The sequence below is a fragment of the Mesorhizobium atlanticum genome, assembly GCF_003289965.1.
In the GTDB taxonomy this organism is placed as follows: Bacteria; Pseudomonadota; Alphaproteobacteria; order Rhizobiales; family Rhizobiaceae; genus Mesorhizobium; species Mesorhizobium atlanticum.
The window spans coordinates 115,344-173,014 of record NZ_QMBQ01000012.1 but is presented as its reverse complement, the minus strand read 5'-3'; the positions used below and the strand labels follow the sequence as shown (position 1 = coordinate 173,014).

Sequence of the window (57,671 nt, the reverse complement as noted above, 5' to 3'; positions counted from 1 at the left end):
TCAGATTTTTCGAGGATGTGAGTGCATATTGAGTTGGACACCCCTTAAAAGTGCGATTCCCGGCATTAGGGCCAAAGCCTGTAGCAAAAATGGCACAGAAACAGGACGCGCTACGGCTAGGAATTTTCGATTCAAGGCGGGCTGCAATGGTTAATGGCCTGAAACAAATGGCGAATCATGCGGCCGCTGGATACAAGCTCCCGGGAAATCTGCTGCACCTTTGCAAACAATGCGCAAGAAATCGCCATGTCCGTCTGGTTTGGTTGGCAAACGGTGATCGTTCGCTGTATTGCGAGCCGGATCAAAAAGCAGTGGATCTTCTTGCATGACCAATGTCGCCCTGACCGGGCTTGCCCGTGATCTTGCCCGCCGCGCCGCCGAGGGCAGGCCGGTGCGCATCGGTGTCATCGGCTCCGGCGAGATGGGCACCGATCTGGTGACGCAGGGCATGCTGATGCCGGGCATATCGATCGCGGCCATCTCCACGCGGCGCCCGCACACCGCCCGTGAGGCGATCCGCATCGCCTATGGTGATGAGGCGACGGCTGCCGAGGCCGAAACTGCCTCCAAGGTCACCCAGGCGATCGAGGCTGGCCGCATCGCGATCACCTCGAACGAGATGCTGGTCACCAATCCGCTGATCGACGTCGTCATCGACGCCACCGGAAAGCCGGGCGTCGCCGCTGATTTCGACCTGATGGCCATGGAGCATGGCAAGCATCTGGTGATGATGAATGTCGAGGCCGACGTGACCATCGGCTGTTACCTGAAGCAGCAGGCCGACCGGCTGGGTGTGGTCTATTCGGTCGGTGCCGGCGACGAGCCGTCAAGCTGCATGGAACTGATCGAATTCGCCTCGGCGCTTGGGTTAAGCATCGTCGCGGCGGGCAAGGGCAAGAACAATCCGCTCAACCATGACGCCGTTCCGGACGACTACCGGGAAGAGGCGGCGCGCCGGAACATGAACCCGCGCATGCTGGTCGAATTCGTCGACGGCTCGAAGACCATGGTCGAGATGTGCGCCATCGCCAACGCCACCGGCCTGGTCCCGGATGTCCCGGGCATGCACGGCCCCAAGGCCGATCGCGATCAACTGGCCAAGGTGCTGATTCCGAAAGAGGACGGCGGCCTGCTCTCCCGGAAAGGCGTGGTCGACTACACGATCGGCAAGGGGGTGGCGCCTGGCGTGTTCGTCATCGTCGAGGCGATGCATCCGCGCATCGTCGAGCGCATGGACGATCTCCATGTCGGCCACGGCCCCTATTACGGCTTGTTCCGGCCCTATCATCTGACTTCGCTGGAGGTGCCGCTGACCGCCGCCCGCATCATGCTCTACGGCAAGCCCGACATGGTGCCCCTGCCGAGGCCGGTGGCGGAAGTCTGCGCGGTCGCCAAGCGCGACCTTGCAGCCGGGGAGACCTTCGACGCGATCGGCGAAACCTGCTACCGCTCCTGGACCATGACCATTGCCGATGCCCGGGCGAACCGCGCCGTCCCGGTCGGCTTGCTCGAAGGCGGCAAGGTGCTGAAGCCGGTCAGGAAAGGTGAGTTGCTGACGGCGGACAATGCAGCGCCGGACCAGACGACGAGACTCTACGCCCTGCGGCAGCTCCAGGACGAGATGCTGTACGGCGCGAAGGTTATCTCCCCAGCTCTATCGACCTCAGCCGCGCTGCTTCCACGGCTTCGGTGACCAGCTTCGTCAGCCGGTCTTCGCCCATCAGCACCGCCAGCGCGGCGGCGGTGGTGCCGTTGGGGCTGGTCACCTGCTGGCGCAGCACGCCGGGCTCCTCGTCGCTTTCAGCGGCCAGCGAGGCGGCCCCGAAAACGGTCTGCATGGCGAGCAGCTTGGCGGTCTCGGCCGGCAGGCCGGCCTTCTCGGCCGCAACCGTCAACGCCTCGATGAAGTGGAAGACATAGGCCGGGCCGGAGCCGGAGACGGCCGTCACGGCATCCATCAGGCTCTCGTCGTCGATCGTCGTCACGACGCCGCTTGCCGAAAGCAGCTCAAAGACGAAGCGCCGGACGTCATCGGAGACCAGCGGATTGGAAAACACCACCATCATGCCCTTGCCGATCGCGGCGGGTGTATTGGGCATGCAGCGGACCACCGGCGCGAGCTTGCCCAGGATTTCCTCGAAGGTGGCGACCGGCGTGCCGGCCGCAATGCTGACGAAAGTCGTCCTGCCATCGCCGAAGCGCTTGTAGTGCGCCGTCACCTCGCGGATCACCTGCGGCTTTACCGCGATGACGACGAGGTCAGGTACGGCACCGGCTGGAATGGCCGCGGCGTCGGCGGAAACGCGGCAGCCCAGATGTTCGGCCCGCTGGCGCAGCTCCGCGTTGGGCTCGACCACGAACACCGCCGACGGCTCGAGCCTAGCGGACTTCAGCCAGCCCGAGAGCATGGCGTAACCCATATTGCCGCAGCCGGCGAGAACGAGCCTGATCGACATGAAAACCTCCGAAAGAAGGCTTCCTTAAACAATTGCGGAGCTCTGGAAAAGTCCAGCCGCGAGAGATCGACAGTCCAGGATCAATGAGAGACGCGAAGGGGAATCGGCCGCAGCGAGACTTGCCTGAGGCCAAGCACACCGAGCACGAAGAACAGCCAGACGGGGTCGCCGCGGTGGAAGAAGAAGCTTTCCAGGAAGCCGTTCAGCGCCGTGAACAGCACAACCATCATGAAGAAGTCGCCGAGGAAGATGTTTTCCTTGCGCGCCGGGATGCGCATGTAATCCCGCAAAGGGGCGATCAGGAAGGTGTAGACGGCGACGCACAGCGCCGGGATGCCCATCAGCACGGCGATGTCGAGATAGCCGTCATGGCCATGCACGATGGTGCGGATATCCCAGGGCCGGTCGAAGGGCTGGTCCTGGTTGAGCAGCAGCGGCGTCCCCCAGAAGCTTTCGTAGCCGTAGCCCGTCCACGGCTTCTTCGCCAGCATCTCGCCGGCGAACTCCCAAAGCGTCGTGCGTCCCGTATAGGTGAGATCGGGGAAATAGATCGCCGCCAGATGCTTCACCGGCGGGATGAAGACGATGCCGAGCGTGCCGACGGCGGTCGCGACGATCGCCAGCGCGAACAGGATCGGGGTGCCGAGCCGCATGCCGATGAGGCTGGGCAGCACGACGATCATGATCGAGAACGGCACGAGTCCGGCGGTCGTCTTGGAGCCGGTGTGCAGCATGAACACCATCGCCGCGCAGAAGATTCCGGCACCCCACCAGCGCTGGCCGCGCCGGAACAGATAGAGCCCGGCGAAGCTGAAACAGGCCATTACCGGACCGGCGATGTTCTTATGCGTGAAGACGCCGCGCCACAGGCCGGCATGCTCCGGCTCCTGCGAATCGGCGGTGTGCAGCGCCTCATGCGGGAAGACGATGAGGCCGATATAGGAAAGGCCGATCACCACCACGGCGGTGAAGATGATCACGCGGGCGAAGGAATCGGCGTCGCGCGGCAGCACCAGGATCGTCGCCATGGTGATGATGCCGATCATGGTGAAGGACGCCGCGCGCATCGCCGCGGGCGGATCGGTCGCCAGCACCACCGACAGGAAGAAGAAGCCCAGCATCAGCGCCCAGGAGGGGCTCACCAGCGAGCGCACCACGCGCGGATCGGCGAAGGCGAGCAGCGAGAAGACGGAGATCGCGCCGAGCGAGCCGAAGCCGAGCTGGTTGACGATGTCGCCGCCGTCGCCGGTCAGTTCCGCGCCGGCCGGCTGGAAAGGTCGGAACGAGACCATGATGACGGTGAACAGGAGCGCGGCGATGGCTGTCGCCACACCTTGACTGGTGAAGGCGGCGCCGAGCGGCGCGCGCTCAATTCTTCTCAGGCTGTCGGTACTGCTCATTGGCATATCCGAATTCGGCAAGCACCCGGCCGAGCGCCACATAGACCGGGTAGAGGCCTGTCGTCAGGGAGCCGGTGCGCGCCAGCCGGACGGCGCCGCGCAGCGGCGAGGCGGCGAGCAGCGCCAGGCTTTTCAGGAACACTTTGAGGCCGGCGAGCGGCGTGCCGGCGCGGTTCTTCTTTTCGACCAGCGTCGAGATCACACCATTGCGCAGGCTGCGGGCGCGGATCCAGTCGGCCTCGACGCGCCTGGCCGGCACGGTTTCGTTGACCCTTGCCTCGGCGCACCAGCCGAGCACGAAGCCTTTCTGCGCCGAACGGCTGAGGAAGTCGGAATCGCCGCCGCCCATGAAATTGAACTTGAGATCGAGGAAGGGTGCTCCCATCGCCTTGAGCACGTTGCGCCCCACCAGCAAATTGCCGGACGAATAGAGCGCCGGCACGCGGCCGGTTTCCCGATAGGGGGGTGCAAAGACCGGATGCTCGGCCCATCTGGCGTGGCTCGGATCGGCGAAGACCGGCACTTGCGGGCCGCCGACGATGTCGGCGCCAAGGGTCTCCGCGGCCTTGCACATGCGCTCTAGCCAGTCCGGCTCGGCGATCTCGTCGTCATCGATGACCAGCAGGTGGCGAAAATTGGGAAACTGCAGGATCGCCGTCTGCCAGCCGGCATTGTAGGCGCTGCAATTGCCGCGCTCATGCGCGATGATCACCAGGCCGGGCATCTCGCCGCTTTCGAACAGCGGCAGCACTGCGGTGGCGCCCTCGCGCGCCTCGGCCTCGTTTTCCATGACGATGACGGCGAAGCACCTTTCGGTCCGCTGCGCCTTGAGCGAAGCCAGGGTTTCCAGCACCTGCTTCGGCCGCTTGAAGGTCGGCAACGTCACCACCGCCTCGACGGTCTCGGCGGCAAGCCCCGGCGACCGTCCCGCGATCGATACAGAAGCGTCGGACGGCAAAGGGATCATCCATTTCCAGCAGCGTGGGTTTGCGCCCTCGATAGCATCGCGGTGATAACGTTTCGTTAATCACCTTCTTGCCCGGTTGCCGGAAAAACCGGGTCTTTGGCCTTTGACGGCGCCATTTAATCAAGGCTTCACCGCGTTTTGCTACCGGCTGCACCTAAGGATAGGTGAGATGCATCTGCTGTTCGCCACATCGATCGTGCCCGATGGCGCACTCGCCTCGGGCTACGAGATTGCCAACGCCGCGATCATCGACGCGCTACGGCGCGCCGGCGTGCGCGTGACGGTGATCGGCTTCATCTGGCCGGGCAAGACCCCGTCGGATCCGCAAAACACCATCGTGCTCGACGCCGTCGAGGTCCGCACCGAAAGCGCCTCATCGCTGCAAAAGCTTGCCTGGCTGGGCAAGGCGGTTTCCTCCGGCCTTACCTTCTCCTCGGTCAAGCTGCGCGTTGTCTCCGACGCTGAGCTGCGCGCCGTCATCGATCGCACCGGTCCCTTCGACGGCTATGTGCTGAATTCGGTGCAGTTCGCCGGCGCCTTCGAGAAGGTTCTCGCCGACGGTCCATTCGTCTTCGTGGCGCACAATGTCGAGCATCGCTCCGCCGAGGAGAACGGCGCCGCTGCCGGCAGCGCGCTTCAGCGCTGGATGTTCCGCCGCGAGGCCAGGCTGCTCAAGGTCATGGAGGAGCGCCTTTGCGGCGCCGCGCGCTTTGTCTTCACGCTGGCCGAGGAAGACCGCGCGGCACTTGGCGTCGCCTCCGACACACGCTCGGCGGTGCTGCCGCTGGTGACCCGCGCGCAGGCGCCGACAAGTAAGGCGAGGCGCCATATCGAGTGCGACGCCGCGCTGATCGGCACCTGGACCTGGCAACCGAACCGCATCGGGCTCGACTGGTTCCTGACCAAGGTGGTGCCGCACCTGACGCCTGATTTCCGCGTCAGGATCGCCGGCAACATGCCTTCGGGCGTGGCTTCGGCACATCCCGGCGTTTCTTTCATAGGAAGGGTTCCGGATGCGCAGGCCTTCGTGCGCGGCGCCGCCGTCATCCCCTTGATCAGCACCGCCGGCAGCGGGGTGCAACTGAAGACCATCGAGACCTTCGAGCTCGGCCTGCCGTCCGTCGCCACCAGCCGCTCGCTGCGCGGCATCGGCTATCGCCCCGACAATTGCGTGGTGACCGACGATCCGGTCGCTTTCGCCGCCGCCCTCCAGGCGGCAGCGGCCAATGTCCGCGATGTCGATGGCAGCGCCTTCCATCGAGGTCAGCTGAAGGCGCTCGACGCCGCGATCGGGCTTGGCCTGGAGAAGCTCGGCGCTGTCAGGCAGGAGGTCGCCGCATGAACGTGCACACCGCGCGCGCCGCCTTCGGCTTCGATACGCTCAAGACCATCCTGGGCATTCCGGTGCTGGGCATACGCTGCGATGAGGCCATCGCCCTGCTTACTAGGCTGGTCGACGAGCGCCGCTTCACCAAGGTGAGCTTTCTCAACGCCCACAACGCCAATTTGGCTTGCACCGATCCGGTCTTTGCCGAGGCGCTGGAAAACTTCCTCATCCTCCCCGACGGCGTCGGCGTCGATATGGCGGCAAAGCTGCTTTACGGCGCGCCTTTCCCCAGCAATCTCAACGGCACCGATTTCATTCCGGCCTTCCTGCAGGCTTCGTCGCACCCGCTGACGGTGGCGCTGCTCGGCACGACGCGGGCCAATGCCGAAGCCGCATGCGCGAAGCTGTCGACGCTCGCTATGCAGCACAAATTCGTTGTCATCCATGACGGCTTCTTCTCCGCCGCCGAGGAGCCGGCAATCCTCGATCGCATCGCCAGGCTGCGGCCGGACGTGCTGCTGGTGGCGATGGGCGTACCGCGCCAGGAATTGTGGATTGAGCGCCACATCGACAGCCGCCATTGCACGCTGCCGGTCGCCGTCGGCGCGCTGCTCGATTTCATGAGCGGCTCGGTGCCGCGCGCGCCGCTGTGGCTGCGTCGGCTGCGCCTCGAATGGCTGTTCCGCCTCTGGATCGAGCCCGGCCGCCTGTGGCGCCGCTATATCGTCGGCAATCCGCTCTTCCTGTGGCGCGTCTTCAGGCAGAAGCTGTCTTTGGGCCCGCGACCTGCGGAGGCGCGCCGGTGAACAGCCGTTTCGTGCCGGACACCGCAACCAAAATCGAACCGCTGCCGCGCGCACCTTTGGCCGCGATCGTCACCGCGAGCTACGCGCCGGATTTCGAGCGCTGCCGGCTCTTGTGCGAAACCATCGATCGCCACGTCACTGGCATGGCGCATCACTACATCCTCACCGAACATCGCGACGTCGCGCTGTTTCGCCAGCTGGAATCCGGCCGCCGCAGCGTCGTCGACGAGCGGGATCTGTTGCCGCGCTGGCTGCATGTTTTCGACGATCCGCTGAGTGGCTTTCGCCGCCGCATCTGGCTGAGCTTCAGGACGCAGCCGCTGCGCGGCTGGCATGTGCAGCAACTCCGCCGCATCGCCATTGCCGGCCATGCAAAGGAAGACGTGCTGGTGTTCTGCGATTCCGACGTCGCCTTCCTGAAGCGCTTCGACACCGGCGCCTTCTGGCGCGACGGCAAGGTGCGGCTGTTCCGGCGCGACGGCGTGCTGTCGAACGACGGACACGACGAGCATCGCATCTGGTCGCGCAATGCCGGCACGGCACTCGGCATCGATCCCGCCAATCGATCGAGCCAAGATTACATCTCGACGCTGATCGCCTGGCGCCGCGAGACAGTCAACGCAATGTGCGAGCGCATCGAGAAGGTGCATGGTCGCGACTGGGTCGGCGTCCTCGGCTCGGCGCGAAGATTCTCCGAATGCATGATCTATGGCCGCTATGTCGACGACGTGCTCGACGGCGCCGGCCATTTCCACGGGTCGGAGGAATTCTGCCGCGTCCACTGGAACGGCAAACCGCTCTCGGATGACGAGTTCCGCCACTTCGTCGACACCATGGCGCCGGAACAGGTGGCGATCGGCATGCAGTCCTTCATCGGCACCGATATCGGCCGCATCCGCCGCCTGATCGGCCTGCAATAAACCGCGCTGAGATTCAGGTCAGGCCGAGTCGGAGTCGAAGACGGGCGCGAAGCGACCAAACAAGGTGGGTTCCGAGAACCGGAGCGGAGCGTACTTAAAGTACGTGAGCACCGGAAGCGCAGGAAGCCGCCATTTGCAGACCGGCCTCACCTGAATCAGATCGCCTTGGCTGGCCGGCGCATGGCCGAGTAAGTCAGCAGCATCGAGGCGAGATAGAGCAGCAGGAAGACGATGTTGAGCGACAGCACCAGATTGGCCGTGTCGGGTATGGTCGTCAGCACATAGGTGAGCAGAACCGCCTTCAAGCCGGCAAGCAGGCCGAGATTGATTGCCCTGACCGCCGTCTGGCCGCGCGCGAAGAGAAGCTCGGCCTGGTATTCGACAAGGTTGCGCAGTCCCGGCACGCAGACCGCGAGCGCGACCAGCGGTGCTGCCTCGGCGACATTCTTGCCAAGCGCGTTCGGAAAGAAATGCAGCACGACGCCGAGCGACACCAGCGCCAGCGTCGAGACCAGGAACACGCCGCCTTCGATGCCGCTCTTGACCGTCAGCCGCGACAGCAGCTCCGGCGCCCGCATCATGCGCTGCACCAGCATCATCGAGAAGGTGCGGATCGGGATCGCGGTGAGGTCGACCAGCCGCATGATGATGGCGTAGATGCCGGCCAGATGCGGTCCGCCTATCGACAGCACCAGCAGCTTGTCGAACTCCATCTGCAGGTAGAACAGCACTTCGGATCCGGCGACATAGATGGAATCGGCGAGCCGCCGGAAATAGAGCTCGCTGCGCAGCCTCAGCCGCTGGCGCGGATAGAAGAAGACGAAGGCGATGATGAGCGAGGCGGCATTGGCGCCGATATAGAACAGCGACCAAACGCCGATGCTGTGCTGCGCGGCAAGCATGAACAGGATGGCGCCGACTGCCCGAAGCGCCGTAGCCAGGATGGCAAGCACCGCAGCGCGCCCGAACTTGCCGAGCCCGTTGTTGACGATCAGCGCCACTTCGACCGGCCGCCACAAAAGCGCCTCGGCGAAGACGACGGCGGCAAAGGCCGACAGCGGCATCGTGCCGGCGAAGAAGATCAGGTAGACGATATAGGAGGCGGCGGCGAGGAACGGCAGCGACAGGACGCCGAGAAGCATGAAACCGGTGGTGAAGGTGCCGATCAGGTTGGGGCGGATCGTGGCGGTGCGATAGAGCGCCGAGATGAAGCCGAAGGCGAGGATGCGCGACAGCATGATGCCGGCGGCCGAAGCGGTGGCGAACATGCCGAACTCGGCGATCGAAAGCGTGTTGGCCAAGGCGATGAAATAGGCCAGCGAGAACACCAGTCGGCCGCCGGCGCCGCTGATGGCCGAGAGATAGTCGAATACCAGTTTTCGGCGGGTGGCCACGAAGTGGCCGATCCGCGCGAAGCTCCGCCTTTGCGGCATGTCGCTGGCCTGGGTCATGTCGGGGCGATTGATAGGCCGGAAAGTTTAACGCGTCGTTCTGGCGACGGCTTCGGCGCCGCCGAAATGCCGCGAACAAGGCGAGAAACCGCGTCGGCCCGGGTGCGAAATTAACCGTTTGTTTCCTATGCCCGTTTAGCGTGGCTTAACGATTGGCCGATCCGCCGCGCCCACGCCGCCAGAGAGCAAGTTCCAGAACAATGGTCGACAGGGATAACCGTGATGACTGGAGGCGCGAGCGTTCGCTGCTGGCGCTCGGTCAGGCCATGCGCGGCGAGGACAACACGGTTTCGATCGGCGACCGGGCCAATTCTTCCTGGCGCGAGGACGCCGCCGCGCGCCATCGCGCCGCGCGTTCCGAGCGCGAAGGGAAGTTGAATCCGCGGCCTGACGATATCGACGGATTTGGCCTTGATCCGGCGCAAGCGGAATCGGAGCCGGTCAAAACCGAACATGACTGGCGTACAAGAAATCGGCCTGCGTCGCCCGAGCCGCTCCGTGAAGCGCCGGAGGAGAGCCCGCAGCCGCAAGCCGCGCCTGCACCGCGTCACACGAGCCGGCCGCCAGCCGAGAACGATTCCCAGGAATGGAAACCGCTGATCGACCCCATGCAGGTCGTGCACGGCATCACGCGGTCCAAGGCGTTGATCCTGTCGACGACCATCCTGGGCGCCGCCCTGGGCGTCGCCATCGCCTTGTCGACACCGAAGAAATATGAGGCCACCACCGACGTCATCGTCGACCCGCGCGATCTCAAGCTCACCGATCGCGACCTGACCCAGAACGTCATCGCCTCGGATGCGACGCTCGCCATCGTCGAGAACCAGGTCCGCATCCTCACCTCTGGCACTGTCCTCAACAAGGTCGTCACCGATCTCAACCTTACCAACGATCCTGAGTTCAACGGCCAGGGCAATGGCGGCTTCGGCCTGATGTCGACGCTGCGCTCGATCCTGTCGCGGCAGGATGCGGGTGCTGCGGACGAAGCGCGCAAGCGCGCATTGGCGGTCGGCAAACTGTACGACAGCCTCGACGTCGAGCGTGGCGGCAAGACCTTCGTGGTCTCGGTCAGCGCCACGACGCAGAACGCCGAAAAATCCGCGCTGATCGCCAACACCATGGTCAAGGCTTTCAAGCAGATTTCCAGCGAGATCCAGTCGAGCACCGCGGGCCGCGCCAATGACGAGCTCACCGCCAGGCTCGACGAATTGCGCAAGGGCGTCGAGACGGCCGAGCGCAATGTCGAGGATTTCCGGGCGACCCACGACCTCGTTGACGCGCAGGGCCGCCTGATCAGCGACGATCAGATGCTCAAGCTCAACGAGCAGCTTTCCGTCGCCCGTGCCCGCACGCTCGAGCTCAACGCCCGCGCCGCCTCGGCGCGCTCGCTGAACGTCAATTCGGTGCTCGGCGGCACGTTGCCGGAAGAGGTCAATTCCAACATGATGAGCGAGCTGCGCTCGCAATATGCCGCGCTAAAGCAGGAAGCCGACCGCGCCGAGGTCAAGCTCGGGCCGCGCCATCCGGAGATCGAGGCGCTCAACGCCCAGCTTGCCGGCGCGCGCGAGCGCATCGGCGCCGAACTGCAGCGCATCGCGTCCTCGCTGCAGGTCGACCTGAAGCGCTCCGTCCAGCTCGAGCAGGACCTTTCCTCGCGACTGGCGCAGGCCAAGGTGCAGAGCGGCGACGTCAACAACAACCTGGTCTCGCTGCGCGAGCTGGAGCGCGAGGCGGCCGCCAAGCGTTCCGTCTACGAGCAATTCCTGCTGCGCGCCAAGGAAACCGGCGAGCAGAAGGACATCAACACCGCCAATATCAGCGTCATTTCGGAGGCCTATGCGCCGCTGCAGGCCAAGGGACCGTCGCGTGCGGTGATGGCCATCGCCGGTCTGTTTGCCGGCCTGTTCGCCGGCATCGGCCTCGGCGGTTTGCGCGGCGTCTATGCGAGCCTGCGCGAGACGGCCGACAGCCGTTCTCGTCGCTGGGGCGACGAGCGTGTTCCAATGGTGGAAAACAGTTCCGACAGGGCCGCTCCGCCGCCACCGAATGTGACCCCGCCGGCGCCCCCTGTCGCTCCGCCTCCGGCTCGGTCATTCACGTCGCCGCCCCTGGCCGCGCCTGTCGCGCCGCCGGCTCCGTCATTCGCGCCGCCGCCGGCCGCATCCTACACGCCGCCTGCCTCACCTTCGGCGCCGCCTCCGATGACGGCTGCGGCGCAGCCTGCCGCCGAACCCGTCGCACCGCCACCGCCGACGCCGGACAATGACGCCGGCCGTCCGGGGCTTTTCGGCTCGCTGGTCTCGGCGCTCCGCTATTTCGTGCGGCGCGAGCCGGCTGAAACGGTGGATCTGGACACTGTACCGCCCGAGAGCGTCTGGCGCGCGCCAAACCGTGAAGAGCGTCATGCCGGGGCTGAGACGCAGGCGCGGGAGAATTTCCGGCCGCCATACGAGCAGGGCTATTCTTATTCCTATCGGCCGGACCATGGCCGGACCGATCCGTATGAGGATCATTATTCGGCATCACCCGCCGCCTATGATCCGCAACCGCCAGTCCCGGTCGACGCCCGCAAGTCGTCCGCCGACCAGCAGGGTGAGATTGACGAGATCCGCGCCAGCCTTCAGGAATTCCGCGAGGCAGTGCGCGAGCTGACCGAAAGCCGCTCGCGCCGCCGCTATTTCTGAGGCGCCCGTATTTCTGGATTGATCGTGTTTCTAGACCGCTTGCGGTTCGATAAAAGCGGCCGGTTTCGGGTTTACGGCATCCGACGACGCTTTGACGGGATTGCCTTGTCGAATTTTCGTGAAAATGCCGCGCTGCATTTCGGCCGCAAGCGTCTCGCTCTGGTGGATCGACAATGCCGATCGAGGAATGAGGCCATGCATCGGCCTCGTAGCGAAGCTGAGGGTTGGTGATGGCCGAAGTGATTGATGGAAAGAGTGTCGCCGAGGATGTGGTTTCGAAGGTCAAGGCTTTGACCGCGGAGCTGTCGGCCAAGGGAGCCACCAAGCCCGGCCTTGCCGTGGTGATCGTCGGCGAGGATCCGGCAAGCCAGGTATATGTCGCCTCGAAATCGCGCACCGCCAAGGAATGCGGCTTCCATTCGCTTCAGCATACACTGCCGGCCGACACCAGCGAGGAACAACTGCTGAAGATCATCGGCGACCTCAACGCCGACAAGTCGATCCACGGCATCCTCGTCCAACTGCCGCTTCCGGGCCATATCGACGCCGGCAAGGTGATCCAGACGATCGCGCCGGAGAAGGATGTCGACGGCTTCCACTTCATCAATGTCGGCAAGCTCGGCACCGGCGAGTTGGAGACGGCCTTCGTGCCCTGCACACCGGCGGGCTCGATGCTTCTGATCGAACGCGTGCGCGGCAAGGACCTTTCCGGCCTCAACGCCGTTGTCGTCGGCCGTTCCAACATCGTCGGCAAGCCGATGGCCAATCTGCTGCTCGCCGCCAACTGCACGGTGACCATCGCCCACAGTCGCACTCGGGACCTGCCGGCGTTGGCCCGCACCGCCGACATCCTGGTCGCCGCCGTCGGTCGCCCGGAGATGGTCAAGGGCGACTGGGTGAAGCCCGGCGCGACCGTCATCGACGTCGGGATCAACCGCATCCCCGCGCCGGAGAAAGGCGAAGGCAAGAGCCGCCTGGTCGGCGACGTCGCCTATGCCGAGGCGGCCAAGGTCGCCGGCGCCATCACGCCGGTTCCCGGCGGCGTCGGGCCGATGACCATTGCCATGCTGATGGCGAACACTGTAGCTTCCGCCTACCTCGCGGCCGGGCTGAAGCGGCCGTCCTTCTGATCGAAAGCAGATCCTTGCCGAACCTTACTGCTCCTATCGAACGGCCGATCACGAACGATCCCGTTCAGGGCGGCCGTCAGTTCGGCTTCCTGCTGGTCGACAAATTCTCGATGTTCTCGCTGGCCGCCGCCATCGACTGCTTCCGCTCGGCCAACCGCCTGCTCGGCCGCGACTTCTACGGCTGGACGACGATTTCGGCCGATGGCGACGCGGTAATGGCTTCGAACGGCCTGCCGCTGAAGATCGACTATTCGGTCGCCGACATGCCGCCCGTCGACATCCTGTTCGTCTCGGTCGGCCTCACCACGGAATTCCCCGGCAAGAGCAAGGTGCTGGCGGCGCTGCGCAGCTGGGGCCGGCGCGGCAATGCGCTCGGCGCCCTCTCGGTCGGTTCCTATCTGCTGGCCGAAGCTGGACAGCTCGACGGCTACCGCTGCACCATCCATTGGGAGAACCGCGCCGGCTTCATGGAGCGCTTTCCCGACATCAACTGCACCGGCAATGTCTTCGAGATCGACCGCAAGCGCTACACCTGCGCCGGCGGCACTACCTCGATCGACCTGATGCTGGAGATCGTCCGCGGCGATTTCGGCTCCAACCTCGCCAATGGCGTCGCCAACCAGTTCCAGCACGAACGCATCCGCTCGGCGGGCGACCGCCAGCGCGTCGGACCGGAGCGCGACCTCACCGGCAAGTCGGAGAAGCTCAGGCGCATAGTCGAATTGATGGCCGACCATCTCGACGAGCCGCTGTCGGCCGTGCAGCTCGCCAAGTCGGCCGGTCTGTCGGTGCGCCAGGTCGAGCGCCTGTTCCTGCGTCACCTCAGCGTGACGCCCGGCCGCTACTATATGCGGCTGAGGCTCGAACGCGCGCGCGAGTTGCTGCGTCAGACCAACATGCCGATCCTCGACGTGGCGATCGCCACCGGCTTCACCTCGCATTCCTACTTCGCGCAGAGCTACCGGCTGCAGTTTGGCCGCCCGCCATCGGAAGAGCGGCGCACCACCTATTGAGTTTCAGAAGGCGATATGCAGCCCGGCCTTGAAGGCCTGGCTGGTCGTGCCGCCGCCGAATTGCCCGGAATAGCCGATGCCGAGCCGCGAGGCCGCGCTTGTCTGGATGTCGAGGCCAAGGTCGACCAAGGCGGCGTCGCGCGCGATCGGCGTCCCGGCGATGGTGAAAGGGTCCTGGCCGGCAAAGGCCACGCCGATCCTCGGCGCGGCGTCGCCGAAGGCATGGCGCCAGCCGAGGAATCCACGCGCCGTCGCGCTCATGCCGCCAAGATCGAAGGCCGCCGATCCCCTCACGCCCAGCGTCGAGAACGTGACGGTATTGTCGAGACCCCCGCTGGTGAGCGCCGCCGCCCCGCCGTCTTCGCTGAAGGCATCGCTTCCGGTCGCTACATAGGCCAGCGCCGCTGTCGGTTCGATAGTGGCACCAGCCGCATGAAAGGCGTAGCCGGCTTCGCCGAACACCTGGCCGGTATGGCCGTCATATTTGGCGGAAAGCCTGTCGGAGAAACCCGGGAAGGCGACCGAACGGTCCGTCTCGATGGTCTGCCAGGCATAGGCAGCGCCGCCGCGCAGGGCGAAACCACCCAACTGGCCGCCGCCATAGACCGCGAGATGGATGCTGTCGGCCGAGCCGCTGGAGGCACGATCGTCCACATCGAACGTGCCGCGGCCATATCCGGTCAGAACGCCCAAACGGACATTGTCGGCGACCTCCGCGTCCAAACCGGTGAAGAACCCGCCGGAATGCGTGCCGAAGTCGGCGGCATTGCCGTCGCTGCCGCGGTCGCTGGGGGCGCCATAGGCCTGGCCCCACAGGCCCGGCGCGGCGGAGCTCGCGGCGAGGCGGACCCGGTCGAGCGCCGCCTCACGCACGAAACGGCTGTCGTCCAGCAGCAGGCCTGAGGCCGAGGCGTGGATCTCGCCGGAAAGCGCGTCGAAGGCGGCGCGGGCGCCGGGAACATCCAGCATCAGCACCGCGTCGAAAATGGCGTTGCCGCCTCCGAGCCTCTGCAAGCCGGCGCCGGTGGCGCGCTGGTTTGGCGTGCCGCCAATGGCGTCGAGATCGATGCTGTTGCGCTCGAGCGTCAGGTAGACATTGTTGACGTCATAGGTGAGCGTAGGCGCCAGGAATGCGAAATTCGAAATGACGCCGGAAAATGTTCCGGTGCGGCCAGCGGTGGTCGCGATGATGGTGTAGCTTGTCGAAGGCAAGTAGGTGCCGCCGGCGGCCAGCACCTGAACGGTGCCGCCGTTGATCGTGGTCGTGCCGGTGACGGAAAGGAGATCCGCCTGTCCGGCCGAGTTGGCCTCGATCTGGAGCGTCGATCCCGAGTTGAAGACCACGCTGCCTTGCACCGACAGAGTTCCGATCGAATTCCCTGCGCCGATAGTGCCGTTGTTGGTGACGGCGCCGACGATCGTTCCGGTGCCGCCGAGCACTCCCCCGGATTGGACTGCGACAGCCGGGCTGGTGAGTTGGCCGTTGATATGCAGGACGCCGCTCTGGACCGTTGCGCTGGTGGCGAACGTGCCGCTGCCGTTGAGGCCCCAGTCGCTGCCCTGCATCGACAGCGTTTCGAAATTCTTGAACTTCGCGATGGTCTCGCTGCTGGTCCCTTCCAGAATGAGGTTGTCCGTGCCTGTTCCGCCCAGAACATTACCGTTCAGGACCGAGCCGGTTTGCAGCCGAACCGTGTGCGTGGCTCCAACCGTGCCGCCACCCGCCGACGTGAAGTTGATGGCGTTGACCGCGCCGGAAATGGTGCCGCTGTTGACGACTTCGGCCGCGGCGGTATTGCGCGTCAGGATGCCGTCGGAATTCACCGAAGCGATGATGCCGCTGTTCGCGATGGCGCCGCCGCCGGTGGCCTCGACGGCTGGACCTCGTGATGACCGCATGGAGCCGGCATTGCTGAACGATGTGAAGACCGCGCTGGCGCTGCCGTAGACGCCGTTATAATCGCCGTAGATGATGCCCGTGCCGGTGTTGGTGAACGTAGATGGCCCGCCCTGCATCAACACGCCGGTGCTGTAACCCGTTGTCTTTGTCGCCTGAATCGTGCCGCTGTTGAACAAGCTGCGCGATGTGCCTTGCCCGATCGACACCGCGTTCAGGCCCGTTGCGGTCGTGATCGTGCCGCCGGCATAGTTGTTGACCGCTCCGCCGAACCACATCGTGACGCCTTCGACGCCGCCGGTGATCGTCCCGTAATTGTTGACGGTGCCAGGGCCGCCCGTTGGCGGCTGGCCAAACGGTTTGTAGCCGAATGTCATGGCGGTCGCGCTGCCGGTGACAGTTGCCCCGCTCGCATTGGTGAATGTGCCGCCCTGGTTGAACTGGACCGTGTTGCCGCCGGCGATGGCGCCCTCATTGGTTAGCGTCCACGGCTGCAGCGTGGCGCTGATGGCCGGGCTCGCGGGACCGACGGTCACGCCCGCGTTTATCCGGGCCGTCGTTCCCGTGAATGTGTCCAGATTGACTGCGCCGGTATTGGCGGTGATTTCGACGTCGGCCGCGCGGGCGGAAACACAAGTCGCGGCAAGCGCCAATGCCAGGCTGCTTGCCGTGACCGTGCGTCCGCGCGGCCTGCCCGTCTGCCCGCGCGGTTTCCGCCGCCATCCGTCAGGCCGAGCCGACTCTCGTCCTTTTGATCCCAACATCGCCAACCCTGAACCCCACCGTTGACCCCAGGTTGCGATATAGGCGGGCGGCTGGCGGGCGGTCACCCTAGCGGAAACGAGAGGCCCGGCCTTATCGTGATGTGCTCAAAACCCGGCAGAAGGGCGGATGGAACGGCTGGGCTTGTCTCCCGGCGCCGCCTCAAATAGCTTTCCCGACGCGGACGGGGGTTCACTCAGGAGATTTTCATGGCGGGACTGGCACGGAGCGTCGCTGCGGCGATTCTCCTTTTGTCGATGACCACCTTTGGCTTTGCCGCCAACAAGGTCATCATCATTCTCGATGCATCGGGCTCCATGTGGGCCCAGATCGACGGCAAGCCGAAGCTGGAGATCGCGCGTGAATCGCTGCGCACGGTGCTGCAGTCGGTTCCGGCCGACGACGAGATCGGCTTCATGGCCTATGGCCATCGCACCAAAGGCAGCTGCGACGACATCGAGCTGATCGTGCCGCCGCAAGCCGGCTCCGCCAGCGCCATTTCGGCGGCGGCCGACAGCATGAAATTCCTCGGCAAGACGCCGCTGACGGCTGCGGTCAAGCAGGCCGCCGAGGCGCTGAAATATACCGAGGACAAGGCAACCGTGGTGTTGATCACCGACGGCCTGGAGACCTGCGGCGGGGATCCCTGCGCGCTTGGCAAGGAGCTGAAGGAAAGCGGCGTCGACTTCACCGCCGATGTCGTCGGCTTCGGCCTGACCGCCGACGAGGGCAAGCAGATCGCCTGCCTCGCCGAAAACACCGGCGGCAAATACATCCAGGCCTCCGACGAGAAGGCGCTGCAGGATGCCCTGGTCGAGACCGTGGCGGCCCCGGCTCCGGCCCCCGCGCCAATTCCCGAACCAGCGCCGGCTCCCGCGCCGCAGGCAGCGGAGCTCGACTACAATCTCATCCCGACGGCGCTGCTGAAGGAGGGTGGTCAAGCGCCGAAGTCCGACGTCTTCTTTGAAATCTTCAAGGATGATGCCAAGGGCACGGGCGGCGAGCACGTCGACTACGGCTACAACACCGTCAAATTCAAGCTCGCCGCCGGCAACTATATCGTCGTCGCCACCAGTGGCGCCGCCAGGGCCGAGCAGAAAGTCTCACTGACGGCCGACAAGGCGACGGAACCGGCGCTGAACCTGAACGCCGCCGAGATATCCATCCATGCGCGACCGGCGCCCGGTGCCGATGTCGACCGTGCGGCGCAGATCACCATCGCCTATCCCGGTGGCACCTCGGACGCGAATTATGGCGAGGCCAGGTCCGTCGTCCCGACCGGCGAGACAAAGGTCACCGTCAGCCTGGGAGCCGGCCAGGTGAGCGAGACGATGCAGCTCGTTGCCGGCCAGGTCGTCGACAAGGACATGATCGTCGGCGTCGGCAAGGCCAAGGCCAACGCCTTCTACACCCAAGGCGGCGAGAAGGCCGGCACGGACGTATCCTGGAAAGTGTACAAGGCCGCCAAGAAGCTCGACGGCACCCGCGATCAGGTGACCTATGCCTACGGGCCCGACAGCCAGTTCGACCTGCCGCCCGGCGACTACGTGATGGGCGTCGACGTGCAGGCGGTGTCTGCCGAGCAGCCTTTCAGCGTTACGGTCGGCCAGATGACCGACGTCAACGTGACGCTGAATGCCGGTGTCCTGGCGGTCGATGCGCCAGGCGCGGACGGCTTCAAGATCTATGAGGCCAAGAAGAACATCCAGGGCGAACGCAAGCAGGTGACCTACGCCTATGGCGAGAAGATGCAAACGACGCTTGCCGCGGGCGACTATGTGCTCGTGACCAACTTCACCACCGACAAGGCCGACAAGGAAACGCCTTTCACGATGAAGGCCGGTGAGCGCAACGAGCTGACCGTGCAGTAGTGATCGCGATCACGACAAACGGAAGGGGCGGCCTTGAGCCGCCTCTTCCGTTTGAAAGGTCAAAGCGTCAGGCGTTTCCGAACGCCGCCGCCCCATGGTCGGCGCGGCCGACCAACTGGCGGAAGCCGGCGAACAGCTCGCGGCCGAAGCCGAACTCGTTGCCGATCAGATCGGCATCCGCCGTGCGGCGCAGCGCGAATTCCGTTCCCGGCACCAGCACCTCGAGTGTGCCGGCATCGGCGTCGAGGCGGATGACGTCGCCGTCATGGATCCTGGCGATCGGACCGTCCTCGACCGCTTCCGGCGTCACGTGGATCGCCGCCGGCACCTTGCCGGAAGCACCCGACATGCGCCCGTCGGTCACCAGCGCCACGCGCTGGCCGCGATCCTGCAGGATGCCGAGCACGGTGGTCAGCTTATGCAGTTCCGGCATGCCGTTGGCCTTCGGTCCCTGGAAGCGGATCACGGCGACGAAGTCGCCGGCGAGCTGGCCGGCCTTGAAGGCGTCGTTCAGCGCCTGCTGGCTGTCGAACACCTTTGCCGGTGCCTCGATGACGCGCCGCTCTGGCTTCACTGCCGAGGTCTTGATCACCGCGTGGCCAAGGTTGCCGCCGAGCACCTTCAGCCCGCCGGTCGGCTGGAACGCCTTGTTCACTGGCGCCAGCACCTTTTCGTCGCCGCTGACGGCCGGTGCCGCTTCGCGCACCACGCTGCCGTCGTCGCCAAGCCGCGCCTCGACCGCGTATGGTCGCAAGCCTTCGCCCCACACCGTCTGCACGTCCTCATGCAGCAAGCCTTCGTCGAGCAGTTCGCGGATCAGGAAGCCGAGGCCGCCGGCGGCATGGAAATGGTTCACGTCGGCAAGCCCGTTCGGGTAGACGCGGGCAAGCAGCGGCACGGCCTCGGACAGGTCGGAAATATCCTGCCAGGTGAGCGCGATGCCGGCGGCCGCGGCCATGGCGATCAGGTGGATCGTATGGTTGGTCGAGCCGCCGGTGGCGTGCAGGCCGACCACGCCGTTGACGATCGAACGCTCGTCGATCATGCGCCCGACCGGCGTATAGGCATTGCCGAGCGCGGTGATCGCCAGCGCGCGCTTGGCCGCTTCCCTGGTCAGCGCGTCGCGCAGCGGCGTGCCTGGATTGACGAAGGAGGCGCCGGGGGTGTGCAGCCCCATGATCTCCATCAGCATCTGGTTGGAATTGGCGGTGCCGTAGAAGGTGCAGGTGCCTGGCCCGTGATAGGATTTGGACTCCGCCTCCAGCAGTTCGGCGCGGCCGACCTTGCCTTCGGCATAGAGCTGGCGGACCTTGGCTTTCTCGTCATTCGCGAGCCCGGTCGTCATCGGTCCTGCGGGGATGAAGACGGCCGGCAGGTGCCCGAAAGTGAGCGCGCCGATCACCAGCCCGGGCACGATCTTATCGCAGACGCCGAGGAAGACCGCGGCGTCGAACATGTTGTGCGACAGGCCGATCGCCGCCGCCATCGCGATCACGTCGCGCGAGAACAGCGACAGCTCCATCCCGGGCTGGCCTTGGGTGACGCCGTCGCACATGGCCGGCACGCCGCCGGCGACCTGAGCGATACCGCCCGCCTCGCGCGCGGCTTCCTTGATCAGCGCCGGGAACGTCTCGAAGGGCTGATGCGCCGACAGCATGTCATTGTAGGAAGTGATGATGCCGAGGTTCGGCACGCGGTCGCCGCCAAGCGCGATCTTTTCCGACGGGCTGCACACGGCAAAACCGTGGGCAAGGTTGCCGCAGCCCAGCACCGCCCGATTGGCGGTATTGCTTGACGCTCCGGCGATGCGGCCGAGATAGGCTTCTCGCCCGGCTTTCGAACGTTGGCGGATGCGTTCCGTGATGGCTTCGATATCGCGTCTGGCTGTCATGGTCCGTCCTTTCGAGCCCGGTAAGCGTCCTCCCTTGCCACCGGGCTGTCCTCATATGAAATCAGGGTGCCCAGAACACCTCTATCCGTCTCGGCGCCGCTTCGAGCACGCTCCGGATCGGCTTTTTAGCGCCTGGACCCATCGCGCCGTTGAACGCTGTGCGCTTGTCCTCGCCTTCGATGTGCAGCGCGACGAAGCCGGCGGCGACGATGCGTGCCATCGACAGCGTCAGCCGCGGCTCGCCGCCGCTCGCCGCATGCACCGGCAGCACGATCCGCTGGGACGCCGGGTCGAGCAACTCCTCGAGGTTGCCGGCATCGGGAAAGAACGAGGCCGTATGGCCGTCGCCGCCCATGCCCAGGATCACCACGTCGAGCGGCCAGGGCAGCGACCGCAGCGCTTCGCTGTCCGCCGCCGCGGCGTCCTCGATGCTTGCCGCCTCATGGTAGAGCGGCGCGAAGCGCGCCGCCGCTGCCTTGTTCTGGAGCAGGTTCGCCGCCACCAGCCCGGCATTCGATCGCGGCGAGGAGGGCGGCACGAAGCGCTCGTCGACCAGCGTCACGGTGACCCTGTCCCAGGCGATCGGCGCGGTCGACAGCGCGGCGAACAGCTTCGCCGGCGTGGTCCCACCCGAAACGGCAAGCAGCGCGGTGCCGCGTTCCGAGACGGCCCGGGTCAACCGGTCTGCGATCTCGCCGGCAAGCGCCGTCGCGAGGTCCTGGCGATCGGCAAAGCCGTTCCAGCCGTAGCTGACCTCGCTCAATTGCTCTCGTGCCATGTCCGTCCGTCACGTTCGATCAGCGCGATCGAGGCCGACGGCCCCCAGGTTCCGGCCGTATAGCCCTGGGCTTCCTGCCTTGCGCTCTCCCAGGCGTTCTGGATCGGGTCGATCCATTTCCAGGCCGCCTCGACCTCGTCGCGGCGCATGAACAGCGTCTGGTTGCCGCGCACCACATCCATGATCAGCCGCTCATAGGCGTCCGGCGCGCGCGCGTCGAAGGACTGGGCGAAGCTCATGTCGAGTGAAATCTGGCGCAGGCGCATGCCGCCCGGGCCGGGATCCTTGATCATGATGTATTGTTTGACGCCTTCGTTCGGCTGCAGCCGGATCACCAGCTGGTTGGCGAAGATCGGTCCGGCGCTGTCGCCGAAGATCGAATACGGGATCGGCTTGAACTCGATGACGATTTCCGAGACGCGGGTGGCGAGCCGCTTGCCGGTCCTCAGATAGAAGGGAACGCCGGCCCAGCGCCAATTGCCGATCTCCGCCTTGACGGCGACGAAAGTCTCGGTGTTGCTGTCCTTGCCGAGTTCCTCGACATAGCCCTTGACGGGACCGCCCGCCGAGGCGCCGGCGCGATACTGGCCGCGCACCGTATGCTTGGGCGCCTCGTTGCCGTTGATGCGCTTCAATGCCCTGAGCACCTTCAGCTTCTCGTCGCGCACCGCATCGGCGTCCATGGACGACGGCGTTTCCATGGCGACGAGGCAAAGCAGCTGCAGAATGTGGTTCTGCACCATGTCGCGCAGCGCGCCGGCCTTGTCGTAATAGGTGACCCGGTCTTCGAGGCCGACGGTCTCGGCGACCGTGATCTGAACATGGTCTATATGCGCCGAATTCCACAGCGGCTCATAGAGCGCATTGGCAAAGCGCAGCGCCATCAGGTTCTGCACCGTTTCCTTGCCGAGATAGTGATCGATGCGGAAGATCTGGCTTTCGTGGAAATCGTCGCCGACCGCGTCGTTGAGGGCCCGCGCCGAGCTGAGGTCGCGGCCGATCGGCTTTTCCAGCACGATGCGCGAATTCGGCGTGATCAGATTGTTCTGCTTGAGCTGATGCGAGATGTCGCCAAACAGCGCCGGCGCCACCGCGAGGTAGAAGGCGCGGATGCGGTCGCTGTCGCCGATAGTCTTCTTGAGCTCGTCGAAGCCGGCGCCTGTGGTCGCGTCAGCCGAAACGTAGGAAAGCCGCGCCAAGAAAGTCTCAAGCTCCTTGGCATCGACATCGGCTGGTTTCACGTGCTCGGATATCGCCTTCTTGGCGAAGGCCTGGAATTCGGCGTCGCTCATCTTCGCGCGCGATGTTCCGATGATGCGCGTCGGCTCGGAGAATTGATGATCGCGCTGGCGATGGTAGAGCGACGGCAGGAGCTTGCGTTCCGACAAATCGCCGGTGCCGCCGAAGATGATGAAGTCGAAGGGATCGACAGGAATGATCTGGCTGGTCATGGTCAGTCCGATTTGATGCCTGATACCGGCAGCGTGGTTGGTATATTCTAATCGATTTAAATTTTCCAGTGCCATGGTGTCACAGGCAGGACCAATCGCTTGCACTTGCATCGGCCCACATGTTTCCCGACACTCGCGCGCTGCCGGCAAGCTTGTCGGCAAGCCATGGCTTCCGGCAGTGTTCGCGCCTGCACCATAGAACGTGAATGTGACGAAAGCTAAGGGAGATCGCTGCTGAAATCCAATGAGCGGGAAAGCCATGCGTCTGGAAAACAAGGTCGCCATCATCACGGGTGCCGCGTCGGGCTTCGGCGCGGGCATGGCGAAGCGCTTCGCCGAAGAGGGCGCGCGCGTGGTCGTCGCGGATCTCAACGCCAAAGGCGCCGAGCGTGTGGCCGACGAGATCGGCAACAAGGCTATCTGGACCCAGACAGACGTGTCCCTGCGCTCCGAATTCGACGAGATGATCTACGCTGCCAGGAGCGCGTTCGGCCGCATCGACATCATGGTCAACAATGCCGGCTTCACCCACCGCAACGGCGATATGCTCGGCGTCGATGAGGAAACCTTCGACCTGATCACCGCGGTCAACATGAAGGCGATCTATCATGCCGCGCTCGCCGTCGTGCCGATCATGGACCGGCAGGGCGGCGGCGTCATCCTGACTACGGCCTCGACGGCCGGGTTTCGGCCGCGGCCGGGACTGACCTGGTACAACGCTTCCAAGGGCTGGGCGATCACCGCCACCAAGTCGATGGCCATCGAGCTGGCGCCGAAGAACATCCGCGTCAACTGCCTTTGCCCGGTTGCCGGAGAGACCGGCATGCTGGAGAAATTCATGGGCGCCGACACGCCTGAAATCCGCGAGAAGTTCCGCGCCTCGATCCCGCTGGGCCGGCTTTCGACACCCCTCGATATCGCCAATGCGGCGCTGTGGCTGGCCTCGGATGAAGCCGCCTTCATAACCGGCGTGGCGCTGGAGGTCGACGGCGGGCGCTGTATTTGAGCAGTTTGACTCTAGCGTCCGTCCCAAGGATAATGGATCGGGGTAGGGGAACTGGGCGTGATCAAGATCAGGCGGCGTCAAATTCGCGACGATCTGAGCTGGCGCATGCGCTGCTATCGGGCAGAGCGTGCTCGTGCTTGAGCGCAGAAAGGGTCGCTACGAACGGCTGCTCGGCGGGTTAGGTTTCAGGCGCCGGTCTTGACGTAGCTTTTGTAGACCCAGCCGTGCTTGCCGTTATAGACGATTTCACACCACTGCTTGCAGTTCATCACCTGCACCGACGCCTTGGCTGGCACCGTGGCGATTGCGGCGGCGCCCTTCTTCGGGCCGGAACGCATGGTGACAGATCTTAAAATGCGTCCGTTGGCGGCCGCGCCGACCTTCTGGGGTTTCGGTTTGGGCTGCGCTGCGTTGTCAGTTGCTGCCGGATCGGCGTCGGGAGCCTGTGGCTTGGCCTCGGGAATGGCCGCGGTCTGGGCGCCGTCCATCTTGTCGCCCGGCGTCTTCGCGGCCGTCTCGCCCACCGGCGCGGGTGCGGCAACCTGCGACAGAGCGTCGGAGGCGTCGTTCTCCGCGGCCGGTTCGGCGAAGGCCGTGTCGGTTGATTGCGCAGCGCTCGGCTCGGCGGCTTGCTTCGATGGAACCGGTTTATCCGCTGCCTGCTCCGACGGGGATTGTGAGTCGGAAGCGGTCCAGCGGGGGCTGTTCGACGACAGCGCCGGAATGCTGGCTAGGCGGGCCGCCGTCGTCGGCGTAACGGCATCCGCCTTGCGCGCGGCCTGCGGTGCGGCTGCTGCGACGCTGACCGCGGCGGCGGCCGGAGCGATCTTCGTCGTCTTCACCGGGATTGTCGGCACGGTCTGCTCGGCGCCGGCCGTGGCAACCTGCCGGCCGCTGCCCGGAATGCACAACCACAGCGCCACCGCGGCCACGCCGAGCAGCGCGACCGTGCCCACCGCTGCAATGACCAGATGCGCGTTCGACTGTACCTTCTGCCAGAAGGATGGCCGTACGTTATAGCCGAACTGCATTGTGAAGCGCTGCCGTTCCGGCGTGCCGAAACTGAAGGGCTCGTTCACTAAAACCACCTCCAACAAGCAGGCCGACGTTCTTTCGATCATTGCCGCGCGGGTTGGCATCGATCGGCATCGGTCCCGAAATCATTGCGGACAGGTCCGCGAAAGTCCCCGGATTATCGCCCAGAACGGCATCTTTCGTCGCTGATTATGGCATGAGTGAGCCATTTTGCGAAATTCTGTGCACTTGTTAATGCTTCTACAACCTGCCCTGTGCAAGCCGCCTGCGTCGAATCGACGGCGCCGGCTGGGCTGCAAGCGTTAAATCCTGTCGCGCAGGGCGAACCAGCTGAGTGCGAGAAACAAGAGCGGCGCGCGAAAGCGGCGGCCACCAGGGAAGGGGGGGATATTCAGGTCCTCGATCAGTTTCAAGCGGTCGCGATTGCCGGCAATGGTCTCGGCATAGAGCTTGCCGAAGAAGTTCGACAGCATGACGCCGTGGCCGGAATAGCCGCCGATCGAAATCACATTCGGCATCACTTCGCGCACGAACGGCTTTCTCGGCATCGTGATGCCGACATAGCCGCCCCAGCCATGCGTGATCTCGACATCCTTGAGGTCCGGGTAGAGCTCGGCGATCTGCCTGCGGATGTGGATATGGATGTCCTTCGGATCGTTGACGCCGTAGACCTCGCGGCCGCCGAACAACAGCCGGCCGTCTTTCGACTTGCGGAAATAGCGCACCACGAAACGGGAATCGTCGACGGACTCGCCGCCCGGCAGCACTTTAGAAGCGGCGCCGAGCGGCACGGTCGCGCCGATGAAAGAGCCGATCGGCATGATATGCGCCGCGCTCACCGGCTCGAGATTACCGCCATAAGCGTTCACCCCGATCAGGCACTTGTCGGCGATGATCGTGCCCTTGCGCGTCGTGACCCTCACCTTGCCGCCATTGGAAACGATGCCGGTTGACGGCGTCTGCTCGAAGAGATGCGCGCCGGCCGCCGCCGCCACCTTCGCCGTGCCGATCACCAGCTTCAGCGGATGGATGTGGCCGGTGCCGATGTCGCGGGTGCCGCCGAAGTAGCGCGACGAGCCCAACCGCTGCGCCGTCTCCGCCGCGTCCATGAAGCTGACATGCGGATAGCCGAAGCGGGTCGCCATGATCTCGGCGTGGCGCTTGTAGTCGTCGACGTAACGCTGCTTGTGCGCCACCGAAAGCTGGCCCGGCATATAGTCGATGTCGATGGCGTTGGCGGCCGCAAAGTCCAGCAGATGCGCCTTGGCTTCCTCGGCCATGTCGAACAGCGCCTTGGCGCGGGTAAGGCCATATTCGGCCTCCAAATCCTCCGCCCAGGCGCGCTGCCCGGTGCCGAGCTGGCCGCCATTGCGCCCCGACGCGCCATCGCCGAAGCGATAGGCTTCGATGAGGACGACATTTGCGCCGGCCTTTGCGAGGTGCGCTGCGGCCGAGAGGCCGGTGAAGCCACCGCCGACGATCACGACGTCGCAGGTCCGGTCGCCATCAAGCGCAGGATATTCAAGTCGAGGACCGGCTGTATCCTCGTACCACGAGCGGCCGGGGGAAATGGGGGATTGGTAGGGCATGGGAACGCCAGTGAATGGTGAGTAGTGAATGGTGAATGGCTGTGCGACGCACGCTGGCTGCGTTCACCCGTCCAAGATGAAACTGCTCACCATTTACTACTCACCATTCAGGCGACGAAGTCGCCACTCACACATTCAGCAGCAGATACTCTCGCTCCCACGGGCTGATCACTTCCATAAAAGTTTCGAACTCGGCCCGTTTGATCGCGGTGTAGGTGGCGGCGAAGGATTTACCGAGGATGGCGCCGAGCTCTTTGTCGTCCTCAAACAGGCCGACGGCTTCCAGAAGGCCGCGCGGCAGGTCGATTTCATCCGCATTTGCGGTCGTCAACACCGGCGGCTCCGCCTTAATCTTGTTGTTCATGCCGACCAGCCCGCAGGCGAGCGACGCGGCTAGCGCCAGATAGGGATTGGCGTCCGACGACGGGATGCGGTTTTCGACGCGCCGCGCCGCCGGGTCCGAGCGCGGCACGCGAAAGGCGGTAGTGCGGTTGTCGTAGCCCCATTTGTTGTTGACCGGAGCCGAGGCCTGTTGCGTTAGCCGGCGGTAGGAATTGACGTAAGGCGCAAACATCACCAGAGCGTTCGGCACATGCTTTTGCATGCCGCCGATGAAGTGGAAGAAAGCATCTGTCTCGGAGCCGTCCTCCGCCGAGAAAATGTTCTTGCCGGTCTTCTTGTCGACCACAGACTGGTGGATATGCATGGCCGAGCCCGGCTGCCCCTGGATCGGCTTGGCCATGAAGGTGGCGTAGATCTCGTGCTTCAGGGCCGCTTCGCGGATGGTGCGCTTGAACATGAACACCTGGTCGGCGAGCTCGATCGGGTTGCCGTGACGCAGATTGATCTCGAGCTGGCCGGCGCCCTCCTCGTGGATCAGCGTGTCGATCTCCAGGCCCTGCCGTTCCGAAAAATGGTAGATGTCGTCGATCAACTCGTCGAACTCGTTGACGCCGGCGATCGAATAGCCGGCGCCGCCGCCGATCGGCCGGCCCGAGCGCCCGACAGGCGGCGTCAGCGGATAGTCCGGATCGGGGTTCTTGCGCACCAGATAGAATTCGATCTCGGGCGCCACCACAGGTTTGAGCCCGCGTTCGTCATAGGCGGCAAGCACCCGCTTCAGCACGTTGCGCGGCGTGAATTCGACGGAGCGGCCGTCCTGATGCACGAGGTCGCAGATCACCGCCGCCGTCGGGTCTTCCTCCCACGGCACGACCGTCAGCGTCGAGAGATCGGGAAGCAGCTTCAGGTCGCCGTCATCCTCGGGATAGTGGAAGCCGTTGCCGTCTTCCGGGTAGCCGCCGGAGATCGTCGTCATGAACACCGCCGAAGGCAGCGCCAGCGAGGTGTTGGAGGTGAATTTCTTCGACGGCATCATCTTGCCGCGGGCAACGCCCGCCTGGTCCGGCGTGATGCATTCGATATCCTCGATGCCGCGCCACTCCAGCCAGGCGCTGGCTTCCTTCCAGTTCTTCACACCGCGTTCGTTTTTCAAGAAGGCAGGCGTGCGGGCACGTCCCCCCCGGCTTGACGGACGGACTTCCTTTTTTTCAGGCGGCATCATTCACCAGATTGTGTTTGCGGATTTCGAAGTATAGCCGGGCGCCATGGCGGAAGGGAAGGGGAGGCGCCGGGCGCGTGCTCAGGGAGCCGCTCCTTGCGAACCGGCTGGCAGCGCCGGGCAAACGCGTCTACACCACGTGTTCGCGAGGAGGATGAGGTGGCATGTCCGCTCTTACCACAATTGGCTTCGATGCCGACGACACGTTGTGGCAGAATGAGCAGTTCTTCCGCATGACCGAGAAACGCTTTGCCGAAATGCTGGCGGATCACGGCGATCACGAGCATATCGCGGCAAGGCTGCTCGAGGCGGAAAGGCGTAACCTCGCCCTCTACGGCTTCGGCATCAAGGGCTTTACCCTGTCGATGATCGAGACAGCGGTCGAGATCACCGGTGGTGAGGTGTCTGGTTCGATCATCGGCGAGATCCTGGCTGCCGGCCGCGAGATGCTCGGCCACCCGATCGAGCCGCTGCCGCATGCGCGCGAGACGGTCGAGAAGCTGGCGGGCTCCTACCATCTGGTGCTGATCACCAAGGGCGACCTCTTCGATCAGGAGCGCAAGCTTGCGCAGTCGGGAATGGGTGACCTCTTCGACGCGGTGGAGATCGTCAGCGACAAGAGCGCCGCCACCTACGCCCGCATCTTCAGCCGCCATGGCCGTGGTCCGCAGAACAGCATGATGGTCGGCAATTCCCTCAAATCCGACGTGGTTCCCGCCATCGAGGCCGGCGGTTGGGGCATCCATGTGCCGCACGAATTGACCTGGGCGGTCGAACATGCCGAGGCGCCTGTTGCGGCGCCGCGTTTCCGCCAGATCGCCGATCTCGGCGAGTTGCCGAGCCTGGTCGAGACCATCGCAAAGGCCGGTTGAACGCCGTCCAGTCTAGCCGCGCCCTATCAGGCGATCGACCACCGGTTGCAGCCTCTCGGGCGTGATCGGCTTGGCAACGACCGCATCGACCACGCTCGACAGCCCAAGGCTCTCTTGCGTGCCATTCCTGGTTGAGAGCAGGATAACCGCGGGCAGCGGCTTGCCGGAGACGCGCCGCAACGCGTCAATGGCCGACATCAGCCCGTCGCAATCCTTGTTGTCGGGGCCGCCGTCGAGGATGACCGCGCCGGGCAGATGTCCGGCCAGCGTCTTCTCGGCGGCCTCGGGCGGTTCCGAGATCGGCTTCAGTCCCGACTTCTCGACGATTTTCGACACCACGACCCGGTTGATCGACGATTTTCCGACGACGAGCACCTTGGAAAAGTCCGTCGTCATCGCGCCGGCGCGGGCTGCCGGTTTCAGGTGTCTTTCGGAATCGTTGCGATCGGCGGGGCACATCGGCGGGCGGGCACTCCGGTTCAATGCAGGGTTGAAACCTGAGGCACAATTGGTTGAGATCATGGCCGGTGTCAAGCTGAAACGGTCGAGATCGAAAATATAGCAAGAAATTCCGGAATTCAGCGCAAGTCGTATATCCTGGCGGCGAAGGCAAGTTGAAAAAATGCGATAGTCTCCCGAACGTATAACGCGCGGGAGACATTCGCAGAAACTGCTGACGTTACGTCAGGTGTGACTCTGATGGGTGACGATCACGGGGATCAGAAGGTCGCCCCAGTTGCCGTCGCCGCCATGGTGCCTGGCCGAGCGCACCAGCTCCACCGAGACGCCGGCCTCGACTGCCTTCATGACCGACTGGTTGAGCCTGTGCAGATCGTTGGCGAGCATGCGGATCGTCGCCTGCTGGTCGACGCTCATCGCGCTCGATTGCTCTTCTGCCCTTTCCTTGACGCGGCTTATCGATGCCATTGGTCTTCTCCTCGATTCAAAATGCCCTGCGGGCGTTTCCTCTGGTTGTTGTCCCTTACTCGGCCGCCGGCCTGAACTGGGCGTGCTCGGTCGATTCATGCATGGCGGTGGTCGAAGACTGGCCGCCGGTGATCGCCATCGACACGGCGTCGAAATAGCCGGTGCCGACCTCGCGCTGGTGCTTGGTCGCGGTGTAGCCGTTGGCTTCCGCCGCGAACTCGGCCTGCTGCAGTTCCGAATAGGCCGCCATCTGGCGGTCCTTGTAGCCGCGCGCCAGCTCGAACATGCCGAAGTTCAGCTGGTGGAAGCCAGCCAGCGTGATGAACTGGAACTTGTAGCCCATCGCGCCAAGCTCCTTCTGGAACTTCGCGATCGTTGCGTCGTCGAGGTTCTTCTTCCAGTTGAACGACGGCGAGCAATTGTAGGCGAGCAGCTTGCCCGGATGGTGCTTGTGCACGCCTTCGGCGAACTTCCTGGCCTGCGCCAAATCCGGCTTCGAGGTTTCGCACCAGATCAGGTCGGCGTGGGGCGCATAGGCCACGGCGCGCGCGATGCAAGGCTCGATGCCGTTCCTCACATTGTAGAAGCCCTCGACCGTGCGGCCGGCGTCGTAGTCGACGAAAGGCCGGTCGCGCTCGTCAATATCGGAGGTCAAGAGCTTCGCCGCTTCCGCGTCCGTGCGCGCCACGACCAGCGTCGGCGTGCCCATCACGTCGGCCGCCAGGCGCGCCGCGTTAAGGTTGCGGATATGCGCCGCGGTCGGGATCAGCACCTTGCCGCCGAGATGGCCGCATTTCTTTTCCGACGCCAGCTGGTCCTCATAGTGGACGCCCGCGGCACCCGCCTCGATGAAGGCCTTCATGATCTCGAAGGCGTTGAGCGGGCCGCCGAAGCCGGCTTCGGCGTCGGCGACGATCGGCGCGAACCAGGTCTCGACCGAAAGCCCGTTGCCTTCGGATGTCTCGATCTGATCGGCGCGCTGCAAGGTGCGGTTGATGCGCTTGACGAGTTCCGGCGCCGCGTTGGCCGGATAAAGCGACTGGTCCGGATACATGGCCGAAGCCGTGTTGGCGTCCGCGGCGACCTGCCAGCCCGAAAGATAAATCGCCTTCAGCCCGGCGCGAACTTGCTGCATGGCCTGGTTGCCGGACATCGCGCCGAGCGCGTTGACGAAATCCTCCTCATGGATGAGCTTCCACAGCCGGTTCGCGCCCATCTCGGCCAGTGTCTGGCGGATTTGCACCGAGCCGCGCAGCCGCTTCACATCCTCTGGCGAGTAGGGGCGCTCGATGCCGTCGAAACGGCCTTCCGGCGCGGAGGGGACGAGGTTGTAAAAATCGGTCATTGGTGACTCCGGATCGTTTTGAAAACTGCTTCAGCGCCGCATCGCAAAGGCATATCTCGCGACGTCTGCGTATGACATCGTTTACATTGCAGCGCGAAATACGCCAGGGAAACCGCCGCTTAGTGCCGAAAATAAGGGAAAAGCTGTGTTGCCATTGACAAACCAGCTCTGTAAATTTGTCATAATTGTAAAGGCAGCAGGGCGAGCGTCGGGCTCGATGCGCATGTAAATTCCTGTCAAGGGTGGAACGGATGGCCGACCAGAAGATCTTTGCCGGGCCGCGGCTGCGTCGGCTGCGCAACGCCAGGGGGCTGACCCAGACGGCAATGGCCGAGGGATTGGGTATCTCGCCCTCCTACCTCAACCTCATCGAGCGCAACCAGCGGCCGCTGACGGTGCAGCTCATCCTCAAGCTGGCCTCCGTCTACAAGGTCGATCCGCATGAATTGCAGGGAGAGACAAAAGGCTCGATCGCGGCCTTGCGCGAAGCGTTCAGCGATCCGCTTCTTGCCGGCGAACTGCCCGGCGATCAGGAACTGATCGACCTCGCCGAGACGGCGCCCAATGCCTCGGCGGCAATGGTGAAGCTCTTTCGCGCCTATCGCGAGCAGGCCGAGCGTCTGTCCGATCTCAACCAGCTCCTGGCGAAGGAGGGCAGGGCGACCGCGCTGTCCGGCGCGCGCCTGCCCGCCGACGAAGTCCACGAAGTGTTCGAACGCCGGCCGAACCACTTTGCTGCGCTGGAGGAGGAGGCGGAGGCTTTCACATCGCTCCTCGAGCCCGGCGACGATCTGTTCGGCGCGCTGAAGGCTTGGTTGCGGCGCGAGCACGGCATCGTCGTCAAGGTGCTGCCGGTCGCCACCATGCCCAACTGGCGCCGTCGCTACGACCGTCATTCGCAGCGCCTGTTCCTGTCGGAGCGGCTGTCGCCTTTCGACCAGTTGCGTGAGGTCGCCATGGAGGCGAGCCTGATGCGCATGTCGGTGGCCGTCGCAGGCGAGATCCAGGCCTTGAAGCTCGGCACCGACGAGGCGCGCCGGCTCGCCCGCTTCGAGCTCGGCCGCTATGCCGCGCACGCCCTGATGATGCCCTATCAGGCCTTCCACGCCGCCGCCGTTCGCGCCCGTTACGACGTCGATGTCTTGCGTTCCCGCTTCGGCGTCTCTTTCGAGCAGGCGGCCAACCGCCTGACCATGCTGCAGCGGCAGGGCGCGGCCGGCGTGCCCTTCTTCATGCTGGAAGTCGACAATGCCGGCAACCGCTTCCGCAAGGCCGGCAGCCAGGGTTATCCGCAAAGCCGCTTCGGCGGCGGCTGCCCCAAGCTTCCCATTCATGCGGCCTTCTCGCAGCCGGGTCAGATCCTGGTCGAGGCGGTGGAAATGCCCGATGGCGCCGAGTTCCTTTGCATCGCCCGCACGTTGGAAGGCCCGCAAGGCGCCTTCTCCGAACGGCCGCGTCGCACCGCGCTCCTGCTTGGTTGCGATATCGGTTTCCGCGATGAGATCGTCTATGGCGCGGCGCTGCCGGCCGGATCTTCCGGCAAGCCTGGGCAAGGCTTCGCCACTCCGGTCGGTCCCGCCTGCAGGCTTTGCGAGCGCGCCGGCTGCCTGGCACGCGCCGAGCCGCCGGTGACGCGCCCGCTCGGCCTCGACGAGATGGTGACGGGCCTCAGCGCCTTTGACTTTCAGGGATGATACGGCGGATGTGCCCCAAGCCTCGCCGGGCGCTGGATCACGCCGGCCCGGCGTCTTTGCGCTAGGCGATTGAGATGCAGTCCCGTCGTCCAAGCCGCGGTGTTGTCGTCTGAGACACGGTCCTGTCGCCCTTGGTGCATCGTGCAGCCCGCAACTCGCTGACAATCGTGTCCATGACCGATACCGCTTCGCCGCCCGCCGCCTTGCCTGCCGTCTCGCCGCGCGAGGAGCGGATCGGCATGCTCCTGGTCTTCCTTTCGGCGCTCATGTGGAGCTTCGGCGGCACCATCGCCCGCTTCATCCATATCGATGACAGCTGGACCGTGGTGTTTTGGCGCTCGCTCTGGGCGGTGGCCTTCCTTGTTGCCTTCATGCTCTGGCGCGATGGTTGGCGCGGCACGTTGAGGTTGTTCCGCGACATGGGATTGCCCGGGCTTGGCGTCGCCCTCTGCTTCGCCACCGCCTCCACCAGCTTCGTCGTGGCGCTCGCCTACACCACGGTCGCCAACATCCTTTTGATGCAGGCCGGAGTGCCGCTGCTGGCGGCGCTGCTTGCGTGGCTCTTGTTTCGCGAGCGTGTCAGGCCGGCGACCTGGATCGCCATCGCCGCAGTGATCACCGGCGTCGCGATCATGGTCTCCGAATCCCTCGACGGAGCCGTGTCCCCTATCGGCGACGGCCTTGCGCTGCTGATCGCGGTGATGTTTTCCGTGGCGACCGTGATCACCCGGCGCTACGCCCATGTGCGCATGGTGCCGGCCAATTGCCTCGCGGCGCTACTTGCCGGCGCTTTCGCCGCCTCCCAGGCGTCCTCGTTCGCGGTCTCGGGGCGGGATATGGGCTTCCTCTTCGCCTTCGGCGTCATCAACCTCGGCGTCGGCCTCGCCTTTTTCGCCATGGGCGCCCGGCTCGTGCCGGCGGCGATCGCGGCGCTGCTCGGCACCTTCGAGCCGATCCTTGGGCCGATCTGGGTCTGGCTTGTCCATTCCGAGGTGCCATCGGTGCGCACCATCATCGGCGGCGCGGTCGTGGTCACGGCGCTGCTCGTCCATATCGGCCTGGAGTTCAAACGTCAGGCGCGGCCGGCGCGTCCCGGCATCACCGGCCTGCCGTCACCCAATTGACCAATGCATGTCGCCCAGAAGTGTGCAGCGGTTCTGGGACAACGACATGCATCAAGACAACAGCATGTCGCCCAAAACTGCGCAGCGGTTTTGGGAGACGACATGCATCAAACAAAGACCTAAAGCGCGTCGCCTGAATCCCTTTCAGCGCGAGGCGCTTTAGGCAGCCTTCCCCATTGACAACCCCGCTTCCGGGCGGGCAGGCTGCTGCCACGGCAACAACAAGACAGGCGTATCTTGCCAAGTGTCTCTGCCGGCCTGACCAAGGCCGGATCACATCGTCGTATCTCTGCCCACGCCACGGCGAACGCCGCTGACGCCGCCCGGGTACCTTACAAGGGCACCCTGCGGGAGGTCTTTGACCACCGACCGGCAACCCGGCGCAGCGCCGACAGGTCGCGCTTGTTGCCCTCCGGAAAGCTCAATAGTCTGAAACCAACGCCGCGCCGCCATATCGCGACGAGCCGGCAAGGGAACACTCACCAAAGGAGAACACCATGATCCGCAAAGCGCTCTGGCTTTCGGCGACGTCGGTATTTCTGACGCTTTTCACTGCAGGCGGCCATGCCGAGGACCGCGTTGTCAACGTCTACAACTGGTCGGACTATATCGACAGCTCGATCATCGACGACTTCACCAAGAAGACCGGCATCAAGGTCGTCTACGACACCTTCGATTCCAACGAGATCCTCGAAACGAAGCTGCTGGCCGGCGGCAGCGGCTACGACGTCGTCGTGCCGAGCGCGAACTTCCTGGCACGCCAAATCCAGGCGGGCGTGTTCCAGAAGCTCGACAAGTCGAAGCTGCCGAATCTCTCCAACATGTGGGACGTCATTTCCGAGCGCACCGCCAAATACGATCCGGGCAACGAGTATTCGGTCAACTATATGTGGGGCACCGTCGGCCTCGGCTATAATGTCAAGAAGGTGCAGGCCGCGCTCGGCACCGACAAGATCGACAGCTGGGACGTCTTCTTCAATCCGGACAAGCTGGCAAAGCTGAAGGATTGCGGCGTCTATGTGCTGGATTCTCCCGCCGACGTCATTCCGGCGGCGCTGAAATATCTCGGCCTTGATCCCAACAGCACCTCGCCGGACGATATTTCCAAGGCCGAGGACGCGTTGCTCAAGGTCCGCCCCTATATCCGCAAGTTCCATTCGTCCGAATATATCAACGCGTTGGCCAATGGCGATATCTGCCTGGCGATCGGCTGGTCGGGCGACGTCTTCCAGGCGCGCAACCGCGCCGTGGAAGCCAAGCAGGGCGTCGAGATCGGCTATTCGGTGCCGAAGGAAGGCGCGCAGATGTGGTTCGACCAGATGGCGATCCCCGCGGACGCGCCGCATGTCGCCGACGCGCTCGAGTTCATCAACTACATGATGACCCCCGAAGTCATCGCCAAGTCGTCGAACTACGTGCTCTACGCCAACGGCAACAAGGCTTCGCAGCAGTTCGTCGACAAGGCGATCCTGGAAGATACTTCGGTCTATCCCGACGAAGAGACGATCAAGAAGCTCTACACGGTTAAGCCATATGATCCAAAGACACAGCGCGTGATCACGCGCACCTGGACCAAGATCGTCACCGGTCAGTAAGCGTTGAGACACGGCCCCGGCAGCCAACTGCCGGGGTCGCTTTCTTTTGGGGAATCAAAAAAGTAACGGAGTGGGGATCATGAAATCGCTTGGCAGCATCCGCAGGGATTTCGCGCCATGGAACGACCCGAACGCCAAGCCATATATCCAGTTCGACAAGGTCACCAAGAAGTTCGGTGACTTCACCGCCGTCAACAATCTGTCGCTGACCATCTTCGAGCGCGAATTCTTCGCGCTGCTCGGCGCCTCAGGGTGCGGCAAGTCGACCCTGCTCAGGATGCTCGCCGGCTTCGAGGAACCGACGGCGGGCCGCATCCTGCTGGACGGGCAGGATCTGCGCGGCATCCCGCCCTACAAGCGGCCGGTCAACATGATGTTCCAGTCCTACGCGCTATTCCCGCATATGACGGTGGAGAAGAACATCGCCTTCGGCCTCAAGCAGGAAGGCATGCCGGGACCCGATATCGAAAAGCGCGTCGCCGAGATGCTGAAGCTGGTCAAGCTCGAGCAGTTCGCCAAGCGCAAGCCGCATCAGCTCTCGGGCGGTCAGCGCCAGCGCGTGGCGCTTGCGCGCTCGGTCGCCAAGCGGCCCAAGGTCCTGCTGCTCGACGAACCGCTCGGCGCGCTCGACAAGAAGCTGCGCGAGGAAACGCAGTTCGAGCTGATGGACCTGCAGCAGGAGCTCGGCCTCACCTTCGTCGTCGTCACCCACGACCAGGAAGAAGCCATGACCATGGCCGATCGCATCGCCATCATGGACAAGGGCGAGGTCATGCAGGTCGCGACGCCAGCCGAGATCTACGAGGCGCCGACCTCGCGTTTCGTGGCGCATTTCGTCGGCAACGTGAACATGTTCGAGGGCAAGGTTGCCGAACACACGGCAAACGCGACGCGCATCACCGGCGCGACCGGCGCCCAGATCGTCGTCGACAATGGCGGCAACGCCGCTGCCGGCTCCGACATCGTCTTCGCGATCCGGCCGGAAAAGATCAAGGTCTCCTCGAAAAAGCCCGCCGATGCCGTCAATGCGCTGGAAGGCGAGGTCTATGACGTCGCCTATCTCGGCGACATGACTGTCTTTCACATCAGGCTCGACGACGGGCAGATCGTGCGGGCAAGCGCCTTGAACGCCTCGCGCGTCACGGAGGATCCGCTGACCTGGAATGACCGCGCCTGGGTCTCCTTCCGGCCCGATGCCGGCGTCGTGTTGACCAGGTAGGAGGCTGAGATGGCCGATATCGCAGCGACCGCCGCCCCGTCGACGGAAACCACAACACTGCCGGCGAGGCTGGCGAAGAGCTTCGTCAACCGCCTCGTCATCATCATCCCCTATCTCTGGCTGCTGTTCTTCTTCCTCGTTCCCTTCATCATCGTCTTCAAGATCTCGCTGTCGCAGACGGCGATCTCGATGCCACCCTACACGCCGGTGCTCGACTTCAGCGACGGCATCTCGGGATTCTTCGCCGGCTTCCGCGAGCTCAACTTCGACAACTACACCTGGCTCACCCAGGATGCGCTCTATTTCAACGCCTATGTGACGAGCCTGATCATCGCGGCGATATCGACGATACTCACCCTGATCGTCGGCTATCCGATCGCCTATGGCATGGCGCGTGCGCCGGCGACGATCCGTCCGACCTTGCTGATGCTGGTGATCCTGCCCTTCTGGACCTCCTTCCTGATCCGCGTCTATGCCTGGATCGGCATCCTCAAGCCCGAAGGCTTGCTCAATCAGTTGCTGATGTCGCTGCACATCATCAGCCAGCCGCTGGTGATCTTGAACACCTACACGGCGATCTTCATCGGCATCGTCTATTCCTACCTGCCCTTCATGGTGCTGCCGCTCTATTCGTCTCTTGAGAAGATGGACTATTCGCTGGTCGAGGCCGCGGAGGATCTCGGCTGCCCGCCGATCGGCGCCTTCTGGAAGATCACCTTCCCGCTGTCGCTGCCCGGCGTCGTCGCCGGCTGCCTGCTGGTGTTCATCCCGGCCGTCGGTGAGTTCGTCATCCCCGACCTTCTCGGCGGCTCGCAGACGCTGATGATTGGCAAGACGCTCTGGAACGAATTCTTCTCCAACCGCGACTGGCCGGTCTCCTCGGCGGTGGCCGTCATCCTGCTTCTGGTTCTGACCATCCCGATCATGTTCTTCCAGCAGGCGCAGGCAAAGGCACAGGAGCAGGGCAGATGAACTCGACCTGGAGCCGCTTCAACATCACCTCGATCGTGCTGGGCTTTGCCTTCCTCTATCTGCCGATCGTGCTTCTGATCATCTTTTCCTTCAACGAATCGAAGCTCGTCACCGTCTGGGGCGGCTTCTCGACCAAATGGTACGTGTCGCTGTTCCACAACCAGGGCCTGATGGACGCCACCTGGGTGACGGCGCGCGTCGGCGTCATCTCGGCGACGGTCGCGACCGTGCTCGGCACGCTCGCTGCCATCACGCTGACGCGCTACACGCGCTTCAGGGGGCGGGTGCTTTTCTCGGGCATGGTCTTCGCGCCGCTGGTCATGCCGGAGGTGATCACCGGCCTGTCGCTGCTCTTGCTCTTCGTCGCCGTCGGGCTCGACCGCGGCTTCTTCACGGTCACGCTCGCGCACATCACCTTCACCATGTGCTTCGTCGCCGTCGTCGTGCAGTCGCGGCTGGTCTCGTTCGATCGCTCGCTCGAGGAGGCGGCGATGGATCTCGGCGCACCGCCGGTGAAGACCTTCTTCCAGATCACCTTGCCGGTCATCCTGCCGGCGATCATCTCCGGCTGGATGCTGGCCTTCACGCTGTCGCTCGACGATCTGGTCATCGCGAGCTTCACCTCGGGTCCGGGCGCCACCACGCTGCCGATGAAGATCTACAGCCAGGTGCGTCTCGGCGTGACGCCGGAAATCAACGCCGCCTGCACCATCCTGATCGCGGTCGTGGCGATCGGCGTCATCATTGCCTCGATCGCCAACAAGCGTCGCGAGATCCAGCGCCAGCTCGACGAGCAGGCCGCCCAGCGTGGTTAAATGCATGTCGCCCAGAAGTGTGCGGCGGTTCTGGGACAACGACATGCATCAAAACAAAGACTTAAAGCGCGTCGCCTGAATCCGGTTCAGCGCGACGCGCTTTAAATGGCGGGGGCGCTCTTTGCGCCTCCGAATTTACTGGCCCGAGACGCCGGGAGCGATCGGCGAGATGAACGGCGCGCTCCAGTTGCCGCCGACGAAGAACAGCGACTGGTTCGGCTGGGCGGGAGGCGGACTGGCCGCCTGGCCGTTGGCCTGCTGCTGGGGCTGCTGCGCCGGCTGTCCGGTCGGCACGACGCCGCCGGAGAGCGCCAGCCCGCGTCCGGCGTAGGAGGCGATGCCCGACAGCCAGATCTTGTATTTCTGCGCATTGATCTCGGCCTTGTCGAGGCGCGCAACGCCCTTCGAGATGCTTGCCTTGATCTCGGCGCCGTCGATCGGCAGCGCACCCTTGGAGACATCGTCGAGCGCGAAGAAGCCGCCTTGCTGGTTGCGCTTCAGGAAGGCCGGCAGGTCGAGTCCGTTGAGCGTGCCCGGCCCGAACGTCGCCGAGAACGACCCATCGGCGTTCTCGAAAATCGAGTTCCACGCCTTGCCCGGACCCTTGAGGATGACCGACACCGTACCGGTGCCGGCCGGCACAAGCCGCGTCATTCCCGCCGCCGTGCCAAAGGCGCCCGTATCCACGTCCGATGCCAGGAGCCGCATCTCGACCTGCGTGCCCTCGGGCTTGCGGTCGAAGCGCAGGCTGCTTTGGACGGTGCCGCCGAAGGCCGTTGCGTCGGATATGTCGAAGACGGCAAGGCCGTTCTTGACCTGCGCGGTCGCCGCGACGTCGGCGAGCTGTACCGGTCCCGCCGTCGCATGCGCCGCCGACAGCCTGAGATCGAGATTGATGCGGTCGGCGAAGCTGGTGTCGATGTCGCCTGGGCCGGCCTCGCCGGTGGGCGCGACAGGCGTGAAGGCCGACAGGAAAGATCTCAGATCCAGCGTATCGAAGGCGAGCGTGCCGGCAATCACCGGGCGCCCTTCGGCGAAGGAGAAATCCAGTGCTCCCATGCCCGGATTGTTGTTCAGCGTGACGGTCGTGTTCTCGAATTTGGCGCGCCCCGCCGAGGCGTTCACCTTACTGGTGATCGAGACCGCACCGATCGCGGCACCCGGCGCGAGACCGGCCTGCGACCACTCCAGCACGCGCCGCAGCGACGGCGCGGCGAACTTGGCCTGGCCGTCCAGATAGGCATTGTCCGACATCGAGGCCGTTCCGTCGAAGGAGAATGTCGCTGGCGCCGCCTTGAAGGAGAGGGTGACGGGCGCGGCACCCCCGGCAAACAGCACCAGCGGTTTCGCCGAGGAGAAATCGAGCTGCAGGGTCTCGCCGCGCCAGATTCCGGTCGCAGTCAGCGATGCATCGCTGTTCATCGCCTCCCAATTCACCTGACCGCTCAGGCTGCTCAGGATTTCGGTGTCCTTGCCGTCGGCCGTTGTCACGACGCGGCCATCGCGAAACTCGACCGTGCCGAACGGATCGGAAGGCAATCTGCCGAGGTCGGGCTTCTGCGGGTTGGCGGTGACCACACCGCGCGCGGTATCGATCGAGCGCGTGATGCGCCCCCCGGTCGGAAGCGGCGGCAGATAGAAGCCGCTCGCCATGCGCTGCACCCTGATCGTCGGACGCACCAGCCTTGCGGTCGAGAAGGCGACGTCGCCCTGCAGGGCGGCCATGGCCGAGAGATCGACTTCCACGCGATCGGCCTCGACCACCGGCGGCGCGTCGGTCTCTGTCCATTGCGACAGGGTAACGTCGCTGAGGATGGCCCGGAACTTCGGCCAAACCTCGATGCGCGGCGAGCCGTCGATCGTAACCCTGAAGCCGCTCCAGGCGCTCAATTCCCAGGCGATGCGGTCGCGCACGATGCGCGTCGAGGCAATCAGCGGCAGTGCCGCGACCGCGAGCGCGATGACGAGCACGGCAACGCCGATCGCCCACACCCCGCGCCGGATCAAAGATGATGGCATTTCGCCCCGTATGCTTCTATTGCCGACAAAATCGCCCGACGGGTGTAACCGAGCGCCGGCGCTTTTCAAGTCTTTATGGCCTTGCGATGGCATTTGCGCAGCGACAGCCATGGGTCGCCCGAACAAAATCTTGCTCTGCTGCGCTGCAATATGCATAAGCGAACCGTACGACCCCGGTCCACGGTTGCGCGCCGTTTTTGGAACGATGGCATATGCGATCTTGAGCTAAACGGCTCGAACGCGACGCGCTTTGGGAGAAGCGATCATGGCCGCCGATACACCTTTGTGGACCCCGACGCAGGAGCGCATCGACGCAGCGCCGTTAACCGCATTCATGAAGGCCGCGGCAGCAAAAGCCGGGGAGGCTTTCTCCAGCTACGCGGAACTTCACTGCTGGTCGATCGAGGATCGTGGCGCCTTCTGGAGCCTGGTCTGGGATTTTTGCAATCTTGTCGGTGACAAGGGTGAGCGGAACCTGATTGACGGCGAACGCATGCCCGGCGCCAGCTTCTTTCCTGACGCCAGGCTCAATTTCGCCGAGAACCTTTTGCAGAAGACCGGCGCCGGGGAGGCAATCGTCTTCCGCGGCGAGGACAAGGTCGAGCGCCGGCTGTCCTGGCACGAACTTCATGGCCTGGTATCGCGGCTGCAGCAGCTTTTCCTGTCGCTCGGCGTCAAGGCCGGCGACCGCATCGCCGCCATGATGCCGAACATGCCCGAGACCATCGCCGCGATGCTGGCGGCAAGCTCGATCGGCGCGGTCTGGTCGTCATGCTCTCCCGATTTCGGCGAGCAGGGCGTGCTGGACCGCTTTGGCCAGATCGAGCCGGTCGTCTTCATCGCGCCGGACGGCTATTGGTACAACGGCAAGGCGATCGAGGTGGCCGACAAGGTCCGCGCGGTTGCGGCGAAGCTTGCGAGCGTCCGCAAGGTGCTGATCGTCGATTATCTCGGCACCTCGGGCGACGTCGCCGCCACCATCGACAAGGCGACCGCGCTCGAAGAAGCGCTCTCGCCCTTTGCCGCAAAGACTGTCAGCTTCGAGCGGCTGCCCTTCGCGCATCCGCTCTACATCCTGTTTTCCTCGGGCACGACCGGCATCCCGAAATGCATTGTGCACTCGGCCGGCGGCACGCTCGTCCAGCATGTCAAGGAGCATCGCCTGCATGCCGGCCTGCTCGACGGTGATCGCCTGTTCTATTTCACCACCTGCGGCTGGATGATGTGGAACTGGCTGGTCTCGGGCCTCGCCTCGGGCGCGACGCTTTTGCTTTATGATGGCTCGCCTTTCTACCCCGACGGCAATGTGCTGTTCGATTTCGCCGATGCCGAGCAGATGACCTATTTCGGCACCTCGGCCAAGTTCATCGATTCGGTTCGCAAGGCCGGTCTGAAGCCGATCGCGAGCCACGATCTGTCGAGCGTGCGCACCATCTCCTCCACCGGCTCGCCGCTGTCGCCGGAGGATTTCCGCTTCGTCTATGACGGTATCAAGAAGGACGTGCATCTGGCCTCGATCTCGGGCGGCACCGACATCGTGTCCTGCTTCGTGCTCGGCGTGCCGACCGAGCCGGTCTGGAGCGGCGAGATCCAGGGACCTGGTCTCGGGCTGGCTGTCGACGTCTGGGACGACGACGGCAAGCCGATCCGGCAGGAGAAGGGCGAGCTTGTCTGCACCAAGGCCTTCCCGTCGATGCCGATCGGCTTCTGGAACGACCCCGAGGGCAAGAAGTATCACGCCGCCTATTTCGAGCGTTTCGACAATGTCTGGTGCCATGGCGACTTCGCCGAATGGACGGCGCATGGCGGCATGATCATCCATGGCCGTTCGGATGCGACGCTCAATCCGGGCGGGGTCCGGATCGGCACGGCCGAGATCTACAACCAGGTCGAGCAGATGCCGGAAATCCTCGAGGCGCTCTGCATCGGCCAGGATTTCGACAATGATGTCCGCGTCGTGCTGTTCGTGCGGCTTGCCTCCGGCGTGACCCTGGACGAGGATCTGGAAAAGCGCATCCGCGCCAGAATCCGCACCGGCGCCAGCCCGCGTCACGTGCCGGCCAGGATCGTCGCCGTTACCGACATCCCGCGCACCAAGTCCGGCAAGATCACCGAACTTGCGGTGCGCGACGTGGTTCACGGCCGTGCCGTGAAGAACAAGGAAGCGCTAGCAAATCCGGAAGCGCTAGAGCTGTTCCGCGACCTGCCGCAGCTCGCGGGCTGACGGGGGGCGTGGTTAACGAAATCTGTCCGCCGAATTTACCTAGATTTCACGGGTGGTACACATTCGTAAATTTTTCCGCGCTCCGGTAAGGACTTGTTAAGGGACGACCCCGATAGTCGCGTGTAACTTGAGGGAGAAATCCCGTTCCTCGTCCCCTGAGGTTCAGCTCAAGCCCCGTTGTGACAGCATCCCATTTCTCAAGGCGTCCTCCCGGACGCCTTTTTCTTTGGCCGAAACTGATCCAGGACGATCTTATTCGGCAAGCACGCGGGTCGAGGGGAAGGCGACCTCGACCAGGGTTCCTTCACCTGGCGTCGAGGTGATGGCGAAGCGGGCGCGGTTCGCCTCCACCATGGCTTTGGTGAGGGGCAGGCCGAGGCCGGTGCCGTCGCCGCGTCCGCGCTTCAGCGCATTGATCTGTTTGAACGGCTTCAGCGCCTGCTCGATCTCGGCTGGCGTCATGCCGATGCCGGTATCGCGCACGCGCATGACGACATCGCCTGAGGCTTCGTAAGCGGTCGAGACGATCACCTGGCCGCCGGCCTGGGTGTAGCGGATGGCATTGGACAGGATGTTGAGGGCGATCTGGCGCACGCTTCGCAAATCCGCCACCACTTCCGGCAGCCGCGAGGCGAAGCTGGAGCGAATGATGACGCGCTCGCGATTGGCCTGCGGCTGCATCATCGCCACCGTCTCGGCGAGCGTGTCGTTGAGCGACACCGCCTCGTAATCCATCTCCTGCTGGCCGGCCTCGATCTTGGAGATGTCGAGCAGATCGTTGACGAGGTCGAGCACGTGATTGCCGGACCGGTTGATGTCGCGCAGGTAGTCGCGATAGCGGTCGTTGGCGATCGGGCCGAATTTCTCGTCCACCATCAGCTCGGAAAAGCCGATGATGGCGTTGAGCGGCGTGCGGATCTCATGGCTGATGCGGGCTAGGAAATCCGTCTTCTGCGATGAGGCGCGCTCGGCGACGGCGCGTGCCTGCGTCAGGTCTTCCTCGGCCCGCTTCCATTGCGTGATGTCGCGCACCACGGCGCAGAAGCCGCTGTCGTTCGGCAGCCTGCCGATGGTCATGAACAGCGGGATGAAACGTCCCTGCGCCTCGCGGCCGATGACCTCGCGGCCGTCATTCAAGACGCTCGCCACGCCCGGCTCCGAGAGGCCCGCGAGATAGTCGCGCGCCGCGCGCTGGCTTTCGATCGCGAACAGTGAGGCAAAGGGTTTGCCGGCGACCTCGTCGCTGTCGAAGCCGAACAGTGCTTCCGCCGGCCGGCTGATCGAGCGGATATTGCCGTCGCGGCCGATCAGCACGACGCCGTCGGTGGCGGTGTCGATGATGGTGCGCATCTCGGCGATACGCGACTTCAATTCCGGCACGTCCGGCTGCAGCGCCGGTTCGTCATTCGCGGCGGTGAAATGCGCGGCATCGTCCTCACCGGAGCGCCGCACCACCAGCATCAGCGCCTTGCCGCCCCGCCACGGCACCGAGCGAAGCAGGGCTTCGATCGGAAATTCCTGGCCTTGGCGGCTCTTGAGCTTCAGCGAGTGGTCGCTTTCGTCCGCGGCGGCATCCTCGGCATAAGGATCGGCAAACAGCGCGCCCAGGCCCCCCGCATCCGCGAGGTCTTCCAGCGCGTCGTAGCCGGTGAGCTCGAGGAAGGCGTCATTGGCGTAATGGAGCAAGTCGCCCGAATGGATGAGCAGCGGCACCGGCAGCCTGGCGAGGACGGACGTATCGGGCGCCTTGGCTTCCTCTCCGGTCGAAAAAGCGGAGGGCACAAAGCCTGCGAGTTTGAGTGGCGGCACGTCCAGGCGTGGTCGCGCCGGCGTTACCGTTTCCGGTTCTCCCGCGGCCTTCGCAGCGTCGGCGTCGGGGCCGGCCCAATCCTCGCTGTCTTGCGCATCGCGGAAATCGTCGGCGGTCATGCTGTCGTCGTCCGTCGCATCGCGAGCCGGCTTTTCGGCGACCGGCTCGGTCGCTGGCCGTTCGACCGGCTGCCGCGACTCGGAATCGGCACGCTCGGCCGCCTGCTCGTTGGCCGCTGCCTGGCTGTCCTCGGAAGCAGGCTCGGCGCCGGCTTCTTCCCCTGATTTCTCACCATCGGCGTAGCTGAGCAGCGAGCCGGAAGCGGCCGGCGTCATCGTCTTGCCGGCGTCATCCATCGCGGCGGCGTCATCGATACCGTCGAGTCTCGCCAGGTCTTTCTGGTCTTCCGCCTCGATCTGTGCTTCCGCGGTCTCCGCCTCGGCCTTCGCGTCCGCGGTTTCCGAGGCTGGCGGCGTCGCTCCCAGCGCAGGGTTCTCGTGCGCCGCCGGTTCAACCGTCGTCGGCTGGTTTGCCTTAGCCTTCGTTTCGACGTTGGGCTCTTTCGCCGTTGCCTCGTCCTTGCCGGCAACAGCCGCATCGGCCTGCTTGCCGGCTTCGGCGGCGCCCGGCTCGGCAGGCAGGGAATTGTCCTTGCGCAACCGCTCGCCGATCTCGCGGAACGCGCTGCGCTCGAGGATCGAAAGGCTCTTCTGACTTGCGGGCGTGTCGCTTCCCGGCTGCTTGTCATTGGCCGGCTGGCGGTGCTCGGCCAGCCTTATCACCTTGTCGGCGAAGCGCCGCTCCGGCTTCGGCACGATGCTCAGCGCCGGCACTTCGCCCTGGAATGGATCTTCGGGCTTTGGCTGTTCCGGCTGCGACTGCTCCGCGGCTGGCTGCTCGACCGACGGCTCGCTCCCGGCAGGCGCGGCATTGGGCACCAGCGCCATGCCGAGCGCCTCCGGATCGATCACGGCGTCGGCGCTGCGCGCGACGCCGAAGCCGCGAAAACCCTCGAAGGCACGGCTGCGGCCATAGACGGGCAGCGCCGCCAGATCGACCGGTATCTTCAGATCGGTTCCGGCCACCGGCCACAGCACCGATCGGCCTGACCATGTGTCGCGCCGTTCGAGCAGACCGGCGATCTCGCCCGATGCGTCGAGGCCGAAAGTGGTGGCGACGTCCTTGAAGCGGCGGCCGATCACATCGGCGGCGGGCTGGCCGACGATGTCCGCGAATTCGGGCGACAACGCGCTGAATTTGCCTTCGGCGTCGGTGCGCCAGACGAAGCGCAAAGGTGGCGCCGAACGGTCGATGTCGCGGAGCGGAGCGGGTTGCGCGGGCTTGATGGTTTCCCCGACATCCTGCCGCCGGACTTCGGTTGCGCTGGTTTCCTTCGGCCCGTGCGTCGCCGGTGCTGCCGGTTGAGCCGGGCTGGCGTTCTCTTCGCCGGCGTTGAAGTACCAATGGTCATGCTGGCTGGCGCCGGCGTCCGCGGCCCGTTGGCCTGGCTCGGCGGCATTCGCGTGATGATCGGCCCGGGCGAGCTGCTGGCCGGCTATCATCCGGCTTCCGGCGTCAGTCTGCGCGTCGCCTTCAGCGGGCTCCGGGGCCGGCTCGGCCTGTTCGCCAGCCGTCACGGCCGGCGCGGGGCTGTTGTCCTGGACCGGCTGGGGTTCGGGCTCGGCGGCCAGGCTTTCACCCGACAGCGTGGCCGCCACGGTGCCTGGCGCCGCGACTTGCTCGCCATGGGGCCGATCGCCTTGGCCGGCGGCCGGCTGTTCGCCTTGGTCGCCGTCGAGCTGGTCCTCATCGATCACCACCAGCAGATGCCGCGTGTCGGTGAGCCGCGCGAAACCGGCCGGGTAGGAAGTGCCTTTGCTAGGCACGAGGCGCTTGACGACACGGTCGCCGCTGCTTGCTACATCCGCAACCAGCGCGGCCAGGGTCCGCGGCTCGATGCCGAGCGCCGCGAAGCCGTCCGAAGCCGCCTCGACATCGCCATGCGCGTCGACGAAGGCGATGAAATGCCCTGCCTCGGTGAAACCGCCGATGGCGCGGCTGGCGATCTCGCCGGCGCTGCGCGAGCTGGTCTTCGCCGCCGGCACCGCCAGCATGATTGCCTTCTCGCCGTCCGGCATCGTCACGGCGCTGGCCAGGAAACCCACGGCACGGCTCACCATGCCCGTGGCCAGCCGGACCGTGATGGAGCGGTCCTTGCCAATCTCGGGAAAACCGCTGGTCGCCATGATCTGCCGCCTGGCAATCAGCGGCAGCCGCGCCGATGCGCCGATGATGGCCTCGATATCCGGATAGCCGAACACCGACGCCCCCGGTCCGTTCGCCCAGATCACCTGCTCGAGGTCGGCCGACAAAATGGCCAGGGCGTCGCCGGCAGCAAAGCGCTGGCGCACCGCGTCGAGCACGGCGACGTCAAGGAAGGAGTAGTTTTCAGGCGGCATGCGCTGGGCAACCCTCCAGAGCGGACATTTCAGTTAACGCTTTGTTAATAAAAGCCCGCGGTCCGAAGGTCCACAAGCCCTGGCTTGCATAGGTCGAAATCTCTGGGCTCTTGGTTAACGGCCCGGCGGCTGACGCCGCGGTTGCCGTGAGGGAAGATTTTATGGTGCGGTGCAACAAAGATGTTGCAATGCACAAAAAAACCTCTATATTGCCATCATGCATGAACGAGACGGCTTTCTGTCAAAGCCGCTACCCCGAAAGGTTGGAAAATGTCCAAGACCACCGCTAAGTCCGCTGCCGAGACCATCGAAAACGTTGAATTCCCGAGCTTCGACGCTTCCAAGGCCACCGACCAGATCCGCGCCTTCGCCGAGAAGGGCGTCGAGCAGTCGAAAGAGGCCTATGCCAAGCTGAAGACCGGCGCCGAGGAGACCCAGAAGGTCCTGGAATCGACCTACGAGACCGCCAAGGCCGTCTCCAGCGATGTTTCGCTCAAGGCGATCGCCGCGCTGCGCGCCAATGCCGAAGCCGGCTTCTCGCACCTTGAAGCCCTGGTCGGCGCCAAGACCCTTTCGGAAGTCGTCGAGCTGCAGACCGCTTTCCTGCGCAAGCGCGCCGAATTGGCGGTGGAGCAGGCGAAGGAGTTCCAGGCCGTTGCCACCAAGGCGGTGGAGGATGTCTCCAAGCCGGTCAAGAGCGCGTTCGAGAAGGCAATGAAGGACGTCAAGGCTGCCTAATTTTCGCGCACAACTCTGCGATGCATCAAAACGTCGCATTTCGTCAGACAAATAGTTATGCGATAGAGTTGAGTAACCAGATACCCGGAAGCGGAACCTCCTCCCTCTGTTTCCGGGGTGACCAGCCAGCACCTCCTCCCGCTGGCTCGTAACAGGAAAAGGCCGGCACCTCCTCCCGCCGGCCTTTTCTTTTGCCTGGAGGCAGGAGGGTGAGGAAACCGGTCCTTTCCCTTATCAAGGCCCTTGAATTAGAATCCGATAGCCCGTATTGGACGCATCGCCGACGACGGAGCGCATCTGAGGATTTCCCGGATGTTGCTCAGCTTGAATGTGCCGTTGTAGCTCAGTTGGTTAGAGCACCAGATTGTGGATCTGGGGGTCGCTGGTTCGAGCCCAGCCAACGGTACCATCGCCTTTCCCGATAAACCACTGAATTCATTGCGTAATTTCAGGTTTCATGGTTCGCCTGTTGCGGCCATTTGCGATTTTGTGATACATATTGTGCTACCTATTGTGATACAAATGGTGGCGGCAAGTTGGGACGAAGACGCGAAGAGCACGATCCAGATCGCTACCTGCAACTCAGAGGCGTCCATTTCCATTATCGCCGGCGCGTGCCCCAAGAAGTTCGCGATCTGGACCACCGCGGCAGATTCGTTCGCAAGTCGCTCGACACATCGGACAGAATAAGGGCGAGAACTCTCCGCGACCTGTATGAGGCGGCCGACAACGCACTCTGGGCGTCGCTGATGATTGGCGACAACCCGCAGGCTGCACGGATACGCTACAAGCTGGCTGTCAAGCGCGCTGAGTCTCTCGGTTTCGTCTACCGGCCCCTTGCCGAGATTCTTACCGCAGAACCGCTGGAAACCATCTTGCAGCGCGTCGAGAGCACCATTGGTGAGCCAGCGAAGTCGCCGGCCGTGGACGCCGTCACTGGCATGGTCGAGCGACCTGACGACAAGATATCCGACGCATTGAAACTTTATTTTTCCGACATCGTCCGTGACGAACTGCGCACCAAGAGCCCTGACCAACGCAAACGCTGGAAAGCCAAGCGGCAGATGAGCGTCGACGTGTTCATCGATCTGGTTGAAGACAAGCCTATGAGCAAGATCACGCGTGATGACGCTCTCAAGGCCCACAAGTACTGGCTCGACCGAATCGCGCCGGAGGACGGGCCAGGCGACCGCTCGGCGTCGACCGGTAACCGCAACATGGGCAACCTTCGGACGCTCTACGGCGACTATTTTCGGCACATAGGCTTTCCGGAGCAAAAGAATCCGTTCGCCGATCTCTCCTTCAGCGACAAGTCGAAACGGAGCCGTCCGCCATTCCCGACCGACTGGATCAGGGACAAGATTCTCGCGCCCGGCGCATTGGCAAAGCTCAACGCCGAAGCTCGAGGGATTGCGCTGGCGTTTGTCGAGACCGGCTGTCGGCCGAGCGAATTGGCGAACCTCCATGAAGGCGTCATTCATCTCGATCACGAAGTTCCGCACATCTCGGTTGAGCCGCGCGAGGATCCGGAGGACCCACGTGAGATCAAGACAGCGTCGTCAGTGCGGAAAGTGCCGCTGGTTGGCGTGGCGCTGGAAGTGTTCAGGAAGCACCCCAAGGGTTTCCCGCAATACAAAGATCGAGAGACGCAGCTGTCGGCTACCGTCAATAAGCATTTTAAGAAGCACGAGCTGTTTCCGACCGACAAGCATACATTCTATTCGCTTCGTCATTCATTCGAGGATCGAATGAAGAATGCCCGGCTCGACGAGGAACTGCGGCGCATGCTGATGGGTCACTCCATCGACCGACCTAAGTACGGCGAAGGCGGCGAGATGAAGATGTGGCAGGAAGAGCTCATGAAGATCGCGCTTCCGTTCGATCCTTCAATCGTGTGACGCGCTCACGTATGGTGGCCAAGCGCTCTTCCTTTGCTCTATAGTCCAGCAGAGCCTGCTCCAAGTGGTCAAAAAGTGGAAGCCATGCCTCGCCTCGATCGCCGCGGGCTACAATTATTTCAGCAATGCGATCGAGAGCGCGTTCAAGGCGCTCGGTAGTTACTGGCTGAGAACTTGGGGAGTTAGGTTTCACTGCTCTGCGATCTACCCAGCGCGGGTTCGCAGTACGCAGTTTCTCGTTTGTTTTGGAAGGCCTATCCCCTGCAAGGGAGGTATACGATGGCTACGGCGTGCGAAGACGTCTGTCGAAGATCTCGCGGCGCACGATTGTTACCAGCATGGGCCGATCCGACCGATCCGCGCCGTTCGAAGAGGGTCAGCGAGGCGAGAGAGCGACGCATTTTTGCTCTTGAATTCGAGCGTGCCCCGAGTTCGCCCCTCGTTTTTGGTATTTGCAATGGCGGAGAGATCGTCTTTCGAATTGCGCCTTATACCGTTGAAAACATTGCTCTTTTTCTTCGCTTGTTACGCAGTTTGTTACACAGCTGCCAAAATTAAAAGGTGAGCCAAAGCCATGTTGAAGTTGGGCGATCGGTGGCTTCAGAGCATCAGCATTCTCCCAAGGGCCCCTCTGATTAAACGCTCCAAACGAGCTCAATCACGAATAACAGCTATGCGCCGCAACTCAGATGTAGAGCGCGCCATTGCGACGTCCCATAAAGAGGACACATACGAGCACGGTGTGAGGTGGCGTACAGAGAAGCGGAGGCCGACGCCCCACAGCGGGGCCGCCGCGACAACGGTTAGGTCGTGATACAGCAGGGCAACCTCTTGCAGGTTTTTCGTCGCGTTCGCGTATATGCATTTCGTGACATGGCAGCCAGAGATCGGCTCAGCAAGGCAAACCATTTATCCGTGATTCAGCGGGGTTGCGCTCCCGAAGCAAGCCGCCATTTATCTGTAAGTTGTGGAAAGTTCTCGGTTCAACTCTCTGGAGGTAAAAAGCGCGTTTATCCGCCTGCGAGTTATTGCTTCAACACGTTCCCGGCTTCTGAGATGATCTTCGGATTAGGTCCCAAGGAAATCGCGTAGCTGAATCGAGCGGCACCTCGTGCCTGCTTGTTTCTTGGGATGCTCCGCACCGCCCAGTCATAAATGCCTGATACCATGCATGCGCCATTTGCGCAGGTCACCATTAGAGATTCGTTCCGGATGCGATAAGCTCGCTCAGGCCACCGTGCGAAATAGTCTCTCTTATCAGCCAGGACTTCACTGAGAGGCCTCTGCTTTCCGTAGTACGAAACGGTATCCGCATACACGTTTGCGACGGCCTGCAGAGATGACCAAGCATCGCTGCTGTCGCGTTCTATCAAATTGCGAATGACCGCGACCGCCGCCTCTTTGACGGTTTCATTGGATGATGTCCCGGATTGAACTGATGGCACTTCTGCTGTCGTTGGCGAGGGGTCTGCGTTGGCAAGCGGTTTTTCAGCACCGTGGCAAAGGACCTGAACAACCGATGGAACAACCTTGTCGGAGAGATCAGCTGTTGAAAGCGGTTTCGCATCAGCCGCAGCGTCGGCGGCATCGAACTGAATGCTCCGGCTTTGAAGGAACAATTCGACCACGTTCGATCGAATGGCAAAATTGACGTTCTGCACCGCAATACCCGTCTCGCTGGTGAACTTCGATCCGAGCACTGCTGTTGAGACACCAATGATCGATCCCCATTGATCAACTATTGGGCCGCCCGAGTTCCCTGGCTGAAGGGGTGTAGACACTTGTAGATATCGGGTGTCGTTCTCCATGCCGACCAACGAATTGATATTCCCAGTCGTGACCTTGATGGAATCAGAAAGCAACCCGCTGAGTGGGAACCCATAGGCGGCAATATCTTCTCCAAGCCGCGGTTGAGAGTGGCGCAGCGGAAGGTGAGGCTTTCCTGCACCGGTAGAGAGCCTGAAGACAGCGAGGTCATTTTGCTTGTCGACGGCGAGGTCACTGCCATCCCCTAGCTGTGGGACGCTGATGCTTGTGCATCCTTCAACAACATGCGCGTTGGTGACCGCCCAGCCTTGATCGTTCACGAAAAAGCCAGTTCCCGAACTGGAAACGTCAAATTGGTCCGCATTTGCTGGTTGTGCGGCAAACCCAATAGCAACGGCCGCTGCAGCGGCGGAACAAATCGCCCAACTCTCCAAACTCATTACCCAACCCGCCCATAAACTACCCTCTATAGTAAGCCGTGGAAATCACTTCGGGGCAAGCCAGTAATTAAGAAGCAGTGAAGATCGTCTTGACATGGTGTAGTTTGGGAGGGGATCTCTCCACATCCCGAAACTTTGTTGGCGATGTGGAAGGATTGCTCGCCCACAAAGACGCTTGCGGTCATCGCGTGGTCACCGTTTCGCTCTTCGCTGCGGCTCGCATAAAGACCGAAGTATGGAAGGCTCGTGGGCAGGACCATCGCATGAAGCTGCTGCTCGGTTGCAGATTCTGCGGCCTTCGGGACCTCGAACCCCCGATCGAGATTTGGGCCATCAATATGGCCGGTTACAAATGGTGTCAGTCCGCGAAGCCGGCAGGGGCCGCCGATTGAAACGCGAGATTGGCGGCAGGCATTTTGATCTTTGGCTTCACACCTGGGCGTTTGGCCCGGTTACGCCGCGAAATTCGAAATTACAGCTGCATGGAGTTCATCCACCTATATAAAGTGAAGCTATAGCTTGATTTTTTAACGAGACGAGCACATATTGCAGCTATGAATGAGTTTTAACCGAAAAAAAGACTCGGTGGGCAGAAAGTGAAGGCTTAGATGGATGGCTCTGAGAGGCGCTGATATTTTGTTTAAAGACCAAACCGCCGGCGCGCTGGTTGAGACCGCCAACGGCGGAACGCGCTTCGCTTACCATCCCGACTGGAACAAGGGCGATATCGCCTGCTGTTTGCCTTCCGCGCAACGCGAGCACGAATGGCAGGTCGGTCTACATCCGTTTTTCCAGCACCTTGGTCCGGAGGGATGGCTTCGTGAGCAGCAGGCTCGGTCGGCGCATGTCGTCGAAGAAGACGATCTTGGGCTACTGCTTCGTTACGGCCGCGACTGCATCGGGGCGGTCAGCATCCGGCCTCCGGAGGATGGCGCGACGCTTCCCGAAATTACCGAGGCAACTGCCACTCCAGGACGCACGGTCTCGGGCGTCCAAAAGAAGCTGCTCGTGGCGAAGGACGAGCAAGCCCGGTTCGTTCCCGCAACTGCTACGGGATCGGCGCCCTACATCGCAAAATTCAATTCGGACCGTATAGACAGCCTCGTTCGCAACGAGCTCCTGAGTCTGAGATGGGCGGCCGCTGTTCTGGGGGAAAGGGAAGTGACGGCGTTCACAACCTCTTTCATCGCAGCCGTTGATGACACGGCGCTCATCGTCACCCGTTTCGACCGCAAAGCCAACGGCGAGAAGCTACGTCTGGAAGACTGTGCGCAGATCCTCGGCAAACCAAAGGGGCAGGACTATGCAGGTAAGTACGATGCGGCCTATGAGGATATTGCTGCAATCATCCGCCGGCACTCTTCACGCGTACCGATCGATCTGCTGAGGTTTTTCAACCGGCTGATCGCGTTTACGCTGATCGGAAACTGCGATGCCCATCTGAAGAACTTCTCGCTGCTGGAGACGCCGACAGGGCTGCGGCTATCTCCGGCCTATGATGTGGTGAATACTGCACTCTATGACGGGTTCGACCAAACGCTGGCGCTGTCGATCGCTGGCCAGAAAATCCATCTGGACGCAGCCAATCAGGCGACATTTCGCGGTTTCGGCAGGGAGATCGGACTTCCGGACAGGGCCATTGACCAGACTTTCAAGCAGTTGAGACGGCAGGTGGAGAAGGCTGCATCCATCATCCGCCCGCCTGACGCCGAGCCACCCGACGGCTTCGTACACAGGTTCAAAGAGATCGTGGACAACTCATGCCTGAGAATACTGGAACCATAACCCCACTCGCGTGGCAACGATTTGTCGAAGAGACCATACGCCGGCGCAAGGCGGAAGGTCTGACGCAAAAGGAGCACTCGGCACTGGCGGGTGTAAGCCATCCTACGATGGCGGCGTTCGAGCGTGGCGAAACGACCCTTACCCTCGCCAAGGCGCTTGATATTTTGCGCGTCGTAGGCCTGGTCGACGAGCCCTCCGAAGAAGATACGCAGGCTCGATTTGTGCGAAATGCGTACGAACGCTGGCGCGAACTGACTTCTCCGCTGCCGCAGGATTCGCCCGCGCGATTCCCGAATGGCTGGTATCGGTTCGACTACTGGCTTGAGGGCGATCTCAAGACGCTGGAGCTGTCCGCCTTCGAGCATATTTTGCAAAAGGCCGTAGTCAGGAAGACGGGTTGGCCGCCATTCTGGATTCCGACACGGCAAGCCATCAAGCCACGCGAGACCGATGGACTGATTGAGTGCTGGTTTGCCCCCCAAGGCGATGACATTGAGCGTGCGTTTGGCGGGCCGGCCTTCTGCGATTTCTGGCGCGCCGCGCCGTCGGGACGCATGTTCCTCATGCGCGGCTACCAGGAAGATGGCGAGGAAACTTTCCCCGCCGGAACCATCCTCGACACGACGCTGCCCCTGTGGCGCATGAGCGAGGTCTTGTTGCATGCGAAAAGCCTTGCGTTGCTGCTGCGAAAGGATCCGGATGATTCCGTGGTGGTCCATTTCCGCGCCATGTTTACGGGGCTCACCGGCCGCGTCCTGCGCTCATGGGCAAACCCGCTGAATGACCTCCTTATCCAGGGCCGCCCCGCGCGAAGCGATGAAGCGGTCCTGGAGACAACCCTCCCCGTCGATGCCATCGAGGAGCGGCTGGCCGAGTCCCTGACGCCACTGCTTGCATCCCTTTATGACAGGTTCGGCGTGGCCGGCCTCTCGCTCAACCGCGTCGAAGCCGAGGTGCAGCGCCTGCTCAACAGTTCTGTCGGCAAAGAACGCGTGCCAGCTCCTTCATAATGGGGACGAGCCGAGGGCGAAGCCCCCGCTGTGATCGGTCATCATCGAACAGGGCTTCACGATAACGCCCAACGAACCAGCATGGCCTGCTTGGGAGTCGGTCTCGGAATCGACCTCGACTATGGTTGGTTCACGTCACCGGAACCGACGCCCATCAAGCCCTGCGACGCGGTGCGGCCGGCCTTCTTGTCGGCGTTGGAGATGAAAGTTCGGTGCCGGCAGCTTCTTGGAGACTGCAGAAGGACTTGTCGTTTCCGACAACGCAGCGTTCTTGGCTTGCTCCAAGGAAATTGCGACTAAACCTGCAAGGAGTTCCTGGGCCAATTATAGAACTCACGATCGCGGCGCCGCGGTGAGCAAGGAGAGTTGGTGAACGGGAGTGAGTGCGTTACTCTGGAATCATCCGCTCTCGATTGTTGTGCTGTCATTAACCTCAAACATACACGCGTGGAACATGGTCCCGGAGCTGACCATACAGTCCGACGATGTCGGTGCTCCACCAGGTGGCGACCTCATGCTGTGTGATAGTCTGGTCACCCTGCTGCCCGAGCAAGAGCACCTGATCGCCGAAACAAGCATCGGGGATGTCCGTGAGGTCGATACGGAGATGCTCTAAATGAACTGGCGGCAGCAGAGGCGCACGCCGGCCTCTCACCAGTGCCTCAGCGCAGGGCGGGAGCTGACGTGGCAGCCCGTCTCCCCAACCCATACTGAGCACTCCGATGACCATTCCTTGCTGGTAGCCAGGCAGGTCCGGCGCCGTCCCGAGCGAGGTGTCGGTCCGCTTGATTGAAACCAAAGAGCTCGAAATGGCCTTAAGAGCCGGCCGCAGGGCGACAGGCCGGGTGGAATGATCCGTCTCGGAGACACCAATGAACAAGGCGCCGGGATCGACGGCATCGAAATCCATCTCAGGGTATCGAAGCACGCCCGCCGTGCTCGCCACCATCGCTATGGGAGGTCGTGTCCCAGAAGCATTGGCCAATTCAAGAATCTGCTGCAAACGGGAGCGCTGTTCGCTTACATGGAAGGCCGTCTGCGAAGGCAGTTCGCTGAGATGCGCATAAAGTCCTTCGACATTGACATCGTCATAAGCATGGCCGGCCGCGAGCAATGCCCCGACAGCCGACGGCGCTGCCCCCGACCTGTAAAAGCCAAGATCAACCTTTACAAAGACGCGCGTGCTATCCATTTCCGCACGCCAGCATTCGAGCTCCTCGAGGCTGGAGATCGTAACTGTAAGCCCGAGCCGTTCGATGATGTCGGCCGATGACGGCAGGGGTCCTGGATAGAGCAGGATTGGAAGCTCGACTCCCATGTGCCTTATCGCGACCGCATCCGGAAGCGCAGCGACGCCGAAACCGTCAACCCCCTCTGCAGCCAGAGCTGAAGCCACCGGTCCGGCGCCGCACCCATAACCGTTGCGCTTCAGGCACGCGAAAATGCGTACTGCCGCGGGTAGGTGTGCACGAAGCTGGCGAAAATTGTGCCTGATCGCATCTAGGTCGATCTCGTACCAGCTGCTGCGCAGTGGCGCGCGTTGGGGGTCAGGGGCGCCGGATGGACCGCAATGGATCAGTGTCTGATAGTCAAGCTTCATGGCAAGAACGATGAAAATAATCCCTAGAACCGCCGATTTATCAAGTTTATCCGATACCGTGTAAGTCTTGGAGATATGCGGGCTCCTAGCAGCGTTCGGGCGCATTCCACTCTCAAGGAGGCAATTTGACCATCAGAGAGGCAAGGCCCGGACTGACGCCTGTCTTCAGTGTTGGCAAGCCCTCATGCAAGCGTGCGGGCCTCTCTCCGCGATCGCCGCTATTGCTTGTCAGGTAGCCTTGCGGCCAAGTCCCATTGACTTGGCAAGCGAAGAACGGGCAGCGGCGTAGTTCGGGGCCACCATCGGGTAGTCCGACGGCAGGCCCCACTTGGCGCGGTATTCGTCCGGCGTCAGGCCATAATGAACGGAAAGATGCCGCTTCAGCGACTTGAACTTTTTCCCGTCTTCCAAGCTTATGATGTAGTCGGGCGTAACGGACTTCCTGATGGGTACCGCTGGCGTGAGAGCTTGCCGCTCTTCCGCAGCGCCGCCGCCGGCGCTCTTCAACGCTCCATGCACTCGATCGATCAGGGCCGGGAGATCTCCGACCGGGACTGGATTGTTCGATACATAGGCTGAGACCACCTCGGCGGTCAGCTCGATAAGGGCGCCGGTGTTGTCGTCGGTTTCTTCCATCGCGGTGCACTCCTTGCCTGAAGCAACATCGTCGAAGTTCTCGTTTTTTTAATGGTGGCAGGGCGCGAACGCAACGAAGTCCTCAGGTAATTGGTCAGGTTGAAGGTCCACGGAGGCGTGTGCCGCCGACAAGCCAAAGAATCGTGGGATTATCGCCGCCCTCGCGGGCTCAACGAGGTCATGAAGTTGGGTTGCGCGATTGTCGGCGCGGTGGACACAGGTGGGCGATGCGCCAGACGAAGAAGGCCATTGCCTTTCGTACCGAGCGAATTTCACACTTCGACAATCGAGGATTCCAAAGGGGTGATTGGCATTCTCTCGATTGACACCACGGGAGGCCTGTTGGATATCGCGCGCGACGGGCACGCTGCCGAGGCTGTCCTGAAGGCCATCCGTTCGATTCAATCGAAACTGTGCCTAATAAACGAAAGCCGGTCGTAAGCCAGGCCCAGGAGTTGAACGCGAACGCAAGGGCCAACCCGAGGGATCAGCCGTCCCTTAGCTTGCATCCGCATCATGACGGCTGAATGAAGTCTCGCTAGGCAATACTTTGCAGTGCCGCCTCGGCCGACCGCAAAGGCCTCGAACCCTGCGGCGTGGGTGAACCGGACAGCAGCTGAACAGGTCGGCGAAATCGGGAACCGCGGTTTCCGGCGAAGTGAGATGGCGCTTAACGAATCTGCCGATTTCTCGGTGCGAAGGGCTCCCTCCGCCTGTCACGGGCCGA

The 57,671-nt window shown here is 63.3% G+C and carries 41 protein-coding genes and 1 tRNA gene; 23 read left to right on the top strand and 19 right to left on the bottom strand.

Features of this window, described 5'->3' with window-relative positions; all coding sequences use genetic code 11:
* Positions 1 to 325 precede the first annotated feature (325 nt).
* Entirely contained in the window at positions 326 to 1,693 is a 1,368-nt protein-coding gene (locus tag DPM35_RS30240) for an NAD(P)H-dependent oxidoreductase (protein ID WP_112131141.1), read from the top strand.
* Here DPM35_RS30240 and proC read toward each other — a convergent pair.
* The 3 genes from proC to DPM35_RS30225 form a co-directional block, all read right to left on the bottom strand.
* Positions 1,641 to 2,456 carry a pyrroline-5-carboxylate reductase gene (gene proC / locus DPM35_RS30235; RefSeq protein WP_112131140.1) on the bottom strand — a complete coding sequence of 272 codons (816 nt, stop codon included), beginning with the start codon at positions 2,454 to 2,456 and terminating at the stop codon, positions 1,641 to 1,643. The genes DPM35_RS30240 and proC overlap by 53 nt on opposite strands.
* 80 nt (positions 2,457 to 2,536) lie before the next feature.
* The gene (locus tag DPM35_RS30230; protein ID WP_112131139.1) at positions 2,537 to 3,856 is read right to left on the bottom strand and encodes an O-antigen ligase family protein; all 1,320 of its coding nucleotides are present in this window, start codon (positions 3,854 to 3,856) and stop codon (positions 2,537 to 2,539) included.
* On the bottom strand, positions 3,825 to 4,823 hold the full coding sequence (locus tag DPM35_RS30225; RefSeq protein WP_112131138.1) for a glycosyltransferase family 2 protein: 999 nt from the start codon (positions 4,821 to 4,823) through the stop codon (positions 3,825 to 3,827). Before DPM35_RS30225 ends, DPM35_RS30230 begins: the two co-directional genes overlap by 32 nt.
* A 169-nt stretch (positions 4,824 to 4,992) precedes the next feature.
* Between DPM35_RS30225 and DPM35_RS30220 the strand changes: the two genes are divergently transcribed.
* Genes DPM35_RS30220 through DPM35_RS30210 form a run of 3 tightly spaced genes read left to right on the top strand, consistent with a single transcriptional unit; the run spans position 4,993 to position 7,876 of the window.
* Positions 4,993 to 6,165, top strand: coding sequence for a glycosyltransferase family 4 protein (locus DPM35_RS30220; RefSeq protein WP_112131137.1), 1,173 nt, complete (start codon positions 4,993 to 4,995; stop codon positions 6,163 to 6,165).
* Positions 6,162 to 6,956 carry a WecB/TagA/CpsF family glycosyltransferase gene (locus DPM35_RS30215; protein ID WP_112131136.1) on the top strand — a complete coding sequence of 265 codons (795 nt, stop codon included), beginning with the start codon at positions 6,162 to 6,164 and terminating at the stop codon, positions 6,954 to 6,956. The genes DPM35_RS30220 and DPM35_RS30215 overlap by 4 nt, the downstream gene beginning before the upstream one ends.
* On the top strand, positions 6,953 to 7,876 hold the full coding sequence (locus tag DPM35_RS30210; RefSeq protein WP_112131135.1) for a DUF6492 family protein: 924 nt from the start codon (positions 6,953 to 6,955) through the stop codon (positions 7,874 to 7,876). Before DPM35_RS30215 ends, DPM35_RS30210 begins: the two co-directional genes overlap by 4 nt.
* Positions 7,877 to 8,031: 155 nt before the next feature.
* On the opposite strand, the gene DPM35_RS30205 is transcribed toward DPM35_RS30210, so the two are convergent.
* Positions 8,032 to 9,327 (bottom strand): lipopolysaccharide biosynthesis protein, encoded by a 1,296-nt coding sequence (locus DPM35_RS30205; protein WP_112131134.1) that lies wholly within the window; start codon positions 9,325 to 9,327, stop codon positions 8,032 to 8,034.
* A gap of 200 nt (positions 9,328 to 9,527) precedes the next feature.
* Between DPM35_RS30205 and DPM35_RS30200 the strand changes: the two genes are divergently transcribed.
* The 3 genes from DPM35_RS30200 to DPM35_RS30190 all read left to right on the top strand — a co-directional run bounded on the left by DPM35_RS30200 (position 9,528) and on the right by DPM35_RS30190 (position 14,154).
* Positions 9,528 to 12,011 (top strand): GumC family protein, encoded by a 2,484-nt coding sequence (locus DPM35_RS30200; RefSeq protein ID WP_112131133.1) that lies wholly within the window; start codon positions 9,528 to 9,530, stop codon positions 12,009 to 12,011.
* Positions 12,012 to 12,241: 230 nt separating this feature from the next.
* Positions 12,242 to 13,141: a bifunctional methylenetetrahydrofolate dehydrogenase/methenyltetrahydrofolate cyclohydrolase FolD gene (gene folD / locus DPM35_RS30195; RefSeq protein WP_112131132.1), complete on the top strand. Its 900-nt coding sequence runs from the start codon at positions 12,242 to 12,244 to the stop codon at positions 13,139 to 13,141.
* A 14-nt stretch (positions 13,142 to 13,155) separates the two neighbouring features.
* Positions 13,156 to 14,154: a GlxA family transcriptional regulator gene (locus DPM35_RS30190; protein ID WP_040988147.1), complete on the top strand. Its 999-nt coding sequence runs from the start codon at positions 13,156 to 13,158 to the stop codon at positions 14,152 to 14,154.
* 3 nt (positions 14,155 to 14,157) lie between these two features.
* Here DPM35_RS30190 and DPM35_RS30185 read toward each other — a convergent pair whose 3' ends face one another.
* Positions 14,158 to 16,587, bottom strand: coding sequence for an autotransporter outer membrane beta-barrel domain-containing protein (locus DPM35_RS30185; protein WP_146768013.1), 2,430 nt, complete (start codon positions 16,585 to 16,587; stop codon positions 14,158 to 14,160).
* Positions 16,588 to 17,022: 435 nt separating this feature from the next.
* Between DPM35_RS30185 and DPM35_RS30180 the strand changes: the two genes are divergently transcribed.
* Positions 17,023 to 18,684, top strand: coding sequence for a vWA domain-containing protein (locus tag DPM35_RS30180; RefSeq protein WP_112131130.1), 1,662 nt, complete (start codon positions 17,023 to 17,025; stop codon positions 18,682 to 18,684).
* Between the two features lie 67 nt (positions 18,685 to 18,751).
* Here DPM35_RS30180 and edd read toward each other — a convergent pair whose 3' ends face one another.
* The 3 genes from edd to zwf form a co-directional block, all read right to left on the bottom strand.
* Positions 18,752 to 20,575: a phosphogluconate dehydratase gene (gene edd / locus DPM35_RS30175; protein ID WP_112131129.1), complete on the bottom strand. Its 1,824-nt coding sequence runs from the start codon at positions 20,573 to 20,575 to the stop codon at positions 18,752 to 18,754.
* Positions 20,576 to 20,636: 61 nt separating this feature from the next.
* Positions 20,637 to 21,353, bottom strand: a complete 717-nt coding sequence (gene pgl / locus DPM35_RS30170; protein ID WP_112131128.1) for a 6-phosphogluconolactonase — start codon at positions 21,351 to 21,353, stop codon at positions 20,637 to 20,639.
* Complete coding sequence (gene zwf / locus DPM35_RS30165) at positions 21,335 to 22,804, bottom strand: glucose-6-phosphate dehydrogenase (protein ID WP_112131127.1); 1,470 nt, start codon at positions 22,802 to 22,804, stop codon at positions 21,335 to 21,337. The genes pgl and zwf overlap by 19 nt, the downstream gene beginning before the upstream one ends.
* A 259-nt stretch (positions 22,805 to 23,063) precedes the next feature.
* Between zwf and DPM35_RS30160 the strand changes: the two genes are divergently transcribed.
* Entirely contained in the window at positions 23,064 to 23,810 is a 747-nt protein-coding gene (locus DPM35_RS30160) for an SDR family oxidoreductase (protein ID WP_112131126.1), read from the top strand.
* A gap of 185 nt (positions 23,811 to 23,995) precedes the next feature.
* Here the strand turns inward: DPM35_RS30160 and DPM35_RS30155 are convergent, their stop codons facing one another.
* From DPM35_RS30155 to DPM35_RS30145, 3 genes are all read right to left on the bottom strand, one after another.
* Positions 23,996 to 24,889, bottom strand: coding sequence for an SH3 domain-containing protein (locus DPM35_RS30155; RefSeq protein ID WP_181592228.1), 894 nt, complete (start codon positions 24,887 to 24,889; stop codon positions 23,996 to 23,998).
* A gap of 258 nt (positions 24,890 to 25,147) precedes the next feature.
* Positions 25,148 to 26,434, bottom strand: a complete 1,287-nt coding sequence (locus DPM35_RS30150; protein WP_112131125.1) for an NAD(P)/FAD-dependent oxidoreductase — start codon at positions 26,432 to 26,434, stop codon at positions 25,148 to 25,150.
* Between the two features lie 127 nt (positions 26,435 to 26,561).
* A complete protein-coding gene (locus DPM35_RS30145; RefSeq protein ID WP_425373430.1) occupies positions 26,562 to 27,998 on the bottom strand; it encodes a glutamine synthetase family protein in 1,437 nt (478 codons plus the stop codon).
* A gap of 161 nt (positions 27,999 to 28,159) precedes the next feature.
* Between DPM35_RS30145 and DPM35_RS30140 the strand changes: the two genes are divergently transcribed.
* Positions 28,160 to 28,867, top strand: a complete 708-nt coding sequence (locus DPM35_RS30140) for an HAD family hydrolase (RefSeq protein ID WP_112131124.1) — start codon at positions 28,160 to 28,162, stop codon at positions 28,865 to 28,867.
* Positions 28,868 to 28,879: 12 nt separating this feature from the next.
* On the opposite strand, the gene DPM35_RS30135 is transcribed toward DPM35_RS30140, so the two are convergent.
* The 3 genes from DPM35_RS30135 to aceA form a co-directional block, all read right to left on the bottom strand.
* Entirely contained in the window at positions 28,880 to 29,263 is a 384-nt protein-coding gene (locus DPM35_RS30135) for a DNA-binding transcriptional response regulator (protein WP_245431712.1), read from the bottom strand.
* Positions 29,264 to 29,551: 288 nt separating this feature from the next.
* Positions 29,552 to 29,794, bottom strand: coding sequence for an SMc00767 family acetate metabolism repressor (locus DPM35_RS30130; protein ID WP_042640947.1), 243 nt, complete (start codon positions 29,792 to 29,794; stop codon positions 29,552 to 29,554).
* Between the two features lie 55 nt (positions 29,795 to 29,849).
* Positions 29,850 to 31,139, bottom strand: a complete 1,290-nt coding sequence (gene aceA, locus DPM35_RS30125) for an isocitrate lyase (RefSeq protein ID WP_112131122.1) — start codon at positions 31,137 to 31,139, stop codon at positions 29,850 to 29,852.
* Positions 31,140 to 31,390: 251 nt separating this feature from the next.
* On the opposite strand from aceA, the gene DPM35_RS30120 reads away from it, so the two are divergent.
* The 6 genes from DPM35_RS30120 to DPM35_RS30095 all read left to right on the top strand — a co-directional run bounded on the left by DPM35_RS30120 (position 31,391) and on the right by DPM35_RS30095 (position 38,558).
* Positions 31,391 to 32,833 carry a helix-turn-helix domain-containing protein gene (locus tag DPM35_RS30120; protein WP_112131121.1) on the top strand — a complete coding sequence of 481 codons (1,443 nt, stop codon included), beginning with the start codon at positions 31,391 to 31,393 and terminating at the stop codon, positions 32,831 to 32,833.
* A gap of 173 nt (positions 32,834 to 33,006) precedes the next feature.
* Positions 33,007 to 33,957, top strand: coding sequence for a DMT family transporter (locus DPM35_RS30115; RefSeq protein ID WP_112131120.1), 951 nt, complete (start codon positions 33,007 to 33,009; stop codon positions 33,955 to 33,957).
* 497 nt (positions 33,958 to 34,454) lie between these two features.
* A complete protein-coding gene (locus DPM35_RS30110) occupies positions 34,455 to 35,552 on the top strand; it encodes a polyamine ABC transporter substrate-binding protein (protein ID WP_112131119.1) in 1,098 nt (365 codons plus the stop codon).
* Between the two features lie 79 nt (positions 35,553 to 35,631).
* Positions 35,632 to 36,771: an ABC transporter ATP-binding protein gene (locus DPM35_RS30105; RefSeq protein ID WP_112131118.1), complete on the top strand. Its 1,140-nt coding sequence runs from the start codon at positions 35,632 to 35,634 to the stop codon at positions 36,769 to 36,771.
* Positions 36,772 to 36,780: 9 nt separating this feature from the next.
* A complete protein-coding gene (locus tag DPM35_RS30100; protein WP_112131117.1) occupies positions 36,781 to 37,743 on the top strand; it encodes an ABC transporter permease subunit in 963 nt (320 codons plus the stop codon).
* Complete coding sequence (locus tag DPM35_RS30095) at positions 37,740 to 38,558, top strand: ABC transporter permease (RefSeq protein WP_112131116.1); 819 nt, start codon at positions 37,740 to 37,742, stop codon at positions 38,556 to 38,558. Before DPM35_RS30100 ends, DPM35_RS30095 begins: the two co-directional genes overlap by 4 nt.
* A 135-nt stretch (positions 38,559 to 38,693) precedes the next feature.
* Here the strand turns inward: DPM35_RS30095 and DPM35_RS30090 are convergent, their stop codons facing one another.
* Positions 38,694 to 40,577 carry an AsmA family protein gene (locus DPM35_RS30090; protein ID WP_112131115.1) on the bottom strand — a complete coding sequence of 628 codons (1,884 nt, stop codon included), beginning with the start codon at positions 40,575 to 40,577 and terminating at the stop codon, positions 38,694 to 38,696.
* A gap of 265 nt (positions 40,578 to 40,842) precedes the next feature.
* Here DPM35_RS30090 and DPM35_RS30085 point away from each other — a divergent pair, with 265 nt between their 5' ends.
* Positions 40,843 to 42,801, top strand: a complete 1,959-nt coding sequence (locus DPM35_RS30085) for an acetoacetate--CoA ligase (RefSeq protein WP_112131114.1) — start codon at positions 40,843 to 40,845, stop codon at positions 42,799 to 42,801.
* A gap of 252 nt (positions 42,802 to 43,053) precedes the next feature.
* Here DPM35_RS30085 and DPM35_RS30080 read toward each other — a convergent pair whose 3' ends face one another.
* Complete coding sequence (locus DPM35_RS30080; protein WP_112131113.1) at positions 43,054 to 47,070, bottom strand: PAS domain S-box protein; 4,017 nt, start codon at positions 47,068 to 47,070, stop codon at positions 43,054 to 43,056.
* A 270-nt stretch (positions 47,071 to 47,340) separates the two neighbouring features.
* Here DPM35_RS30080 and DPM35_RS30075 point away from each other — a divergent pair, with 270 nt between their 5' ends.
* The 3 genes from DPM35_RS30075 to DPM35_RS30065 all read left to right on the top strand — a co-directional run bounded on the left by DPM35_RS30075 (position 47,341) and on the right by DPM35_RS30065 (position 49,706).
* Entirely contained in the window at positions 47,341 to 47,808 is a 468-nt protein-coding gene (locus DPM35_RS30075) for a phasin (RefSeq protein ID WP_112131112.1), read from the top strand.
* Between the two features lie 332 nt (positions 47,809 to 48,140).
* Positions 48,141 to 48,217 (top strand) — tRNA-His (locus DPM35_RS30070).
* 127 nt (positions 48,218 to 48,344) lie between these two features.
* Positions 48,345 to 49,706 (top strand): DUF6538 domain-containing protein, encoded by a 1,362-nt coding sequence (locus DPM35_RS30065; protein WP_112131111.1) that lies wholly within the window; start codon positions 48,345 to 48,347, stop codon positions 49,704 to 49,706.
* Positions 49,707 to 50,731: 1,025 nt separating this feature from the next.
* Here the strand turns inward: DPM35_RS30065 and DPM35_RS30060 are convergent.
* The gene (locus DPM35_RS30060; RefSeq protein ID WP_112131110.1) at positions 50,732 to 51,913 is read right to left on the bottom strand and encodes a S1C family serine protease; all 1,182 of its coding nucleotides are present in this window, start codon (positions 51,911 to 51,913) and stop codon (positions 50,732 to 50,734) included.
* Positions 51,914 to 52,176: 263 nt separating this feature from the next.
* Between DPM35_RS30060 and DPM35_RS33200 the strand changes: the two genes are divergently transcribed.
* From DPM35_RS33200 to DPM35_RS30045, 3 genes are all read left to right on the top strand, one after another.
* Positions 52,177 to 52,305 (top strand): hypothetical protein, encoded by a 129-nt coding sequence (locus DPM35_RS33200; protein WP_281004655.1) that lies wholly within the window; start codon positions 52,177 to 52,179, stop codon positions 52,303 to 52,305.
* Positions 52,306 to 52,525: 220 nt separating this feature from the next.
* Positions 52,526 to 53,698, top strand: a complete 1,173-nt coding sequence (locus DPM35_RS30050; RefSeq protein WP_112131108.1) for a type II toxin-antitoxin system HipA family toxin — start codon at positions 52,526 to 52,528, stop codon at positions 53,696 to 53,698.
* Positions 53,674 to 54,708 carry a helix-turn-helix domain-containing protein gene (locus DPM35_RS30045; RefSeq protein WP_112131107.1) on the top strand — a complete coding sequence of 345 codons (1,035 nt, stop codon included), beginning with the start codon at positions 53,674 to 53,676 and terminating at the stop codon, positions 54,706 to 54,708. The genes DPM35_RS30050 and DPM35_RS30045 overlap by 25 nt, the downstream gene beginning before the upstream one ends.
* 433 nt (positions 54,709 to 55,141) lie before the next feature.
* On the opposite strand, the gene alr is transcribed toward DPM35_RS30045, so the two are convergent.
* On the bottom strand, positions 55,142 to 56,413 hold the full coding sequence (gene alr / locus DPM35_RS30040) for an alanine racemase (RefSeq protein WP_245431711.1): 1,272 nt from the start codon (positions 56,411 to 56,413) through the stop codon (positions 55,142 to 55,144).
* 123 nt (positions 56,414 to 56,536) lie between these two features.
* Entirely contained in the window at positions 56,537 to 56,944 is a 408-nt protein-coding gene (locus DPM35_RS30035) for a Ros/MucR family transcriptional regulator (RefSeq protein WP_112131106.1), read from the bottom strand.
* Positions 56,945 to 57,671 lie beyond the last annotated feature (727 nt).

Coding starts and splice junctions, on each gene's coding strand:
- DPM35_RS30240 (WP_112131141.1), top strand. CDS start 326: ATGACCAATGTCGCCCTGACCGGGCTTGCCCGTGATCTTGCCCGCCGC.
- proC (WP_112131140.1), bottom strand. CDS start 2,456: ATGTCGATCAGGCTCGTTCTCGCCGGCTGCGGCAATATGGGTTACGCC.
- DPM35_RS30230 (WP_112131139.1), bottom strand. CDS start 3,856: ATGAGCAGTACCGACAGCCTGAGAAGAATTGAGCGCGCGCCGCTCGGC.
- DPM35_RS30225 (WP_112131138.1), bottom strand. CDS start 4,823: ATGATCCCTTTGCCGTCCGACGCTTCTGTATCGATCGCGGGACGGTCG.
- DPM35_RS30220 (WP_112131137.1), top strand. CDS start 4,993: ATGCATCTGCTGTTCGCCACATCGATCGTGCCCGATGGCGCACTCGCC.
- DPM35_RS30215 (WP_112131136.1), top strand. CDS start 6,162: ATGAACGTGCACACCGCGCGCGCCGCCTTCGGCTTCGATACGCTCAAG.
- DPM35_RS30205 (WP_112131134.1), bottom strand. CDS start 9,327: ATGACCCAGGCCAGCGACATGCCGCAAAGGCGGAGCTTCGCGCGGATC.
- DPM35_RS30200 (WP_112131133.1), top strand. CDS start 9,528: ATGGTCGACAGGGATAACCGTGATGACTGGAGGCGCGAGCGTTCGCTG.
- folD (WP_112131132.1), top strand. CDS start 12,242: ATGGCCGAAGTGATTGATGGAAAGAGTGTCGCCGAGGATGTGGTTTCG.
- DPM35_RS30180 (WP_112131130.1), top strand. CDS start 17,023: ATGGCGGGACTGGCACGGAGCGTCGCTGCGGCGATTCTCCTTTTGTCG.
- edd (WP_112131129.1), bottom strand. CDS start 20,575: ATGACAGCCAGACGCGATATCGAAGCCATCACGGAACGCATCCGCCAA.
- pgl (WP_112131128.1), bottom strand. CDS start 21,353: ATGGCACGAGAGCAATTGAGCGAGGTCAGCTACGGCTGGAACGGCTTT.
- zwf (WP_112131127.1), bottom strand. CDS start 22,804: ATGACCAGCCAGATCATTCCTGTCGATCCCTTCGACTTCATCATCTTC.
- DPM35_RS30160 (WP_112131126.1), top strand. CDS start 23,064: ATGCGTCTGGAAAACAAGGTCGCCATCATCACGGGTGCCGCGTCGGGC.
- DPM35_RS30150 (WP_112131125.1), bottom strand. CDS start 26,434: ATGCCCTACCAATCCCCCATTTCCCCCGGCCGCTCGTGGTACGAGGAT.
- DPM35_RS30145 (WP_425373430.1), bottom strand. CDS start 27,998: ATGATGCCGCCTGAAAAAAAGGAAGTCCGTCCGTCAAGCCGGGGGGGA.
- DPM35_RS30140 (WP_112131124.1), top strand. CDS start 28,160: ATGTCCGCTCTTACCACAATTGGCTTCGATGCCGACGACACGTTGTGG.
- DPM35_RS30135 (WP_245431712.1), bottom strand. CDS start 29,263: ATGACGACGGACTTTTCCAAGGTGCTCGTCGTCGGAAAATCGTCGATC.
- DPM35_RS30130 (WP_042640947.1), bottom strand. CDS start 29,794: ATGGCATCGATAAGCCGCGTCAAGGAAAGGGCAGAAGAGCAATCGAGC.
- aceA (WP_112131122.1), bottom strand. CDS start 31,139: ATGACCGATTTTTACAACCTCGTCCCCTCCGCGCCGGAAGGCCGTTTC.
- DPM35_RS30120 (WP_112131121.1), top strand. CDS start 31,391: ATGGCCGACCAGAAGATCTTTGCCGGGCCGCGGCTGCGTCGGCTGCGC.
- DPM35_RS30115 (WP_112131120.1), top strand. CDS start 33,007: ATGACCGATACCGCTTCGCCGCCCGCCGCCTTGCCTGCCGTCTCGCCG.
- DPM35_RS30110 (WP_112131119.1), top strand. CDS start 34,455: ATGATCCGCAAAGCGCTCTGGCTTTCGGCGACGTCGGTATTTCTGACG.
- DPM35_RS30105 (WP_112131118.1), top strand. CDS start 35,632: ATGAAATCGCTTGGCAGCATCCGCAGGGATTTCGCGCCATGGAACGAC.
- DPM35_RS30100 (WP_112131117.1), top strand. CDS start 36,781: ATGGCCGATATCGCAGCGACCGCCGCCCCGTCGACGGAAACCACAACA.
- DPM35_RS30095 (WP_112131116.1), top strand. CDS start 37,740: ATGAACTCGACCTGGAGCCGCTTCAACATCACCTCGATCGTGCTGGGC.
- DPM35_RS30090 (WP_112131115.1), bottom strand. CDS start 40,577: ATGCCATCATCTTTGATCCGGCGCGGGGTGTGGGCGATCGGCGTTGCC.
- DPM35_RS30085 (WP_112131114.1), top strand. CDS start 40,843: ATGGCCGCCGATACACCTTTGTGGACCCCGACGCAGGAGCGCATCGAC.
- DPM35_RS30080 (WP_112131113.1), bottom strand. CDS start 47,070: ATGCCGCCTGAAAACTACTCCTTCCTTGACGTCGCCGTGCTCGACGCG.
- DPM35_RS30075 (WP_112131112.1), top strand. CDS start 47,341: ATGTCCAAGACCACCGCTAAGTCCGCTGCCGAGACCATCGAAAACGTT.
- DPM35_RS30060 (WP_112131110.1), bottom strand. CDS start 51,913: ATGAGTTTGGAGAGTTGGGCGATTTGTTCCGCCGCTGCAGCGGCCGTT.
- DPM35_RS33200 (WP_281004655.1), top strand. CDS start 52,177: ATGAAGCTGCTGCTCGGTTGCAGATTCTGCGGCCTTCGGGACCTCGAA.
- DPM35_RS30050 (WP_112131108.1), top strand. CDS start 52,526: ATGGCTCTGAGAGGCGCTGATATTTTGTTTAAAGACCAAACCGCCGGC.
- DPM35_RS30045 (WP_112131107.1), top strand. CDS start 53,674: ATGCCTGAGAATACTGGAACCATAACCCCACTCGCGTGGCAACGATTT.
- alr (WP_245431711.1), bottom strand. CDS start 56,413: ATGCGCCCGAACGCTGCTAGGAGCCCGCATATCTCCAAGACTTACACG.
- DPM35_RS30035 (WP_112131106.1), bottom strand. CDS start 56,944: ATGGAAGAAACCGACGACAACACCGGCGCCCTTATCGAGCTGACCGCC.